The organism is Streptomyces sp. NPDC005775, assembly GCF_042871565.1.
In the GTDB taxonomy this organism is placed as follows: domain Bacteria; phylum Actinomycetota; class Actinomycetes; order Streptomycetales; family Streptomycetaceae; genus Streptomyces.
Genome location: NZ_JBIAIU010000011.1, coordinates 113,461 through 170,274, shown reverse-complemented (window position 1 = coordinate 170,274; position 56,814 = coordinate 113,461). Strand labels below are relative to the sequence as shown.

At 71.9% G+C, this 56,814-nt stretch carries 53 protein-coding genes and 1 pseudogene (2 of these 54 cut by a window edge); 13 read left to right on the top strand and 41 right to left on the bottom strand.

Going from position 1 to position 56,814, the window contains the following annotated elements; all coding sequences use genetic code 11:
- From ACFYPA_RS25120 to hisI, 10 genes and pseudogenes are all read right to left on the bottom strand, one after another.
- A protein-coding gene (locus ACFYPA_RS25120; protein WP_359314677.1) for a thioredoxin domain-containing protein crosses the window boundary here: on the bottom strand, positions 1-705 show its 5' portion. The gene continues 123 nt to the left of window position 1, outside the view; the window shows 705 of its 828 coding nt (coding positions 1-705); its start codon is at positions 703-705; its stop codon lies beyond the left edge, outside the window.
- Between the two features lie 76 nt (positions 706-781).
- On the bottom strand, positions 782-1,594 hold the full coding sequence (trpA, locus tag ACFYPA_RS25115; RefSeq protein ID WP_359083269.1) for a tryptophan synthase subunit alpha: 813 nt from the start codon (positions 1,592-1,594) through the stop codon (positions 782-784).
- Positions 1,591-2,877, bottom strand: a complete 1,287-nt coding sequence (gene trpB, locus ACFYPA_RS25110) for a tryptophan synthase subunit beta (RefSeq protein WP_359083446.1) — start codon at positions 2,875-2,877, stop codon at positions 1,591-1,593. Before trpB ends, trpA begins: the two co-directional genes overlap by 4 nt.
- A gap of 145 nt (positions 2,878-3,022) precedes the next feature.
- Complete coding sequence (gene trpM, locus ACFYPA_RS25105) at positions 3,023-3,208, bottom strand: tryptophan biosynthesis modulator TrpM (protein WP_359314952.1); 186 nt, start codon at positions 3,206-3,208, stop codon at positions 3,023-3,025.
- Positions 3,209-3,582: 374 nt separating this feature from the next.
- Positions 3,583-4,392: an indole-3-glycerol phosphate synthase TrpC gene (gene trpC, locus ACFYPA_RS25100; RefSeq protein WP_359083267.1), complete on the bottom strand. Its 810-nt coding sequence runs from the start codon at positions 4,390-4,392 to the stop codon at positions 3,583-3,585.
- Between the two features lie 139 nt (positions 4,393-4,531).
- The gene (locus ACFYPA_RS25095; protein ID WP_389134272.1) at positions 4,532-5,056 is read right to left on the bottom strand and encodes a DUF2752 domain-containing protein; all 525 of its coding nucleotides are present in this window, start codon (positions 5,054-5,056) and stop codon (positions 4,532-4,534) included.
- A gap of 80 nt (positions 5,057-5,136) precedes the next feature.
- On the bottom strand, positions 5,137-5,385 hold the full coding sequence (locus ACFYPA_RS25090) for an HGxxPAAW family protein (protein WP_359083265.1): 249 nt from the start codon (positions 5,383-5,385) through the stop codon (positions 5,137-5,139).
- Positions 5,386-5,515: 130 nt separating this feature from the next.
- Positions 5,516-6,175, bottom strand: coding sequence for a TIGR02234 family membrane protein (locus ACFYPA_RS25085; protein ID WP_359083263.1), 660 nt, complete (start codon positions 6,173-6,175; stop codon positions 5,516-5,518).
- 50 nt (positions 6,176-6,225) lie between these two features.
- Entirely contained in the window at positions 6,226-7,713 is a 1,488-nt protein-coding gene (locus ACFYPA_RS25080) for an anthranilate synthase component I (protein ID WP_359083262.1), read from the bottom strand.
- A 183-nt stretch (positions 7,714-7,896) separates the two neighbouring features.
- A pseudogene (hisI, locus tag ACFYPA_RS25075) lies at positions 7,897-8,274 on the bottom strand (phosphoribosyl-AMP cyclohydrolase); the annotation flags it as partial.
- 84 nt (positions 8,275-8,358) lie between these two features.
- Between hisI and ACFYPA_RS25070 the strand changes: the two are divergent.
- The gene (locus ACFYPA_RS25070; RefSeq protein ID WP_359083260.1) at positions 8,359-8,991 is read left to right on the top strand and encodes a TIGR03085 family metal-binding protein; all 633 of its coding nucleotides are present in this window, start codon (positions 8,359-8,361) and stop codon (positions 8,989-8,991) included.
- Positions 8,992-9,008: 17 nt separating this feature from the next.
- Here the strand turns inward: ACFYPA_RS25070 and ACFYPA_RS25065 are convergent, their stop codons facing one another.
- The 5 genes from ACFYPA_RS25065 to ACFYPA_RS25045 form a co-directional block, all read right to left on the bottom strand.
- Positions 9,009-10,253 (bottom strand): MFS transporter, encoded by a 1,245-nt coding sequence (locus tag ACFYPA_RS25065; RefSeq protein WP_359350268.1) that lies wholly within the window; start codon positions 10,251-10,253, stop codon positions 9,009-9,011.
- A gap of 26 nt (positions 10,254-10,279) precedes the next feature.
- Positions 10,280-10,867 (bottom strand): helix-turn-helix domain-containing protein, encoded by a 588-nt coding sequence (locus ACFYPA_RS25060; RefSeq protein WP_359083258.1) that lies wholly within the window; start codon positions 10,865-10,867, stop codon positions 10,280-10,282.
- Positions 10,868-10,906: 39 nt separating this feature from the next.
- A complete protein-coding gene (locus ACFYPA_RS25055) occupies positions 10,907-12,505 on the bottom strand; it encodes a cation acetate symporter (protein WP_359083257.1) in 1,599 nt (532 codons plus the stop codon).
- Positions 12,506-12,732: 227 nt separating this feature from the next.
- Positions 12,733-14,103, bottom strand: a complete 1,371-nt coding sequence (locus ACFYPA_RS25050) for a helix-turn-helix domain-containing protein (protein WP_359314668.1) — start codon at positions 14,101-14,103, stop codon at positions 12,733-12,735.
- Between the two features lie 256 nt (positions 14,104-14,359).
- Complete coding sequence (locus ACFYPA_RS25045) at positions 14,360-17,218, bottom strand: LuxR C-terminal-related transcriptional regulator (RefSeq protein WP_389134398.1); 2,859 nt, start codon at positions 17,216-17,218, stop codon at positions 14,360-14,362.
- 180 nt (positions 17,219-17,398) lie between these two features.
- Between ACFYPA_RS25045 and ACFYPA_RS25040 the strand changes: the two genes are divergently transcribed.
- Entirely contained in the window at positions 17,399-18,175 is a 777-nt protein-coding gene (locus tag ACFYPA_RS25040) for an alpha/beta fold hydrolase (RefSeq protein ID WP_389134266.1), read from the top strand.
- Positions 18,176-18,251: 76 nt separating this feature from the next.
- Here the strand turns inward: ACFYPA_RS25040 and ACFYPA_RS25035 are convergent, their stop codons facing one another.
- The 9 genes from ACFYPA_RS25035 to hisD all read right to left on the bottom strand — a co-directional run bounded on the left by ACFYPA_RS25035 (position 18,252) and on the right by hisD (position 25,129).
- Positions 18,252-19,136, bottom strand: a complete 885-nt coding sequence (locus ACFYPA_RS25035; protein WP_359083440.1) for an alpha/beta hydrolase — start codon at positions 19,134-19,136, stop codon at positions 18,252-18,254.
- A gap of 241 nt (positions 19,137-19,377) precedes the next feature.
- Complete coding sequence (gene hisF / locus ACFYPA_RS25030) at positions 19,378-20,133, bottom strand: imidazole glycerol phosphate synthase subunit HisF (protein WP_359083254.1); 756 nt, start codon at positions 20,131-20,133, stop codon at positions 19,378-19,380.
- On the bottom strand, positions 20,133-20,528 hold the full coding sequence (locus tag ACFYPA_RS25025) for a RidA family protein (RefSeq protein WP_359083253.1): 396 nt from the start codon (positions 20,526-20,528) through the stop codon (positions 20,133-20,135). Before ACFYPA_RS25025 ends, hisF begins: the two co-directional genes overlap by 1 nt.
- Positions 20,525-21,250 carry a bifunctional 1-(5-phosphoribosyl)-5-((5-phosphoribosylamino)methylideneamino)imidazole-4-carboxamide isomerase/phosphoribosylanthranilate isomerase PriA gene (gene priA / locus ACFYPA_RS25020; RefSeq protein WP_359083252.1) on the bottom strand — a complete coding sequence of 242 codons (726 nt, stop codon included), beginning with the start codon at positions 21,248-21,250 and terminating at the stop codon, positions 20,525-20,527. The genes ACFYPA_RS25025 and priA overlap by 4 nt, the downstream gene beginning before the upstream one ends.
- Positions 21,250-21,891: an imidazole glycerol phosphate synthase subunit HisH gene (gene hisH / locus ACFYPA_RS25015; RefSeq protein WP_359083251.1), complete on the bottom strand. Its 642-nt coding sequence runs from the start codon at positions 21,889-21,891 to the stop codon at positions 21,250-21,252. Before hisH ends, priA begins: the two co-directional genes overlap by 1 nt.
- Before the next feature lie 10 nt (positions 21,892-21,901).
- The gene (locus ACFYPA_RS25010) at positions 21,902-22,069 is read right to left on the bottom strand and encodes a hypothetical protein (RefSeq protein ID WP_359083250.1); all 168 of its coding nucleotides are present in this window, start codon (positions 22,067-22,069) and stop codon (positions 21,902-21,904) included.
- Entirely contained in the window at positions 22,066-22,668 is a 603-nt protein-coding gene (gene hisB / locus ACFYPA_RS25005; protein WP_359083248.1) for an imidazoleglycerol-phosphate dehydratase HisB, read from the bottom strand. Before hisB ends, ACFYPA_RS25010 begins: the two co-directional genes overlap by 4 nt.
- On the bottom strand, positions 22,665-23,810 hold the full coding sequence (locus tag ACFYPA_RS25000) for a histidinol-phosphate transaminase (RefSeq protein ID WP_389134261.1): 1,146 nt from the start codon (positions 23,808-23,810) through the stop codon (positions 22,665-22,667). The genes hisB and ACFYPA_RS25000 overlap by 4 nt, the downstream gene beginning before the upstream one ends.
- Positions 23,807-25,129: a histidinol dehydrogenase gene (gene hisD, locus ACFYPA_RS24995; protein ID WP_359083245.1), complete on the bottom strand. Its 1,323-nt coding sequence runs from the start codon at positions 25,127-25,129 to the stop codon at positions 23,807-23,809. Before hisD ends, ACFYPA_RS25000 begins: the two co-directional genes overlap by 4 nt.
- Before the next feature lie 154 nt (positions 25,130-25,283).
- Here hisD and ACFYPA_RS24990 point away from each other — a divergent pair, with 154 nt between their 5' ends.
- From ACFYPA_RS24990 to ybaK, 4 genes are all read left to right on the top strand, one after another.
- Positions 25,284-26,885 (top strand): oxidoreductase, encoded by a 1,602-nt coding sequence (locus ACFYPA_RS24990; RefSeq protein WP_359083244.1) that lies wholly within the window; start codon positions 25,284-25,286, stop codon positions 26,883-26,885.
- Between the two features lie 254 nt (positions 26,886-27,139).
- Positions 27,140-28,177 carry a hypothetical protein gene (locus ACFYPA_RS24985; RefSeq protein ID WP_389134257.1) on the top strand — a complete coding sequence of 346 codons (1,038 nt, stop codon included), beginning with the start codon at positions 27,140-27,142 and terminating at the stop codon, positions 28,175-28,177.
- Positions 28,178-28,182: 5 nt separating this feature from the next.
- Positions 28,183-28,926, top strand: coding sequence for an LON peptidase substrate-binding domain-containing protein (locus tag ACFYPA_RS24980; protein ID WP_359314653.1), 744 nt, complete (start codon positions 28,183-28,185; stop codon positions 28,924-28,926).
- Positions 28,927-28,948: 22 nt separating this feature from the next.
- Positions 28,949-29,452, top strand: a complete 504-nt coding sequence (gene ybaK, locus ACFYPA_RS24975; RefSeq protein ID WP_359083241.1) for a Cys-tRNA(Pro) deacylase — start codon at positions 28,949-28,951, stop codon at positions 29,450-29,452.
- Between the two features lie 155 nt (positions 29,453-29,607).
- On the opposite strand, the gene ACFYPA_RS24970 is transcribed toward ybaK, so the two are convergent.
- The 4 genes from ACFYPA_RS24970 to ACFYPA_RS24955 all read right to left on the bottom strand — a co-directional run bounded on the left by ACFYPA_RS24970 (position 29,608) and on the right by ACFYPA_RS24955 (position 33,828).
- Positions 29,608-30,363, bottom strand: coding sequence for an ABC transporter permease (locus ACFYPA_RS24970; RefSeq protein WP_359083438.1), 756 nt, complete (start codon positions 30,361-30,363; stop codon positions 29,608-29,610).
- A 46-nt stretch (positions 30,364-30,409) separates the two neighbouring features.
- Positions 30,410-31,261, bottom strand: coding sequence for an ABC transporter permease (locus ACFYPA_RS24965; RefSeq protein WP_389134254.1), 852 nt, complete (start codon positions 31,259-31,261; stop codon positions 30,410-30,412).
- Positions 31,262-31,352: 91 nt separating this feature from the next.
- Positions 31,353-32,327 (bottom strand): ABC transporter ATP-binding protein, encoded by a 975-nt coding sequence (locus ACFYPA_RS24960; RefSeq protein WP_359083434.1) that lies wholly within the window; start codon positions 32,325-32,327, stop codon positions 31,353-31,355.
- A gap of 154 nt (positions 32,328-32,481) precedes the next feature.
- Complete coding sequence (locus ACFYPA_RS24955; protein WP_389134252.1) at positions 32,482-33,828, bottom strand: NYN domain-containing protein; 1,347 nt, start codon at positions 33,826-33,828, stop codon at positions 32,482-32,484.
- A gap of 259 nt (positions 33,829-34,087) precedes the next feature.
- On the opposite strand from ACFYPA_RS24955, the gene ACFYPA_RS24950 reads away from it, so the two are divergent.
- Positions 34,088-34,267 (top strand): hypothetical protein, encoded by a 180-nt coding sequence (locus tag ACFYPA_RS24950; protein ID WP_359083239.1) that lies wholly within the window; start codon positions 34,088-34,090, stop codon positions 34,265-34,267.
- 92 nt (positions 34,268-34,359) lie between these two features.
- Here the strand turns inward: ACFYPA_RS24950 and dnaE are convergent, their stop codons facing one another.
- The gene (gene dnaE / locus ACFYPA_RS24945) at positions 34,360-37,896 is read right to left on the bottom strand and encodes a DNA polymerase III subunit alpha (protein ID WP_359083238.1); all 3,537 of its coding nucleotides are present in this window, start codon (positions 37,894-37,896) and stop codon (positions 34,360-34,362) included.
- Between the two features lie 192 nt (positions 37,897-38,088).
- Between dnaE and ACFYPA_RS24940 the strand changes: the two genes are divergently transcribed.
- The 4 genes from ACFYPA_RS24940 to ACFYPA_RS24925 all read left to right on the top strand — a co-directional run bounded on the left by ACFYPA_RS24940 (position 38,089) and on the right by ACFYPA_RS24925 (position 42,436).
- Positions 38,089-39,414, top strand: a complete 1,326-nt coding sequence (locus ACFYPA_RS24940; protein WP_359083237.1) for a DUF2252 domain-containing protein — start codon at positions 38,089-38,091, stop codon at positions 39,412-39,414.
- A 65-nt stretch (positions 39,415-39,479) separates the two neighbouring features.
- Positions 39,480-40,211 carry a hypothetical protein gene (locus tag ACFYPA_RS24935; protein ID WP_389134395.1) on the top strand — a complete coding sequence of 244 codons (732 nt, stop codon included), beginning with the start codon at positions 39,480-39,482 and terminating at the stop codon, positions 40,209-40,211.
- 57 nt (positions 40,212-40,268) lie between these two features.
- Positions 40,269-41,081, top strand: a complete 813-nt coding sequence (locus tag ACFYPA_RS24930; RefSeq protein WP_359083236.1) for a DsbA family protein — start codon at positions 40,269-40,271, stop codon at positions 41,079-41,081.
- 392 nt (positions 41,082-41,473) lie between these two features.
- Positions 41,474-42,436 carry a zinc metalloprotease gene (locus ACFYPA_RS24925; protein ID WP_389134248.1) on the top strand — a complete coding sequence of 321 codons (963 nt, stop codon included), beginning with the start codon at positions 41,474-41,476 and terminating at the stop codon, positions 42,434-42,436.
- Positions 42,437-42,500: 64 nt separating this feature from the next.
- Here ACFYPA_RS24925 and ACFYPA_RS24920 read toward each other — a convergent pair whose 3' ends face one another.
- Entirely contained in the window at positions 42,501-43,079 is a 579-nt protein-coding gene (locus ACFYPA_RS24920) for a dienelactone hydrolase family protein (protein ID WP_359083234.1), read from the bottom strand.
- A 37-nt stretch (positions 43,080-43,116) separates the two neighbouring features.
- Between ACFYPA_RS24920 and ACFYPA_RS24915 the strand changes: the two genes are divergently transcribed.
- The gene (locus tag ACFYPA_RS24915) at positions 43,117-44,256 is read left to right on the top strand and encodes a mechanosensitive ion channel domain-containing protein (RefSeq protein WP_359083430.1); all 1,140 of its coding nucleotides are present in this window, start codon (positions 43,117-43,119) and stop codon (positions 44,254-44,256) included.
- Between the two features lie 24 nt (positions 44,257-44,280).
- Here ACFYPA_RS24915 and ACFYPA_RS24910 read toward each other — a convergent pair whose 3' ends face one another.
- The 5 genes from ACFYPA_RS24910 to ACFYPA_RS24890 form a co-directional block, all read right to left on the bottom strand.
- Positions 44,281-45,867, bottom strand: a complete 1,587-nt coding sequence (locus ACFYPA_RS24910; protein ID WP_359083233.1) for a Na+/H+ antiporter — start codon at positions 45,865-45,867, stop codon at positions 44,281-44,283.
- Positions 45,868-45,990: 123 nt separating this feature from the next.
- Positions 45,991-46,464, bottom strand: a complete 474-nt coding sequence (locus tag ACFYPA_RS24905; RefSeq protein ID WP_389134245.1) for a GNAT family N-acetyltransferase — start codon at positions 46,462-46,464, stop codon at positions 45,991-45,993.
- Positions 46,461-47,402: an RluA family pseudouridine synthase gene (locus ACFYPA_RS24900; protein ID WP_359083231.1), complete on the bottom strand. Its 942-nt coding sequence runs from the start codon at positions 47,400-47,402 to the stop codon at positions 46,461-46,463. The genes ACFYPA_RS24905 and ACFYPA_RS24900 overlap by 4 nt, the downstream gene beginning before the upstream one ends.
- Positions 47,403-47,460: 58 nt before the next feature.
- Complete coding sequence (gene lspA / locus ACFYPA_RS24895) at positions 47,461-48,114, bottom strand: signal peptidase II (RefSeq protein WP_359083230.1); 654 nt, start codon at positions 48,112-48,114, stop codon at positions 47,461-47,463.
- 57 nt (positions 48,115-48,171) lie between these two features.
- Entirely contained in the window at positions 48,172-49,008 is an 837-nt protein-coding gene (locus tag ACFYPA_RS24890) for a TraR/DksA family transcriptional regulator (RefSeq protein WP_389134242.1), read from the bottom strand.
- A 575-nt stretch (positions 49,009-49,583) separates the two neighbouring features.
- Here ACFYPA_RS24890 and ileS point away from each other — a divergent pair.
- Positions 49,584-52,733 (top strand): isoleucine--tRNA ligase, encoded by a 3,150-nt coding sequence (gene ileS / locus ACFYPA_RS24885; RefSeq protein ID WP_359083228.1) that lies wholly within the window; start codon positions 49,584-49,586, stop codon positions 52,731-52,733.
- 225 nt (positions 52,734-52,958) lie between these two features.
- Here the strand turns inward: ileS and ACFYPA_RS24880 are convergent, their stop codons facing one another.
- From ACFYPA_RS24880 to ftsZ, 6 genes are all read right to left on the bottom strand, one after another.
- Entirely contained in the window at positions 52,959-54,104 is a 1,146-nt protein-coding gene (locus ACFYPA_RS24880; protein ID WP_389134239.1) for a DivIVA domain-containing protein, read from the bottom strand.
- Between the two features lie 49 nt (positions 54,105-54,153).
- Positions 54,154-54,435: a YggT family protein gene (locus tag ACFYPA_RS24875; protein WP_359085134.1), complete on the bottom strand. Its 282-nt coding sequence runs from the start codon at positions 54,433-54,435 to the stop codon at positions 54,154-54,156.
- Positions 54,436-54,506: 71 nt separating this feature from the next.
- The gene (locus tag ACFYPA_RS24870) at positions 54,507-55,118 is read right to left on the bottom strand and encodes a cell division protein SepF (RefSeq protein WP_136328319.1); all 612 of its coding nucleotides are present in this window, start codon (positions 55,116-55,118) and stop codon (positions 54,507-54,509) included.
- 125 nt (positions 55,119-55,243) lie between these two features.
- The gene (locus ACFYPA_RS24865; RefSeq protein WP_359314640.1) at positions 55,244-55,963 is read right to left on the bottom strand and encodes a YggS family pyridoxal phosphate-dependent enzyme; all 720 of its coding nucleotides are present in this window, start codon (positions 55,961-55,963) and stop codon (positions 55,244-55,246) included.
- Positions 55,964-55,966: 3 nt separating this feature from the next.
- On the bottom strand, positions 55,967-56,707 hold the full coding sequence (pgeF, locus tag ACFYPA_RS24860) for a peptidoglycan editing factor PgeF (protein ID WP_389134235.1): 741 nt from the start codon (positions 56,705-56,707) through the stop codon (positions 55,967-55,969).
- Positions 56,708-56,724: 17 nt separating this feature from the next.
- Positions 56,725-56,814: the 3' portion of a cell division protein FtsZ gene (gene ftsZ, locus ACFYPA_RS24855; RefSeq protein WP_359085131.1), read on the bottom strand. 1,125 nt of this gene lie beyond the right edge of the window; the window shows 90 of its 1,215 coding nt (coding positions 1,126-1,215); the start codon falls outside the window, past its right edge; it ends in the stop codon at positions 56,725-56,727.

Below are 56,814 nucleotides of genomic sequence, written 5' to 3'. Positions count from 1 at the left end.
GCCGTTGAGCAGCGCCGTGGGCGTGCCCTGGAAGCCGCCGTTCTGGAACGCGGTGTTGGACTTCTGCACCCAGGCGTCGTGCGCGCCGTCGTCCACACAGCCGCGGAAGGTGGGGGTGTCGAGCCCCTCGACCTTCTTGGACAGCTCGATCAGCTTGCCGTTGTCGCCGAAGGCGTCGTCCGCCTCCGAAGGCTGGTTGCTGTACAGGACGTCGTGGTACGCGGGGAACTTGCCGGCGTCCTGGGCGCAGGCCGCCGCGTTGGCCGCCTTGAGCGAGCCGCTGCCGCCCATGTTGCCGTCGATCAGGGTGGCGAAGTGGTAGTCGACCTTGAGCTGCCCGCTCTGCTCCATCTGGTGGATCGTGTCCCGGAAGGCGTTCTCGAACTGGGCGCAGACCGGGCAGCGGAAGTCCTCCCAGATCGTGAGCGTGGACGGGGCATCGTCCGCTCCCACCGGGATGGTGAGGCTGTCCTTGCCGGTGGCCCCGGACGGTGCGACGGCGGGGCCCGACGCCTTGTCCTTGTCGCCCTTGCCGCCGGTGCTCGCCGCGATCACGCCGACGACGGCGGCCAGCCCGAGGACTCCCACCACGGCTGCGGAGACGATCAGCGTGCGGCGGCGGCGCTCACTCGCCCTCGCCTGCTCACGCTGCTGGATCAGCCGGTCTCGCGCGGCCCTTTTTCCCTCTTGGTTCTTCTCGCTCACACCCGCAGCAACGAACCGGGGAGGCACTCGCGTGCCTCCCCGGTCCAAGGTCCACCCATTCGGGTGAGGAAGGGTGTCAGCGCTTTCGAACACCTTCGGCCAGGTCGGCGGCCAGTGAGCGGACGGCCGCGAGGCCTGCCGCCTCGTCCGGCGCGTCGAGCATGCGCTTGACGAAGGCGGAGCCGACGATGACGCCGTCGGCGAAGCCGGCGACCTCGGCCGCCTGGTCGGCGTTGGAGACGCCGAGGCCGACGCAGACCGGGATGCCGGTGGTGGCGCGGGTGCGCCGCACCAGGTCCTGGGCCTGTTCGCCGACCGAGACGCGGGTGCCGGTGACCCCCATCAGCGAGGCCGCGTAGACGAAGCCGGAGCCGGCCGCCGTGATGGTGGCGAGGCGCTCGTCCTTGCTGCTCGGCGCGACGACGAAGACGGTCGCCAGACCGTGCTTGTCGGCGTGCTCGCGCCACAGCGCGGACTCCTGGACCGGCAGGTCGGGCAGGATGCACCCGGCGCCGCCCGCTTCGGCGAGTTCGGCGGTGAAGCGCTCGACGCCGTACCGGTCGATCGGGTTCCAGTACGTCATGACGAGGATCGGGATGCCCGTCGCCTCGTGCGCCTCGCGGACCGTGCGCATCACGTCGGCGATCCGCACACCGCCGCGCAGCGCGATGTCGTCGGCCGTCTGGATGACGGGGCCGTCCAGCACCGGGTCGCTGTGGGGCAGCCCCACCTCGACGACGTCGGCCCCGCCCGCGGCCACGGCCTTGATCGCCTCGATGGCGCCGTCCACGGTCGGGAAGCCGGCGGGCAGGTACGCGATCAGCGCGGCCCGGTCCTCGGCGCGCGCGGCGGCGAGAGTGGTGTTCAGCAGCTCGATGTTGCCGCTCACTTGACGTCTCCCTCGATCTCGGCGCCGTCGCCGCCCGCGTCGGCCTCGACGGACGCGTCGGTGTCGTACAGCCCGAAGTAGCGCGCTGCCGTGTCCATGTCCTTGTCGCCGCGGCCGGACAGGTTGACCAGGATCAGGCCGTCCTTGCCGAGCTCCTTGCCGACCTCCAGGGCGCCGGCCAGCGCGTGCGCGCTCTCGATGGCCGGGATGATGCCCTCGGTGCGGGAGAGCAGGCGCAGCGCCTGCATGGCCGCGTCGTCGGTGATCGCGCGGTACTCGCCCCGGCCGATGTCCTTGAGGTAGGCGTGTTCCGGGCCGATGCCCGGGTAGTCCAGACCGGCCGAGATGGAGTACGGCTCGGTGATCTGGCCCTCGTCGTCCTGGAGGACGTAACTGCGCGAGCCGTGCAGGATGCCGGGCTCGCCCTCGGTCAGGGTCGCCGCGTGCTCGCCCGTCTCCACGCCGTGCCCGGCGGGCTCGCAGCCGATGAGGCGGACTCCGGCGTCCGGGATGAGGGCGTGGAAGAGCCCGATGGCGTTGGAGCCGCCGCCGACGCAGGCGACCGCGGCGTCGGGCAGCCGGCCGGCCCGTTCCAGGATCTGCCGCCTGGCCTCGACGCCGATCACGCGGTGGAAGTCGCGGACCATCGCGGGGAAGGGGTGCGGGCCCGCCACCGTACCGAAGAGGTAGTGGGTGCGGTCCACGTTGGCGACCCAGTCGCGGAACGCCTCGTTGATGGCGTCCTTGAGCGTGCGGGAGCCGGACTTCACGGCGATGACCTCGGCGCCGAGCATCCGCATGCGCGCGACGTTGAGCGCCTGCCGCTCGGTGTCGATCTCGCCCATGTAGATGGTGCATTCGAGGCCGAAGAGCGCGCAGGCGGTCGCGGTGGCGACGCCGTGCTGGCCGGCTCCGGTCTCCGCGATGACGCGGGTCTTGCCCATGCGCCGGGTGAGCAGTGCCTGGCCCAGCACGTTGTTGATCTTGTGCGAGCCGGTGTGGTTCAGGTCCTCGCGCTTGAGGAAGATCCGTGCGCCGCCCGCGTGCTCGGCGAAGCGCCCGACCTCGGTCAGGGCGCTGGGGCGGCCGGTGTAGTTCACCATGAGCTCGTTGAGCTCGGCGGCGAAGGCCGGGTCGGCCTTGGCCTTGTCGTACTCGACGGCGACCTCGTCCACGGCGGCGACGAGCGCCTCCGGGATGAACTTTCCGCCGTACGCACCGAAGTAGCCCTCGGCGCTGGGGATCAGACCCTCCGGGTCCGGAATGAAGAAGTCGGACGACATCTCGACGTGCTCCTCGGCATGGCAGTGGGTGGGTTTCACCGTAGGGCGCCATGAGCGAGCGGAACGCCGCCCTGGCCGTGGAGGGCCGGGCGGTGCGGTCGTGCGGATCCGCCGGATGGGGCGGGGGCTACGGCCGGGGCTCGCTCTACTGCGCGGGCCCCGTGCGCCATCGCATGCCGTTGACCTGGCCGGGCTCGTCGCCGATCACGTACCGCACCCGCCGCCCGTGCACGCGGCGGGCGGGGGCGCGGCAGCCGCGTGGGCGGCAGCCGCGTGCCAGCGGCGCGTGCGGGTCCCGCCCCTGCGGCTGCCGCGCCCCGGCGGGGCGCAGGCCCGGCCGGGGTCGGAGCGTGGAACGGTCGGCGGTCACGGGGTGGGGCCTTTCGCTTGGATCAGGCCGGATCAGGGAGCGGGGTCCGGTGCGTGCGGCTGCAGGGCGGAGGAGGGAGTCACTGCGGAGCAATGACGACTGACGACAACGCCGCAGGTGTGCGGGCCGGACCCCGCAAGCCCGGCATGATCCACACGAAAGGCCCTAGTGCCGCGTCAGCCAAGGTTTGCCCGGTAAGGAGCGGCGTCCGGTGCGTGCTCTCGGCGTGCCGGCCGGAAGTCCTCGTACTGGACGTACTCGGGCTTTCGGCCGGTGCGGCGAGAGTGCGTGCCGGGCGTCGCGACGGGGCGAACCTTGGCTGACGCGGCACTAGGTCAGCTCCGTCCGTGCCGGAGCGCCGGGTGGGCGCCGGCGGCGACCAGGTCGGCGACTGCGGCCCGCGGGTCGCGGCCGGTGACCAGGGATTCGCCGACCAGCACACCGTCCGCGCCGGCGTTGGCGTAGGCGATGAGGTCGTGCGGGCCGCGGACGCCGGACTCGGCGATCTTGACGATGTGGTCGGGGATCTCGGGTGCGACGCGCTCGAAGGTGGAGCGGTCGACCTTGAGGTCCCTCAGGTTGCGGGCGTTGACGCCGATGATCTTCGCACCGGCCTCCACCGCGCGCTCCGCCTCCTCCTCGTCGTGCGCCTCGACCAGCGGCGTCAGGCCGATGGACTCGGCGCGCTCGATCAGGGAGACGAGGGCCTCCTGGTCGAGGGCGGCGACGATCAGCAGGGCGAGGTCGGCGCCGTAGGCCCGTGCCTCCCACAGCTGGTACGAGGTGACGATGAAGTCCTTGCGCAGGATGGGGATGTCGACCTTGGCGCGAACGGCCTCCAGGTCGGCCAGCGATCCGCCGAAGCGGCGCTCCTCGGTGAGGACGGAGATGACGGACGCGCCGCCGGCCTCGTAGTCCGCGGCGAGCGCGGCCGGGTCGGCGATGGCGGCCAGGGCGCCCTTGGAGGGGCTGGAGCGCTTGACCTCGCAGATGACGGTCACGCCCTCGCCGCGCAGGGCGGCGACTCCGTCCTTGGCCTGGGGAGCGCGGGCCGCGCGTTCCTTGAGCTCGTCGAGGCTGACGCGCGCCTGCCGCTCCGCGAGGTCGGCGCGAACGCCGTCGATGATCTCGTCGAGCACACTCACGCGAGAGGCCCCCTTCCGGGACGTTGACAAAGGAACAGGACTGCCCCTGCCGATGGTATCCGCAGGAGGCCGGTGGGCCCGCATCCGGCCGGTGAATGTCCCACTACCTGGGCATCCGCGTCGGCCACCACCTGGGAATTCACGGCGCCAGGGCCGATCCGAACGGCAGGTTCCGGACGACCGTGAAGATCAGCAGGACGGCTCCGATCCCCCACCAGTGGACCGGCCTCGGTTCGATGCGCAGCGGCCTCCCGGTGGCCGCGCGGACCATCCACAGGGCCCACAGCACGACGAAGGCCGCGTAGCCGATGACCGCGAGGGCGTTGGAGCCGAGCGCCGCCACGAGGTCGCCGTGCGCGAAGGCGTGGGCGCTGCGCAGCCCGCCGCAGCCGGGGCAGTAGACGCCGGTGAACCGGAGCAGCGGGCAGACGGGGTAGTGCCCGGGTTCGTTGGGGTCGACGGTGCCGACGAAGGCGAACGCCCCGACGATGCCGGCCAGGACGGCGGCCGGGGTGGCGATCCGCCGGAGCCGCGTGACGGGAGTGCGGACCGGAGCGGGCGGGGGAACCGGCGGGGGCCCCTGGAAGCCGGGCACCGGGGGCGGCCCGGGCACCGGCTGGGGGCCGGTCGTCGGCGGAGCTGCGGGAGAGGGCGATGGGTCCACTCGGTGATTGTCCCCGCTGACGCGGAAAGGCGCAGCCCGGGCCGGGCTGCGCCTTTCGTGCGTGCGTCGCTCGGACGGGTTCAGGAGGTCTGCGCCTGCCCGGCGCGGGACCTGGCCGCCGCCTGCTCCGCCGACTCCTTCGGCATGCCGAGGCCGGCGGCCTTCATCGCGAGGCCCACGATCCCGCCGATGAGGACGACGGCGATCCCGGCCCAGAAGCCGAGCGGGTTGGCCGCCACCATGAAGACGCCCGCGATGCAGAAGCCGACGAAGGCGATGATGACACCGGTCCAGGCGGCCGGGGTGTGTCCGTGGCTGCTGCCCGCCATGAGTTGCTCCTCGTTGGTGTTGCGCTGTTGGTATCGCTCGGGGTCGCCGCGACCGTGCCGCTGTGGGTGCCGCTGTGCCGCGAGCTCAGGCCATTGTCCCGTACGCGCGGGTGCGACGTGAGCTGGGGGGTCATGCCTCGCGCGTCGGGTCCTCGCCGCGGTCCAGGGCCTTCCACAGGTCCTCGGGCCGGTCGGGGTCCGGTGCGGTGCGACGGACCTTGCGGGGGCGCGGGGTGCCGTCGCGCTCGTACCGTCCCGACATCGTGGGCCAGCGGCTGCCGTAGCGCAGGGCGAGGAGCCCGGCGATCAGGATCAGCAGTCCGCCGGCCGCGGTGACGTAGGGCCAGGCGGTGTGGGTCAGGGCCTCGATCGTGGCGGAGGTGTCGCCGGTGGAACGGGCGGCCTTCTCGTCGAGTGCGGCGCTGTCGGTGGCGCCGAGGTAGGCGCTCAGCGCGGCGCCGAGCCCGCTGAGGGCCAGCAGTCCGGCGACGGCGAGCCGGCCGGCGCCGCGGACGGCGAAGACGGCGACGAGGGCGGCCAGGCCGACTATGGCGAGGGCCGCGGGAAGGCCCGTGACGTCCTTTCCCTCGGCATTCAGTGCCAGGGTGCCACCACCGACCACGGCCTTGCCGCCGGCCCAGGTCTGCCCGGAGGCGAGCAGGACGACGGTGGCTCCGGCCGCCCCGAGGAGCAGGCCGGCCGCCAGGCTTCGGCGGCTTCCCGCGCTGTCGGGCGCGACGGCGGCTTCGGCACGGGGCTGGGGTACGGGGACGGCGCTCACGTACTCCACTATCCCTTACGTCCTCCGAGCCGCCGACCGCCCCCCTTGTGGGGCCTGTCTCAGCTGCCGCCGAGCCGGTTGGCGGTGTGAACGGCGCGCAGGACCGCCGCGGCCTTGTTGCGGCACTCGGTGTCCTCGGCGACGGGGTCGGAGTCGGCGACGACGCCCGCGCCGGCCTGGACGTACGCCGTGCCGTCCCGCAGCAGCGCGGTGCGGATCGCGATGGCGGTGTCGGAGTCCCCGGCGAAGTCGAGGTAGCCGACGCAGCCGCCGTACAGTCCGCGGCGGGTGGGTTCGAGCTCCTCGATGATCTGCATGGCGCGCGGTTTCGGGGCGCCGGAGAGGGTGCCGGCCGGGAAGCAGGCGGTGAGGACGTCGAAGGCGGTGCGGCCCTCGGCCACGCGGCCGGTGACGGTGGACACGATGTGCATCACGTGCGAGTAGCGCTCGATCGACATGAAGTCGACGACCTCGACGCTGCCGGGTTCGCAGACCCGTCCCAGGTCGTTGCGGCCGAGGTCGACGAGCATCAGGTGCTCGGCGCGTTCCTTCGGGTCGGCGAGGAGCTCGTCGGCGAGCGCCTGGTCCTCCTGCGGGGTGGCGCCCCGGTGCCGGGTGCCGGCGATCGGGTGGAGCATGGCGCGGCCGTCCTCGACCTTGACGAGGGCCTCGGGACTGGAGCCCGCGACGTCGAAGCCGTCGAAGCGGAAGAGGTACATGTACGGCGAGGGGTTGGTGGCGCGCAGTACCCGGTAGACGTCCAACGCGCTGGCCGTGCACGGGGTTTCGAAGCGCTGGGAGGGGACGACCTGGAAGGCCTCGCCGGCCCGGATGCGCTCCTTCACGTCCTCGACCGCGTCCTGGTACGCCGGGCCGCCCCACAGGGCGGTGTACGGCGGGAGTTCGGAGGGCGGGAGCGCGGCGGGGGCGTTCTCGACGGGGCGGCTCAGGTCCCGCTCCATGGCGTCGAGCCGGGCGACGGCGTCGGCGTACGCCTCGTCGACGCCGGTGGCCAGGTCGTTGTGGTTGATGGCATTGGCGATCAGCAGGACGCTGCCGTCCCAGTGGTCGAGGACGGCGAGGTCGGAGGTGAGCAGCATCGTCAGCTCGGGGAGCTTCAGGTCGTCACCGCCGCTCTCACCGATCTTCTCCAGCCGGCGCACGATGTCGTAGCCGAGGTAGCCGACCATGCCGCCGGTGAAGGGCGGCAGCCCGGATTCCTGGTCGTGCGGGGTGTGCAGGGTCTCGATGGTCGCGCGCAGCGCCTGGAGCGGGTCGCCCTCGACGGGGACGCCGACCGGCGGGGTGCCGAGCCAGTGGGCCCGGCCGTCCTTCGTGGTGAGCGTGGCGGCGCTGCGTACGCCGATGAAGGAGTACCGCGACCAGGTGCGGCCGTTCTCCGCGGATTCGAGGAGGAAGGTGCCGGTGCGCTCCCCCGCGAGCTTGCGGTAGAGACCGACCGGGGTGTCGCCGTCCGCGAGGAGCCGGCGGGTGACGGGGATGACGCGCCGGTCGACGGCCAGCTTGCGGAACGTGTCGAGGTCCATGGCGGCAGACCCTACTGTCCGAGGGGGTGTCTCGCTGACCAGGGTCGGATCGGGCCGCGGCGTCCGGTGCGGTACATCGCAAGGCGCCGGGGCGTCCTCATCGCGGAGCGATCAGGACGTTTCGGCAACGCCGCGAGGTGCCGTGCCAGGCGTCGCGGACCCGTCCCTGGCCGGCGAGACACCTCCTGTGGGGAGGACGTCGGCGTCGAAACAGGTGCGGTCGCCCGTGTGGCAGGCGGCGCCCGTCTGGTCGACCCGGACGAGGACGGTGTCGGCGTCGCAGTCCAGGGCGACGGACTTGACCTGCTGGGTGTGGCCGGAGGTGTCGCCCTTGACCCAGTACTCCTGGCGGCTGCGCGACCAGTAGGTGCAGCGTCCGGTGGTGAGGGTGCGGTGCAGCGCCTCGTCGTCCATCCAGCCGAGCATCAGCACCTCGCCGGTGTCGTACTGCTGGGCGATGGCCGGGACCAGTCCGTCGGCGCCGCGCTTGAGGCGGGCGGCGATGGCGGGGTCGAGGGCGCTGGCGGGCCGGGGGGTGCCGGGCGTGGGCGTGCTGGTCATGTGCCCATTGTGCCGTGGGTACGCGGGGCATTCGGGCGTGCGTCCACTGGGCGGACGGTGGACACCGGTCGTACGCTGGCGGGCATGTCGACCCATGCGAAGCGCGAACGACTTCTGCTTGCCGACCTGTTGGAGGCCGTGGGCCCGGAGGCCCCGACGCTCTGCCACGGCTGGACCGCCCGTGATCTCGCGGCCCATGTGGTGGTGCGGGAGCGCCGGCCGGACGCGGCCGCCGGGCTGGTCATCGGCCCCCTGAAGAACCGGCGCGAGCGGGTCATGGGCGAGTTCACCGAGAAGCCGTACGAGGAACTGATCCAGCTCATCCGTACGGGTCCGCCGCGCATGTCCCCGTTCGGGCTGAAGCAGTTGGACGAGGCGGCCAACACCGTGGAGTTCTACGTGCACACGGAGGACGTCCGCCGGGCGCAGCCGGACTGGTCGGCGCGGGAGCTGGACCCGGTGTTCGCCGATGTCCTGTGGTCGCGTACGGAGAAGGCGGCGCGGGTCCTGGGGCGCAAGGCGCCGGTGGGGCTGGTGCTGCGTCGCCCGGACGGGCAGACGGTGGTCGCGCACCGGGGTGCTCCGGTGGTGACGGTGACCGGCGAACCGGGCGAGCTGCTGCTGTTCGCGTTCGGGCGGCAGGACGCGGCGCGGGTGGAGCTGGAGGGCGAGAAGGAGGCGATCGGCCGGCTGACGACGGCGAAGCTCGGGATGTAGTCCGGCGTCGCGCCCGGTCAGCCGGGGAGCTCCGCGCGGCGCAGCGGCGCGAGGAGCAGGCCCGCCGCCGCCCCCGCCGCACACAGGCAGGCGCTGGCGACGAAGACCGGGCCGGTGCCCAGGAGCGCGACGGCGGCGCCGGTCACGGGGTAGCTGAGCGGCGCCAGGGCGTGGGTGAAGAGCGTCGAGACCGAGGTGACGCGGCCCAGGTAGGCGGGGTCGGCGGCCGTCTGCGTGAGGGCGCCGCACAGGGCGCCGCCGAGGCCGGCGAACAGGCCGATGACGAACGCGACCCCCGCGGCCAGCGGCACGGAGGGGGCGTACGCCAGGGCTCCGATGGCGACCGCGCCGACCAGCACGGTGAGGCACATGACGAGTCCGGCCCGGGGGACGCGTCCGCGGACGGTGAGCAGCAGGGCCGAGGCGCCCGCGCCGATGCCGAAGGCGGCGATGACCCAGCCCATGCCCGAGGCGCCCCAGCCGCGTTCCTCGCTGAGGAGGATCAGGCCGAGGTTGAGCGGGCCGACGAAGCCGAGTTCGCTGACGGCGACGACGAGCATCAGCGGCCCGAGCAGCGGGTGGCGGCGGATGTAGCCCAGTCCATCGGCCAGTTCGCGCCAGGCGGTGCCCGCGGGTTCCGCCGCGGCCGTGTCCCTCAGGGGGCTCACCCGTACGGCCAGGAGCAGCGGCAGCGAGACGGCGAAGAGCACGCCCGCGGCGGCGAAGGCGAGGACCGGGCCGCCGAGGGCGACCGCGACGCCGCCGAGCGGGGCGCCGACGACCGTGGCGGTACGGGTGGCGAGGCCGCGCATGCCCTGCACCCGGGCGAGCTGGGAGGCGGCCGTGATGCGCGGTGGCAGGGCGCCGACGGCGGGCAGGAAGAGTGCGTCGGCCGCGCCGAAGACGAGTGCGACGGCGATCAGCATCCACACCGTGGGCGAGGTGAGGAGCAGGGTGCCGGCCAGGCCCAGGATGACGAGGCAGCGGGCCGTGTCGCTCGCGACGACGACGCGGCGCGGGCCGAACCGGTCGGCGAGCACTCCCCCGCCGAGCAGGAGCACGGCCCGGGGTATGGAGCCCGCGGCGAGCACCAGACCGGTCTGCGAGGCGCTTCCGGTGCGGGCGGCGGCCCAGGCGAGGGCCATGTAGTAGACGCTGTCGCCGATCGTGGACGCCGTGTAGGCGCCGAGCCAGCGCAGGACGTTGCCGTCGCGGTGGGCCGGGCGTCCGGCGTCCTGGCCGACGGGGAGGGTGACGGTCACGGGGTCGCTCCTCTCGGGTCGGCGGATCAGGTCCGGAACGGGAAGCCGTACAGGTGCAGGGCGACGTTCTCGCGGTCCTCCGTGTCGCCGGCCTCGTCGCGGGCGCGGCCCTGCTCCTCGTACCGGCTGATGACCCCGTCCAGCTCGCGTTCGAGCGCGCCGAGCTCCGCGGGGGTCAGCCGGGCCAGGTACTCCGAGGTGAAGGACGCCTTGCGCCACGGGGGCGTCCAGCTGCGGTACGCGTCGAGGAAGCGGCGGTACAGCTCGATGTGCTGGTCGAACGAGAGGCGGCTGACGGCGGTGTGGGTGGCCGCCTTCTCGGGCGCGTCGCTGAAGTCCTCGTCATGGAAGCGCAGCCCCTTCGAGGCGGGCTGCCACCAGCGCTCGCGGCCGTCCTTGCCCTCCCGGTCGGCCTCCTCGATCAGGCCGTGGTCGGCGAGCTTGCGCAGGTGGTAGCTGACGAGCGAGACTTGCTCGTCGATCTGCTCGGCGAGCTGGGACGCGGTGGCCTGCCGGGTGATGTAGAGCGCCCGGTAGAGCTTCATCCGCAGGGGGTGCCCGAACGCCTTGAGCGTGCCGAGGTCGGACACCCGGCGTGATTCGTTGCTTGCCATGCCCTCCACGGTAGATAGGAAAGAAAACTTGCGCAATATCTATTGCGCAATAAACGTTGCACGATGCCTCGGCTCCCCCGCGCCCGGCCGCTTCCCGCGCCCGGCGCGGGAGCCGAGGTACCCCAGCAGGAATCCGGCCGGGATCGTGACCAGCCCCGGCGTCTGGAGCGGGAACCAGTGGAAGTCGCGGGAGGGGAAGAGCGCGATGTGGGTGCCGGAGAACGCGGGCGAGAACACCATCAGGACCGCGATGAGCGGCAGCGTGCCGTAGACCGTCCAGCGCACCCCTCGCGCGTCGAAGCCCGGCCGGAACAGCGCGTACAGCAGAACCGGCGGCAGCACGGAGGCAGCTGCGGCGAACGAGAGCGAGAGCAGCACCTGAGGGTTGCGGTCATGGGTGTACGTCGACACGTAGACGGACAGCGCGCCGGTCAGGACGACGGCCAGGCGGGCGCGGAGGATCTCCCGCCGGGCGGACCGGTCGGACCGGGTGGCCGTACGCGACCGGGCCTTCGCCGCGAAGTCGCGGGCGACGGACGAGGCGGCCGCCAGGGTGATGCCGGCCACCGCGGCCAGTGTGGTGGCGAACACCGCGCAGGCCACGAAGGCGAACAGCAGGGACTCGCGCGGCCCGTCGGCGCCCGGGTCGAGCGCGCCGGTCACCAGCAGCAGCGCGGTGCCGCCCGCGGGGTCGGCGGCCTGAATGATCTTGTGGCCGAGCAGGGCGGACGCGCCGAGACCGACCACGACGACACCGGCGCACAGGAAGGCGACCGGCGCCGCCGCCCAGACAGTGGCGCGGCGCACCGTCCAGCTGTCGCGCATGGGGTGCAGCCGCATCATGATGTGCGGCATGCAGGCGGCCCCGAGGACCAGGGTGAGCTGGAAGCCCAGGAGGTCCAGGGTTCCGGCGAGGGTGTGGCCGAACTGGAGTCCGGGGCGCGCGTAGGACCCGCCGGCGCCGCTGCCCTTCTGTGCGGCGTCGAAGAGCGCGAAGGGGTTCCAGCCGTAGCGGGCGAGCACCAGCCCGGCGAGGAGGGTCACCGCGGCCAGCACCACCGCGACCTTGACGATCTGGATGTAGCCGGTGCCGCGCATGCCGCCGACGGCGGAGTAGCAGATCATCAGGGCGCCGCTGGCGACGGTGCAGCTGGTGAGCGCGCCGTCGGGCAGGCCGAACACGGAGGCCATGACCCGGCCCGCCGTGGCGAGTTGCACCAGCAGCAGCGGGGCCAGGACGACCAGGGTCGTGATCCCGAGGGCCCGGCGTACGGTCGGGTCGCCGAGCCGGTCCGCAAGGAAGTCGCCAAGGGTGAACACGCCCTTGCGGCGCATCGGTTCGGCGAGGATCCGCATGACGAGGACCAGGGAGGCGACCGTGGCGACGGCGAAGAGGATGCCGTCGAAACCGGCGAGGGCGACGGAGCCGGTGGTGGAGAGCAGTGTGGCGGCCGAGATGTAGTCACCGGCGATGGCCAGCCCGCTCCCGGCCGGGCCGAGGGCGGAGCCGCCACCGGCGTAGAAGTGTTCCGGATCGTCCTGGTCCGCCGCGGCCAGCCCGCACAGCAGCAGCGAGACGGCGACGAATCCGAGGAAGACGACCACGGCCAGCGACCGGGCGTCGAAGCCGCCGCTCACCGGCGCGGTCCCGGGGCCGGGGCAGAGGTGACGGCGGCAGGGCGGGCGCTCACGGGGAGGCGACGCGTGCGGGGTGTCGGGGGCGCGGAAGACATGCCGGTCACGGCATCAGCTGCCACGGCCCGCGTACAGCGGCCGGGGCGGGGTCGCTGCGCGGGTACAGCCGGTACGCGCGAGGACTGTGCGTGAGCACAGCCTCCGCCGTCCGGCGGAGGCCGCGCTCCCCGTCAGCCCGCGAGCAGGCGCCGTGCCGTCAGGGCGAGGGAGACCTCGACCGCGTCGGACGGGCGGGTCAGACAGCGGCCCGTCAGCTGCTCGAAGCGGCGCAGCCGGTTCAGGACCGTGTTGCGGTGGCAGTACAGCCGGGCCCCCGCCCGTTGCGCGGAACCGTCCGAGTCGAGCCACGCCGTGAGCGTCTCGATGATCACGTCGCGGTCGGCCGCGTCCAGCCGGTCCAGCGGCCCCAGGACCCGCGCGGCCAGCGCCGAGCCGAGTCCCGGGGACGAGACGACCAGGGCGGCCGGCAGCTGCTCGTCGAGCAGGACGACCCCGCCTCCGGCCGGACAGGCCCGCAGGGCGGTCTCGGCGAGCCGGCGGGCGTCCCCGACGGCCGCCAGCCCGTCGACGACGGAGCTGATGCCGACCCGGGCACCCGGCGGTGCGGCCAGCCCGGCGGCCAGTGCGGCGAGTTCCGCGTCCCCGTCGACCGTGCCGGCAGGCGCGTCGTCCCCTCCCCCGGCGTGGGCTCCGGCCGGCGGCTCGGCGGGCAGCGCGGCGGGGTCCGCCGCCCCTTCGCTCCGGGCCAGCGGCAGGATCGCGAACTCCGCGTCCGGGCCCGGGTGCCAGAGCGCGTCCGTACCGGCGGGCAGCGTCATCGGCGCCTGTGCGGTGCCGTGCGGGGCGCGGCGGGCGGTGGAGACCGCGAGCACCGCGTACCTGCCGTGCTCGGGCAGCCCCAGCATCGCGGCGGCGTCGGGCAGTTCGGCGATCTGGGCGGTGCCGTCCAGCAACGCGGCCGTCATCAGGCGCTGGCGGTTCTCCCGCCGCCAGGCCAGCTTGCGCTCGGTCCGGCGGTAGGCGTCCGCGACGACACCGCAGTGCTCGTCCACGAAGTTCCAGACGTCCGCCGCGACATGCACCAGCAGCCGGATGTCCTCGGGGTGGCGGCGCGCGGTGTCGTCCACCAGATCCTGCCAGACCATCGCACCGCCCATCCGGAAGGCGTGCAGGACCGCGTCGAGCGGCAGGCCCTGCTCGGCCCGGGCCTCGCCGATGCGCATGGAGGTGCGGTGGGCGGCCTCCCGGAACTCCCGGGGCTGGATCAGTGATCCGACGTTGTGCCGCAGCGAGTGGTGCACCTCCTGCCAGATCTCGGCCGCGTCGGCCTCGATGGCCGAGCGGTATGCGGGCTCCTGCTCGCGCAGCGCCTCGACAAGCCGGTCCGTCAGCTCCGGCAGCCCTTCGATCAGCACCCGGGCGGCCCGGTGCAGTACGGCGACGGCCTCGCGATCGGCCAGCGAACGGAAGCGGCGCGGCATCGGCGCGACGGGGGGCGGCCCGTGCAACGCCCTGACCCGTGAACGTACGACCTGCGGCATGGCGGCCTCCACCGGGATTCGGCCGGCTCCGGAAAACGGCCGGCTCCGGTTCACCCAGCCCGGCGTTGGGCATGAGCACACCGAATCATCCTGACGCCCGCAGAATGGCATACCGCCCAGTCGGTACCTAGAGGTTTGCGGCGTACTTCTCATCACGGTCCTGCAACCTCCCGGCCTCGGAGCCGAAACCGGGGCGTCGCACCGGCCGAGGATTCCGCCCGTGTCCGCCCGGTTTCGCCCCTCCGCCGGCCGCGTGTCAGCGGTCCAGCAGCCTGGCCAGCTCGGTCCTGGACCGTACGCCGAGCGCGGCGAACACGTTGCGCAGATGGTGGTCGACGGTGCGGGTGCTCACCGAGAGCCGCAGGGCGACCTCACGATTGGTGGCCCCCTCGGCGACGCACCGGGCGATGCGCTGCTGCTGCGGCGTCAGCACGGTCAGCGGGCCCGTGCCCCCGATCGCGGCCGGGGCCTCCACGGCCTCGCCCGCTGCCCGCAGTTCACCGCTCGCCCTGTCGGTCCAGGCCCGCGCACCGCACCGCTCGAAGGCGACCAGCGCGTCCCGCAGCGGGCCCCTGGCCTCCCGGGTACGGCGGCGGCGGCGCAGCCACGCCCCGTACAGCAACTGGGTGCGGGCGCGTTCGAAGTCGCCGCCCGCGCGGTCGTGGTGGGTGAGCGCCTCCTCGTAGCGTCCGGCCACATCGGCCGGTGCCGCCAGCAGGGCGCGGCAGCGGGCCAGTTGGGCGGGGGCCTGGGGATCGGTGGTGCGCGTGACCCAGACGGCGAACTCGGCCACGGCGTCGGCGACCGGGTCCGCCCCCCTGCCCCGGTCCGCCCGCCCGGCCAGGACGGACGCCTCGACGTAACACGGCACGGCGAGCATCCGGGTGGCGAAGTGCCCGCGCCGGGGGCCCGGCCGGACGAGCGGGTCGAGCCGGGCCGCGGCCGCGCCGGAGCGCCCCGCCGCCAGGTCCGCACGGGCGAGCGCCCAGGTGGCGAGGGTCGCGGCCTGGGCGAGCCCGTGAGGTCCGGCCCCCGCGAGGGCCGCGTCGGCATGGGTGGCGCAGGCCTCGGTACCGGCCTCCACGGAGGCGGCGAGAGCCAGTACGGCATGCAGGTGGGAGGCGGTGTTGGGCTGTCCGGTGCGCCGGGCGGCGTGCAGGCCCTCCCGCGCGTGGGCGCGGGCGCGAGCATGACGGCCGGCCCGGAGCTCGGCGTACGCCAGCTGCTCCAGGGCTTGCGGCAGCAGGGCCTCCGGACCGGCCGACCGCACGGCGGCCAGCGCCCGGGTGCCGAGCCTGCAGGCGGCGTCGACGTCGCCCAGCACCAGGGCCGAGGCCCCGCCCCGCAGCAGCGGGGCCGGGTCGTGCGCCCGGCCGGCCGAGTCGAGGCAGCGCCGCAGCAGGGCCTGCCCTTCGGCGATCCGTCCGCACAGCACCGCGCTCAGGCCGTCGCAGTACTGGGCGAGGGCCGGATCGGACACGGCGACCGGGATACGGGTCATGGCGTCGAGGTACGCGAGCGCGTCCCCCATCGCCCAGGCGGCCTCGGCGGCACCGAGATGGGCGTCCAGTGCGCGGCGCGGGTCGTGCGGGGCGAGCAGCGCCGCGGCGGTGAGGAGGGCCTCGTGGGCGTCGGCGGCCGGTCCGTCGCGCAGGGCGAGCAGGCCGCGCACCAGATGCGCGCCGTCGTGCGCGGGGTGGGCGCCGGCCCGGGCCAGCAGCGCACGGGCCCGGCCGGGGTCGCCCGCGAGCCGGGTGTGCTCGGCGGCGGCGGCGAACCGGGCGGCCCGCGAGGCGCCGTCGGTGGAGAGCACCGCGGCACGGGTGAGCGCGGCCGCCCGCTCCGCATGCGGCCGCGGCGCCACGGCCGCCGCCTCCAGCGCGTCGGCCAGTGTCTCGTCGGGGCCCCCGGCGGCGCAGGCGCGCTGGACGAGCGCGGGCAGCAGGGACGGCCCGGCTGCCGGGTGCTCCGGCAGGGACCGGAACGGGGCAGCGGAGAGCGGCGACGCCGCCCCTGCCGCCGGCAGGGACCGGAACGGGCGCTGCGGAGGGGAAGGGGTCGGCGTCGTCGCCAGAAGCGTGGCGAGCAGTCCGTGCACCGCTCGGCGGTGCTGCGGAAAGGCACGGTGCAGGACTGCCCGGCGCAGCAACGGGTGGCTGAAGTGGAGCCGGTCACCCGCTCGTTGAAGTGCTCCGGCGGTCCCGGCCGGCGTGAGCAGGGCCTGGTCGAGCGCTGCGGGGCCGAGGCCGGCCGGGGCGGCCGCGCGGAGCAGGAGGGCCATGTCCGCGCCGGCGCCCTCCGGTTCGTGTTCCTGCGCGGCGGCGGCGAGCAGAAGCAGCGTGCGGGTGTCCTGGGGCAGCCCGTCGAGTCGGGCGGCGTGCGCCTCCAGGACCTCCTCGGCGCCGGGCAGCGGATAGGGGGGCGGGGTGCGGCCGGCCAGCTGGTCGGGGGTGAGGCGGGCGGCCAGACCGGCGAGCAGCCGGGGGTTTCCGGCCGCCTCCCGGAGGAGTTCGCCGCGGACCACCGGGTCGACCTGGTCAGCGGCGCCTGCCGCGTCGGTGATCCGGTCCAGGAGGGCCGCCGCCGCGTCGTCGTCGAGGGGGCCGAGCCTGAGCGCGGGCAGCCCCGCGAAGCTGGTCTCGTCACCGGCGCCGATCACCACCGCGACCCGGCTGCCCGCACCGAGCCGGCGGGCAGCGAAGACGAGGGCGGCGCGCGAATCGGGGTCCCAGGCGTGCGCGTCGTCCACACACACCAACAGCGGCCGTTCGGAGCCGAGATGCCGCAGCAGGGCGAGCAGCGCCGTGGGGGTGATGCCGTCGCGCAGCACCCGGTCCGGGGGCAGCGGAAGCGGGCCCGGCGCGGAACAGAGCAGGGCGTGCAGCCCGCTGTACGGCAGTCGCTGCTCGGCGGGGGTCGCGGTGGCGGTCAGGACGGGGCCGGTGCGCCGTTCGTGGTGCGCGGCGGCGGCCTTGTCCAGGAGTGCGGTGCGGCCGATGCCGGGCAGCGCGGTCAGCACCAGCGCGCTGCCGTCGCCGTTGCCCAGTCGCACCAACAGGGTGTCGAGGATGGCGAGTTCCCCGCTGCGGCCGTACAGCCGGAGCGGACTGTGCACGGTCGTCGATGGGGTCACAACCGGCACGTTACTTCCGCGTAAACAGTGTCGGAAGATGTGCGTCCGGCCCCGGCCCCCGCCCGGCTGGTTGCGGGGCACCCTCCCAAGGCGCGCGGGAGTTGGCTGTGCACCCGCACAGCGCACACCCGGTCCGGCACGCGCCGCCCGTAATGTCGGGCCATGACTGATGAATTCCGTACGGCCGACGGTCTGACGCTGCGCTGCTGGTCCTGGTCCCGCGGTTCGCGGGTCGGGCTGCCGCCGGTGCTCCTGCTGCACGGTTTCGCCGCCGACGCCCGGCTGAACTGGGAGGGCCCCGGCGTGGTCGAGGCCCTGGTGGCGCGGGGCCGTCACGTGCTCGCGCTCGACGCGCGGGGGCACGGCGCGTCGGACAAGCCGCACGACGAGGCCCTGTACGGCGAGTCGGTGATGGCCCGGGACGTGCGGCAGCTGATCGACCGCACCGGTGCCGGGGAAGTGCATGTGGCGGGCTACTCGATGGGCGCGGTGGTGGCGCTGCTCGCGGCCGCGGACGACGAGCGGATCACCCGGCTGGTGGTCGGCGGGATCGGCGCGGGAGCGGTGGAGGTCGGCGGGCTGGACACCCGGGCCATGCCGCCGGAGCTGGTGGCGGCCGCGTTGATGGCCGAGGACGCGGCCGACGCCCCCGAACGGACCCGGGGCTTCCGGATCCTGGCCGACACCACGGGGTCCGACCGGTCGGCCCTGGCCGCGCAACTCCGCTCGGTGCACCGGGGCGCGCTGCCGCTGGACCGGATCCGGATACCCACGCTGGTGCTCGCCGGGGCGGACGATCCCCTGGCCGTGCGGCCCGAGGTGCTGGCCGAGGCCCTCGCGGGGTCACGGCTGGAGGTGCTGCCCGGGGACCACCTCACCGTCGTCCGCGATCCGGGATTCGCCGCCTCCGTCGCCGGATTCCTCACGGAGGACGACTGACCGGCCCGATGGCGGGGCGTCGACGGCGAAGGGCCGGACCGCTGTCCGCGGTCCGGCCCTCACCGGGCGTCAGGAACTACGAGGAGTGGGGGCAGTTGCCCCGCGACTCGGCGATCGTGAGGCTCACCTGCGGGATCGGGCACAGGAACTGCTCGTAGCGGGAGTCATTGTCGATGAAGCGCTTCAGCCACGAGATGCTGTACTTCGCGATCGTGGTGTTGGAGGAGTTCGGGGTGAAGTGCGTGGCCCCGCGCAGCTCCACGTACGCCTTGTCCAGCGTGCTCGGCAGCGACTGGTAGAACGGCTCGGAGTGGGTGGCGACGGGGGCGATCGTGTCGCCGTCCGCACCGAAGATCAGGGTGGGCGTGCGGACTTCGGGCCAGGTGGTGTCGAGGTTCCAGCCGGTCAGCGGGATCGCCGCCTTCAGCGAGGTACGGCTCTTCGCGGCCTCCAGGGTGCCGCCGCCCCCCATGGAGTGGCCCATCACGCCGAGCCGGGAGGTGTCGATCCGGCTGCGCACCGAACTCGACTGCGTCAGGTAGTCCAGCGCTGCCAGGAGCTGACGGCCGCGGCTGTCCGGCTGGTCCACGGTGGTGTTGGTGTCGATGGTGAAGACGACGAAGCCCTGCGAGGCGAGCCGCGGTCCGAGCCAGGCGATGCTGGACTGGTAGGCGGTGAAGCCGGGCGAGATGGCGACCGCGCCGAAGGTGCCGTCCGCCGTGGACGTCGGGTAGTAGATCGTGCCGCCGCCGAAGCCGCTGACGCGCAGCGAGGAGACGCTGGTCTGCGAGACCGCGTACGAACCGCGGCTCGCCTCGATGCTCGAATTGCTGGGCGCCGGGCCGCGCTCGTAGGGGTTGTCGGCGGCCTGGGCGCCCGGCATCAGCGCGGTGCACAGACCCGCGGTGGCGACGGTGGCGGCCATCAGGCCCTTGACGAGGCGGGAACGGCTCTTGGACATCCGGTGGCGCGGGGAGATGTCGCCGGAGGGGAGGTGCTGCACGAGGGGGGCCTCTCGGTCGTGGCGGGAGCCACACCGGGCAGGGACCGAGACCCCCCTGTCGACTGTCACCGGGGGCCGTTCGGGGTGCACCGCGTGGAACCGCCGTTGTTCTCTGGCGGTCGCCACTCTCGCGGTGCACCCCGGTGGCACACATCGGCAAGTTCACCGGCCTTCACGGCCGGTCCCGGCCCGCGCACCCTCAGCGGACCGGGTGCCCGGCCTCCCGCAGCGCGCCCTTGACCTCGGAGATCCGCAGATCGCCGAAGTGGAAGACCGACGCGGCGAGGACCGCGTCGGCCCCGGCGTCGACGGCCGGTGCGAAGTCCGCGAGCCGGCCCGCACCGCCGGAGGCGATGACGGGGACGCTCACGTGCCGGCGCACGGCGGCGATCATCTCGGTGTCGTAGCCGTCCTTCGTGCCGTCGGCGTCCATCGAGTTGAGCAGGATCTCGCCCGCGCCGAGTTCGGCCGCCCGGTGGGCCCATTCGACGGCGTCGATGCCGGTGCCCTTGCGGCCGCCGTGCGTGGTGACCTCGAAGGTGCCCGTGGGGGTGCGCCGGGCGTCCACGGAGAGCACCAGGACCTGGCGGCCGAAGCGCTCGGCGATCTCCCGGATCAGCTCCGGCCGGGCGATGGCCGCGGTGTTGACGCCGACCTTGTCGGCGCCGGCCCGCAGGAGCTTGTCGACGTCGTCGGGGGCGCGGACGCCGCCGCCGACGGTGAGCGGGATGAAGACCTGCTCGGCGGTGCGGCGCACCACGTCGTACGTCGTCTCCCGGTCGCCGCTGGACGCGGTGATGTCGAGGAAGGTCAGCTCGTCGGCGCCCTCGGCGTCGTACAGCTTCGCCATCTCGACGGGGTCACCGGCGTCGCGCAGGTTCTGGAAGTTGACGCCCTTGACGACGCGGCCGTTGTCCACGTCGAGGCAGGGGATGACACGTACGGCGAGCGTCATCACGCACCTGCCCGGTAGGCCTCGACCTCGACCTCGACGACCAGGCTCGGGTCGACGAGACCGGACACGATGATCATGGTGGCGGCGGGGCGGACGTCGTCGAACAGCTCCTTGTGGGCGCGGCCGACCTCGTCCGTGTCCCGGGCGTGCGTGACGTACATCCGGGTGCGGACGACGTCCGCGCGTCCGAGGCCCACCTGCTTCAACGCCTCGAAGGCGACCTCGAAGGAGGCGACGGCCTGCTCGTAGGGGCTGCCCGCGGAGATCTGGCCGCCCACCACGGACGTGCAGCCGGCCACGAGCACCAGCCCGTTCGGGAGTTCCACCGCGCGGGAGTACCCGAACTTCTCCTCCCAGGGGGCGCCGGAGGAGACGCGCCTGACGGTGTCGCTCATGCGGCGACCGCCTTCAGGGCCTCTTCCAGCGTGAACGCCTTCGCGTACAGCGCCTTCCCGACGATCGCGCCCTCGACGCCTTCGGGGACGAGCAGGGAGATCGCCCGCAGGTCGTCGAGACTGGAGACGCCGCCGGAGGCGACGACGGGGCGGTCGGTGGCCGCGCAGACGTCCCGCAGCAGGCCCAGGTTGGGGCCCTGGAGCGTGCCGTCCTTGGCGATGTCGGTGACGACGTAGCGGGCGCAGCCCTCGGAGTCGAGGCGGGCGAGCGTCTCGTAGAGGTCGCCGCCATCGCGGGTCCAGCCGCGGCCGCGCAGCGTGGTGCCGCGGACGTCGAGGCCGACCGCGATCTTGTCGCCGTGCTCGGCGATGACCTTGGCGACCCACTCCGGGGTCTCCAGGGCGGCCGTGCCGAGGTTGACGCGACGACAGCCGGTGGCGAGGGCGGCGGCGAGCGTGGCGTCGTCGCGGATACCGCCGGAGAGCTCGACCTTGATGTCCATGGCGCCGGCCACCTCGGCGATGAGCGCCCGGTTGTCACCGGTGCCGAAGGCGGCGTCCAGGTCGACGAGGTGCAGCCATTCGGCGCCGGAGCGCTGCCAGGCGAGCGCGGCCTCCAGGGGCGAGCCGTAGGAGGTCTCGGAGCCGGACTCGCCGTGCACCAGGCGGACCGCCTGGCCGTCGCGGACATCGACGGCGGGGAGCAGTTCAAGCTTCGGCATTACAGCGTCTCGATCCAGTTGGTCAGCAGCTGGGCGCCGGCATCGCCGGACTTCTCGGGGTGGAACTGGGTGGCCCACAGCGCGCCGTTCTCCACGGCCGCCACGAACCGTTCACCGTGCGTGGCCCAGGTGACCTTGGGGGCACGGATCTTGGCGTTGGTGACTTCGAGGGACCAGTCGTGCGCCGCGTACGAGTGCACGAAGTAGTACCGGGCCTCGGCGTCGAGTCCGGCGAACAGCCGGGAGTCCTCGGGGGCCTCGACGGTGTTCCACCCCATGTGCGGGACGACGTCGGCCTGGAGCGGGCCGACGGTGCCGGGCCACTCGTCGAGGCCCTCGGTCTCCACGCCGTGCTCGATGCCGCGCTCGAAGAGGATCTGCATGCCGACGCAGATGCCCATGACGGGGCGTCCGCCGGAGAGCCTGCGTCCGATGATCCATTCACCGCGGGCCTTCTTCAGGCCCTCCATGCAGGCGGAGAACGCGCCGACGCCGGGCACGAGCAGCCCGTCGGCGTTCATCGCCGTGTCGAAGTCGCGGGTGATCTCGACGTCGGCGCCGACGTGGGCGAGGGCGCGCTCGGCGGACCGGACGTTACCGAAGCCGTAGTCGAAGACGACGACCTTCTTCTTCGTATCCACGTGTGACTCCTCAGTCCCAGAGGCCCTGGATCCGCATGACGCCCGCTACCAGGCACATCACGGAGGCGATCGAGAGCAGCACGATGATGCCCTTGGGCATGCCCTGCTTCGAGAAGGAGTAGACCCCGCCGGCCAGGAAGAGGCCGACCAGGATCAGGACGGTGTTGAGGCCGGTCACAGGGCGCCCTTCGTGGAGGGGAGGATGCCGGCCGCGCGGGTGTCGTGCTCGCTGGCGTAGCGCAGGGCCCGGGCGAGCGCCTTGAACTGGCACTCCACGATGTGGTGGGCGTTGCGCCCGTACGGGACGTGGACGTGCAGGGCGATCTGCGCCTGGGCGACGAAGGACTCCAGGATGTGCCGGGTCATCGTCGTGTCGTACTCACCGATCATCGGCGCCATGTTGTCGGGCTCGGTGTGCACGAGGTACGGGCGGCCGGAGAGGTCGACGGTGACCTGGGCGAGCGACTCGTCCAGCGGGACGGTGCAGTTGCCGAAGCGGTAGATGCCGACCTTGTCGCCGAGGGCCTGCTTGAACGCGGCACCGAGGGCGAGGGCGGTGTCCTCGATGGTGTGGTGCGAGTCGATGTGCAGGTCGCCGTCGGTCTTGACGGTGAGGTCGAACAGTCCGTGGCGGCCGAGCTGGTCGAGCATGTGGTCGTAGAAGCCGACCCCGGTCGCGACATCGACCTTGCCGCTGCCGTCGAGGTTGATCTCGACGAGCACGGAGGTTTCCTTGGTGGTCCGCTCCACTCTTCCTACGCGGGCCTCGCGAGTCATGCGTCGTGCTCCTTCTTCAGTTCGCGTACCGCATCGAGGAACGCGTCGTTCTCTGCCGGGGTCCCTGCGGAGACCCGCAGCCATCCCGGTACGCCGTTGTCCCGGACCAGGACACCCCGGTCGAGGATGTGCTGCCAGGCGGTGTGGCTGTCGGCGAAGCGGCCGAACTGGACGAAGTTGGCGTCCGAGTCGGTGACGGCGAAGCCGAGGGCGCGCAGCTCGGTGACGATCCGGTCGCGCTCGCCCTTGAGCTGCGCGACGTACCCGAGAAGCGTATCGGTGTGCTCCAGGGCGGCGAGCGCGGTGGCCTGGGTGACGGAGGACAGGTGGTACGGCAGCCGCACCAGCTGGACCGCGTCGACGACGGCCGGGTCCGCGGCGAGATAGCCGAGGCGCAGTCCGGCGGCGCCGAACGCCTTCGACATGGTGCGCGAGAGCACCAGGTGCCGGCGGCCCTCGATCAGCGGGAGCAGCGAGGCGTGGTGGCTGAACTCGCCGTACGCCTCGTCGACGACGACCATCGACGGCCCCGCGGCCTGTGCGGCGTCGTACAGCGCGAGGACGGTCTGCGCGTCGACGGCCGTGCCGGTGGGGTTGTTGGGCGAGGTGATGAAGACGACGTCGGGGCGCTCCCGCGCGATGACGGCGCGGGCCGCGTCGACGTCGATGGTGAAGTCCTCGTTGCGCGGTCCGGAGATCCAGCCGGTGCCGGTGCCGCGGGCGATGAGGGCGTGCATCGAGTACGAGGGCTCGAAGCCGATCGCCGTGCGGCCGGGGCCCCCGAAGGTCTGCAGCAGCTGCTGGAGCACCTCGTTGGAGCCGTTGGCCGCCCAGACGTGGGCGCGGGTGACGTCGAGCCCGGCGGTGCGGGAGAGGTAACGGGCCAGCTCGGTACGGAGCTCGACGGCGTCCCGGTCGGGGTAGCGGTTGAGGTCGCGGGCGGCCTCGCGGACCCGTTCGGCGATCCGGTCGACGAGGGCGTCGGGGAGCGGGTACGGGTTCTCGTTGGTGTTCAGCCGGACGGGCACGTCGAGCTGGGGCGCTCCGTACGGGGACTGGCCGCGCAGTTCGTCGCGGATCGGGAGGTCGTCCCAGGCGTGGCGCTCGGCGTCGTTACCGGGGGTGGTGCTGTCGTTCGTCACTGCTGCGGAACCTTCCACCCGAACCTGGCCTTGAGTGCTGCGCCGTGGGCGGGGAGGTCCTCCGCCTCGGCGAGGGTCACCACGTGGTGGGTGACCTCCGCGAGCGCGTCGCGCGTGTAGTCGACGATGTGGATGCCCCGCAGGAAGGACTGCACGGACAGGCCCGAGGAGTGACAGGCGCAGCCGCCGGTGGGCAGGACGTGGTTGGAGCCGGCGCAGTAGTCCCCGAGGGAGACGGGCGACCAGGGGCCGACGAAGATCGCGCCGGCGTTACGGACACGGGCGGCGACGGCCGCGGCGTCGGCGGTCTGGATCTCCAGGTGCTCGGCGGCGTACGCGTCGACGACCTTGAGGCCGTCCTCCAGGTCGTTGACCAGGACGATCGCGGACTGGCGGCCGGCCAGTGCGGGCTCGATCCGGTCGGTGACGTGCTTGGTCGCGGCGACCTGGGGCTTCAGCTCGGCCTCGGTGGCGGCGGCGAGCTCCTCGGAGTCGGTGACCAGGACGGCGGCCGCCATCGGGTCGTGCTCGGCCTGACTGATCAGGTCGGCGGCGACGTGGGCCGGATCGGCGGTGGCGTCGGCGAGGATCGCGATCTCGGTGGGGCCGGCCTCGGCGTCGATGCCGATGCGGCCCTTGAGGAGGCGTTTGGCGGCGGCGACGTAGATGTTGCCGGGGCCTGTGACGAGGTTCACGGGCAGGCAGTCCTCGGTGCCGTACGCGAACATCGCGACGGCCTGGGAGCCGCCGGCGGCGTACACCTCGTCGACGCCGAGCAGGGCGCACGCGGCCAGGATCGTGGGGTGCGGCAGGCCCCCGAAGGCCTTCTGGGGCGGGGAGGCGACGGCGACGCCCTCGACGCCCGCCTCCTGCGCGGGGACCACGTTCATCACGACGGAGGACGGGTAGACCGAACGCCCGCCCGGCACGTACAGCCCGACGCGCTCGACGGGCACCCACTTCTCGGTGACGGTGCCACCGGGCACGACCTGGGTGGTGACCGCGTGACGGCGCTGCTCGCGGTGGACGAGGCGGGCGCGGCGGATCGACTCCTCCAGGGCGGCGCGCACGGCGGGGTCGAGCTGCTCCAGCGCGTCCGTGATCGCGTCGGCCGGGACGCGGATCGAGCCGATCCGCACCCCGTCGAGCTTCTCCCCCCAGTCGATCACTGCCGCCGAGCCACGATGGCGTACGTCCTCGCAGATGGGCCGCACCGTCTCCAGGGCGGCTTCCACGTCGAACTCGGCACGGGGCAGCAGGTCGCGCAGGGCGCCGCCCTCGGGGAGGGCATTGCCGCGCAGATCGATTCGAGAGATCACACCGCAATTCTCGCAGACCGCCCGCGACGCCCGGACGCCCGTATCACTGGCTGATACATGTCCCCGCTGTCACGGCTGACTATTAGCGTTCACCTGGTCACTCAGAGGGAATAAGGGGATTACCGATTTACGGCTCCGAGCGGAGGGAGCGTCGGTGACCGAACCGCACGACGGGGAGATTCCGGACGGCCTCAGCGCCGCAGAGCTGGGCATGTGGCAGTCCTTCAGGACCGGGACCACCTACGACCTGCGTGCCCGTGACGGGGTGCGCGACGATCCCTTCGCCCTGCACGTCTGGGGCCCCGAACGAAGCGTGGCGGCCCGGGTCGTCGCCCGGCTGCTGCTGAGCGGTCCGGAGGCCCGGCCGGGCCGGGTGGCGGCGCTGAAGCTCCGGGGGCTGCTGATCACGGGCAAGCTCGACCTCGCGGGCGGGCGCGTCGATCCGTACGTGGAGATGACGGGCTGCCGCTTCGAGGAGGAGGTGGCGCTGCCCGAGTGCCACTTCACGACGCTGCGGCTGGTCGGGTGCGCCATCCCGCGGCTGGAGGCGGCCCGGCTGCGCACCGAGGGTGACCTGCACCTGCCGCGCTGCCGGGTGGAGCGCGGCATCCGGCTCACGGACGCCCAGATCGGTACGGATCTACTGATCAGTCAGATCGACATCGGCCCCGACCGGCAGGGGCGGGCCCTGATCGGTGACGGGCTCACGGTCGCCCAGGACCTGCAGGCCGAGATGATCGAGACGCTCGGTGAGCTGAGCCTGCGCGGGGCGAAGGTGGGCGGTTCGCTGAGTCTGCGCGGCAGCCGGCTCCGGGCGACGCAGGGGCGCCGCGCACTGAACGCGCCGCAGCTCAGCGTGGAGCGGACGCTGTACATGAGCGAGGCCTGGGTCAGCGTGGACACGGGCAACCAGGGCACCACTCCCCCGTACGGCATCGCCAACTCCCCCACACCGGCCCGCGGCACCCGTCCGCAGGTCTTCAAGTGCCGGGGCGGGGTGCGGCTGGACGACGGACGGTTCGGTGACGCGGTCGACCTGCACAAGGCCGTGTTCGTGCTGGCCGGGCACGAGGAGCTGTCCCTGCGCCGGACCGTCACTCCGGAGCTGCGGTTCAACCCGGAGCGCCCGGCGCACGGCCGGGTGGTCCTCAACGGGGCGAAGATCGTCACGCTGATCGACGTGTCGACCAGCTGGCCGGGGCCGGGCGGTCTGGCGATGGGCGGTTTCGTGTACGAGAACCTCGTCCCGTACGGGCACTTCCCGCTCTCCCGCCGCCTGGAGTGGGTGTCGGCCGCGACGCCGGAGTACGTGCCGGAGCCGTACGAGCGGCTGGCGGCCGTGCTCCGCAGCTGCGGGGAGGACGCGGACGCCCGCGAGGTGCTGCTCGCCAAGCAGCGGCGCCGCCGGGAGACACTGCCGCCCGCCGCGAAGCTCTGGGGCTTCGTACAGGACTGGACGGTCGCGTACGGCTACCGGCCGGGGCGGGCGGCGGTGTGGATGGCGGTGCTGTGGGCGGCGGGAACGGTGGCCTTCTCGCGGTACGAACCGGCTTCGATCAAGGGCAGCGAGCATCCCGAGTGGAATCCCGCGCTGTACGCGCTGGATCTGCTGGTGCCTGTGATCAACCTCGGCCAGGACGGTTACTGGCGGCTGGAGGGCGGCTGGCAGTGGATCGCGGCGGCCCTGGTCCTGCTGGGGTGGATACTGGCCACCACCGTCGCGGCCGGCGCCTCGCGGCTGCTGCGGCGCGGCTGACCGGGGGGTGCGGTCTGCCGGGGGTCCCCGGGCCGCGCCTCCTTGTGCCGCCGGGCCACCGCGGGGCCGCTGACGCCCGAACGCCTGCGCTCGGTCATCGAACGCATCGCCGATTCCTTTTCTCCGGAACGGCAGGAACAGGCCAGATTCCCCGGATTCCTTTACTCTTTCTTGGCCGCCACCAGGACAACCCATCCACTCGGCACCAAAGCTTCACAGCGCCCCTCTGGCGCCGTCCCGACCAGCGCTTTTCAATGGTCTGCACCATGCCTTTTCTCCGCGCCCTGCTCCGTACCGCGCGCGTGATCCGGCACATCCCGGAGCTGTCCGCCGGGTTGCCCGCCGACCATGCGGTGATGCTCGACGCCCCTGACGAGCGGCTCTCGCCCGCGCTGGTGGCGGCCGCCCTCGGGGAGTACGAGCCGGCGGCGAAGCTGCTGGCGACGACCAGGGACGGCGGCGACTGGGAGAGCCGGGACCGCTATCTGAACCGGCTCGTCGCCTTCGCCCGCAACCGGGACGGCTGGCTCCGCGACTGGCTGGCCGCCGCCCCGCGCGACCCCGACGCGCTCCTCGTCAAGGCCCAGCTCGCGGTCGAGCGGGCCTGGGAGTCACCGGTCCGCGCCGAGCAGCTGCGCGCGGCCGGTCCGATGATCACGGCGGCGGCGCAGAGCGATCCGCGCGACCCGGTGCCCTGGCGCCTGGCCCTGGACCACGCCCGCGGCACTCACGCCACGCACACCACGTTCGAGGCGCTGTGGGAACAGGCCCTACAGCGCTCCTCGCACCACTACGGCTGTCATGTGGCCGCCCTCCAGTACCTCTCCGCCGCCTGGTACGGCTCGCACCGCGAGTGCTTCGACTTCGCCGAGCGGGCCGCCGAGGACTCGGCCCCCAGCTCGCTGGTGCAGGCGCTGCCGCTGCGGGCCGCCTTCGCGGTGCTGACCGAGAGGCCGGGGGCCGGCTTCACGTCGGTGCAGGAGGAGCGCGTCGACGCCGCGGCGGATCTGGCGATCTCGCTGTCCGGCGCCTTCGCGCCGGGAGACCCGTGGCCGGCCGAGGTGCGCAATCTGCTCGCGTACGTGCTGGTGGTGCGGGAACGCTGGGACGAGGCGCTGGAACAGTTCCGACAGATCGGACCCCATGCGGCGTCTTTCCCGTGGGCCTCGGTGTCCGACGATCCGCTCGGCAGGTTCCTCGACGAACGGGACGGCGTACGGCTCCGAGTGGCCTCCGGGATGACGCTCAGCCACCGGGGCGACCGGGGACGGGCGCGCGGCCATTACGCTTGACCGTTGTGACCACCGCTCGCCTGCCTCTGTTCCCGCTGAACGCGGTGCTGTTCCCCGGCCTCGTGCTGCCGCTGAACGTCTTCGAGGAGCGTTATCGCGCCATGATGCGCGAGCTCCTGAAGACCGATGAGGACGAACCGCGCCGCTTCGCCGTGGTCGCCATCCGCGACGGCCGTGAGACCGCCCCGGTGGGCGCGGGCATGCCGGACGCGTTGACGACGCCCGTCGAGCGCGGGCCGGCGGAGGGCTTCGGCCCCGACCCGGTCCAGACGTTCCACCGGGTCGGCTGCATCGCCGACGCGGCCAAGATCCGGGAGCGGTCGGACGGCAGCTTCGAGGTCCTGGCGACCGGCACCAGCCGGGTGAGGCTCCTGTCCGTGGACGCGAGCGGCCCGTTCCTCACCGCCGAGCTCGAAGAACTCGACGAGGAGCCGGGCGAGGAGGCGGAGGCACTCACCGAGGGCGTCCTGAGGGCCTTCCGCAGCTACCAGAAGCGGCTGGCGGGGGCGAGCGAACGCTCCCTGACCACGGGCGCGGACCTGCCCCACGAGCCGTCGGTCGTCTCGTACCTGGTCGCCGCCGCGGCGATGCTCGACGTCCCGGCCAAGCAGCGGCTGCTCCAGGCCCCGGACACCGCGACGCGGCTCCGCGAGGAGCTGACGATCCTGCGCTCCGAGACCGCCGTCATCCGCCACCTCCCGTCGCTGCCCGCCGTGGAACTCACCCGCGCCCCGACCCACCCCAACTGAGCGACCGGAGGGCCGCGCCCCCGTGGCGAAGAAGTCGAAGAAGCAGTCCCAGTCCGGCGGCACGCCCGCGACGGTCGCGCTGACGGCGGCGGGCGTGGAGTTCACGGTGCACGCGTACGAGCACGACCCCGCGTCTGCCTCCTACGGCGAGGAGGCGGCCGAGGCCCTCGGGGTGTCGCCCGACCGGGTGTTCAAGACCCTGGTCGCCGACGTGGACGGCCGTCTGACGGTCGCGGTCGTCCCCGTGGCGGGCTCCCTCGACCTGAAGGCCCTGGCCTCGGCAACCGGCGGCAAGCGCGCCACCATGGCGGACCCGGCGGCGGCGGAGCGCACCACGGGCTACGTCCGCGGCGGTATCTCGCCCCTGGGCCAGCGCAAGCGGCTGCCCACGGTGCTGGACGCGTCGGCGCGGTCGCACGCGACCATCTGTGTCTCGGCGGGCCGCCGCGGCCTGGAGGTCGAACTGTCCCCCACGGACCTGGCCGCCCTGACGAACGCGGTATTCGCCCCGATCGGCCGGGGCTAGCAAAACCCCACCCCCAGCCCCTCCGGCGCTTGAGGAGCGGGGCCCGGGGCAAACCCCACCCCCAGCCCCTCCGGCGTTTGAGGAGCGGGGTCCGGGGCGGAGCCCCGGTTACGGGAAGGGGCGGGTAGGGGAAAGGCCCCGCGCAGCGGCCCCGCTCACGCCGACGGACCGGGCGACGGCGGCCCCGCCTCGGGCGAAGACGAGGACGACGGAGACGGCGAGGACGACGAAGGCGCGGCCCCGGCCCCCCCGGGCGCAGGCCCGGAAGGCACACCCCCCGAAGTCCCCCCGTGGTACACCCCCCACTCCGGCTCCGGATCCCGCGGCCCGAACATCGCCGTCAGCCCCAGATGCACGGCCATCGCCGCCAACGACCACGCCAGCAACGCCCCCTTCGCGTGCAGCTCCAGCGGGGCGTCGAAGATCACGCCCTTGCCGACCTCGCGCGCGTGGGCGACCACGTCGTCGGTCGGTCCCAGCCAGGTGCCGAGCTGCCACGCCACGACCGAGCCGAGTACGCCGCCCACCGCGAGCCCCGCCACGAGAGCGATCCCGCCCTTGCGGTGGAACCAGAAGACCAGCCCCGCGGACACCGCGCCGAAGGCGAGCGCGAGCAGCGCGAACGTACCGTCGGCGCCGATCGCCTCCTCGCCCTCGCTGTCGCTGAGGAAGACGGCCGTGTCGTCGGAGACCAGCGGAACCCGCGGCGACAGCCACAGCCAGAGCAGTCCGAGCGCGACCCCGGCGACCGTCACCGCGACGGCGACCAGCGCCGCCCGACGCAGTTCCGCGCGGAGTTCCCCCTCCTCCGGCGAATGCGGCAGAGTTCCGAGGTGGGAGCCGCCGGGGCCACCCCCTTGCGGCGGTTTCTGCCACGGGTCATGGGGCGAGGGCTGGTGCGGCGGCGTCATCGGAGCTGTCACCGTGCCATCGTGCCAGGCGTCCCTGTGGCGCGCCTCACCGGACCGCCGCCCTGCGGTACGCCCAGGTCGCCACGGCGAGCGAGAGGACGCCCACGACGGCGCAGACGGCGAGGTCGAGGGCGACGACGGCCCAGTCGGGGTGGGCGTCGAAGGACCGGGAGAGCGCCTCGACGCCGTACGTGGACGGCAGCAGGTCGCGTGCCCAGCCGATCGGCTCCGGCAGCCGGGCCGCCGGGAGCACGCCCAGCAGCAGCGCCGCTGACATGCCGAGCTGTCCCAGCAGGGTGGCGAGCTCCTGACGCGGCGCGAGCAGCCCGAGGGCGGCGCCCAGTCCGGAGAGCGCGGCCCCGGAGAGCGGGATGACGGCGACGAGCACCCACAGGTGGGTCACCGGCAGCCCGAACAGCACGCTGCCGGTCACGGCGGTCACGATCGTTCCGGGCACGGTGAAGGAGGCGTACGCCCCCGCCGCGCCGAGCACCACGGCGGCGGGCGGCACCGGCAGGGTCGCGTAGTGGTCGAGCCCCCCGCCGGCCCGCAGCTGCCCGAAGTACTGGGCGAGCAGGTTCAGCGCGACGAAGGCGACCACCAGGACGCTGGACCCGGCCACGACGGCGCGGGACTCGGCGCCCCCGTCCACGACTCCGCGCATCAGGATCATGATCCCGATGGACTGGAAGGTCGCCACGAAGAGCAGCGGGATGCGGGCGACCCTGGCCCGGGACAACTGGGCCCGGTAGACCGCCGCGAGCGAGGGGAGGAACCGAGCGCGCGGCGCCAGCGGCGCGGGCGGCACCGGCCCCTGCGTGCCGTCGTCGGCGCGCCCCGTCCGGCCCGGCTCTCCGGCCTGCCCGGTCACCGCTTCCGCAGGAACGATGCTCGTCACCTGGCGCTGCTCCTGTTCGGTCCCTGCCCGGCCGCACACCCGCACCGGTCCGTTTCGGCCGCTGCGGCCCCCGCACTGATCACGCGTCCCCTCATGACTTCACCAGCCCCTTGGCCGCGTCCCCGCCGAGCGCCAGGTAGACGTCCTCCAGGCTGGGCGTCGCCAGGGTGAAGTCGTCCAGCGCGGCGAACGCGGCGCCCCCGGTCACGGCGGCGACGGCCGCCCGCGCCTCGTCGGGGCCCAGACGCAGCACCCAGCGGCGCCCCGACTCCTGCGCGGACGCCCGCAGCGCGGCGACCTCGGGTACGTCCAGCGGCGCGCGCTCGCGCCACACCAGTTCCACCCGGACCTCGCCCGCGACCCGTTCCTTGAGCCCGGCCGGGGTGTCGCAGGCGATGACCTTGCCGCGTTCCATCACGGCGACCCGGTCGAGGACGGTCTCGGCCTCGATGACGTTGTGGGTGACCAGCAGCACCGTCGCCCCGCGCTCGGCCCGCCGCCGGTCGACGGCGGCCCAGACGGCGCGCCGGGCCACCGGGTCCATGCCGGTCGTCGGCTCGTCGAGGATGAGCACCGGCCGCTCCCCGACCAGCGCGGCCGCCACGCAGGCGAGCCGTCGCTGCCCGCCGGAGAGCTTCTTCAGGGGACGGCCTGCGATCTCGCCGAGGCCGAGTTCGTCGAGCACGGCGTCGCGTTCGGCCCGCGCCTCGCGCACCGGCAGACCGCGCAGCCGTCCGGTGGTCTCGGCGGCGAGCCCGACGGTCAGCTCGTCGAGCGCGGTCGACTCCTGCCCGAGGTAGCCGATCAGCCGTGAGGCCCGTTCCGGGTGGCGGACGAGGTCGTGGCCCAGCATGTCGACGCTGCCCGAGTCGGGGCGCATCAGTCCGGTGAGCTGTCGTACGAGGGTGGACTTGCCGGCGCCGTTGGGGCCGAGCAGTCCGAAGATCTCACCGCGCCGGATGTCCAGGCTGATGCCGTCGGTGGCGCGCACCTCGGGTGTCGCGGGCGTGCCGCGCCGCCCCCGGGCCGCGGGATAGGTCCTGACCAGATCACGCACCGCGCACACGGTGCCGTTCGCCGTCTGCGCCTGTGCTGTGCCCGTACTCACGAGGTACGAGGGTACGGGGTCCGGGGACCCGCATTACGCCCGGGGCCGTACCGATCGGACATCAACGCGGCAGACGCCGGCCGGGTTGAGCGCCTCGGGTTCCGATGCGAACTCAGTCCCCGGACGCCGCCGCGCTCGTGGGTTTCCCGGCGCCGGGCGTGTGCCGGTCGGCCGCCGGGGGGTGCTTCTCGCCCGCCGGGGCGTGTTCCGCCGCGGCGCGGACGTCGATCTCGCGCCAGAACCCGGCCCGGATCGCGTACCGGTCGTGCTCGTCGATCTGGTCGTCCTTGTGGGCGAGCAGTCCGAAGCGGGCGGCGTACCGCAGGAGTTCGCCGTCGATGCGGTGCGGGATGCGCGGGTACATGGTGGACAGCTTCTGCAGGTGGACGGTTTCCGGCAGGCGTTCCATCCAGCGCCGGGCGAAGACCTGCCCCACCTCGAAGGGGTCGCCGCCGACCGTGGTGATGTCCTCCTCCCGGTCCGCCCAGCGCTGCTCGGCGGTGGTGACCTGGGCGAGCGTCGGCAGGGACGCGGTCTCGGGAGGCTCTCCGAGGGGGCCACCGCGCTCGACCCATCCCCGGTCGGAGGACCAGCGCAGGGTCGCGTTGGCGGGCGGCGGGGCCGGGTGCTGCCGGTCCGCCTGGGCGCCGGGGCCGCGCAGGGTGCCCGCGAGGTCCTTCGGGGTGGGGACGCCCCGGCCGCCGTGGCCGTGCGCGCCGTGGCCGGTGTTCTCGTCGTTCTCGTCGGGCGGCGCGGACGTGCCGTTGCGGGCGGCTTCGGCCTGGGCCCGGGAGGCCCGCTCGGCGGAGGCCGCGAGTGCCGCCTCGGGCAGGGGCGCGGAGAGGATCGCGGCGATCTCGGGATTGCGCGGGGCGGGCGGCGGGGCGCACGGACCGCCGGTCTCCTTGGCCTGTACGGCCCGGGTGATCCAGGCACGGTCCAGCACGCGCCGCTCGTCGGCCTCCGCGACCAGGTCCTCCGACTGGTTGTAGTCGCCGTCCGCGGCCTGGACGGCCCAGAGGTGGACGGCGACGCCGTGTTCCTTGGCGGACATCAGACCGGGCAGCAGATCACCGTCGCCGGTCACCAGGACGACGTCCGAGCAGGCCCGGTTCCTGGCGAGCTCGGTGAGTTCGGCGTGCATCGCCGCGTCGACGCCCTTCTGTGCCCACCGCCCGTCACTGCGGGTGAGGGCCCCCAGCCGTACCGTCACCCGCGGCATGACGCGCAGCCTGCGGTGTTCGGGCTGCGGTACGCGGTCGGGGGCGCCGTCGAACCAGTAGATCCGCAGCAGCGGCTGCTGCGTGTCGGCCTCGGCCCGCTCCCGCAGCCCTTGGATCAGGGCCGCGTGGTCGACGGTGATGCGGGACCGGGCGGGCTCTCCGGCCAGCAGACTCGCGGCTGCACCCAGCAAGTAGCCGGCGTCCACCAGGACGACGCAACGGTCCACGCGTTCCACCCTCTTCCAGGAATTCGGGAACGGGTTCAGCGGGTCCGGTCTCGCAAAGGGAGCGGATCCGCTTACTCAGGGTTTCCTTCGAGTCTGCCCGACCACGCGAGGGTTAACGGCCGGAACTCGATCATCGGCGTGGCGGATCCGGAAAACGGCGCATCATACCCCCTTGCTACGCACGGTAATGATCCAACATGCGATGTTTATCCGATTATGTGAATCTGACAGCGGTCCTGGCCCCGAGAGTCCTTATAGGAGGAACACCATGGCCAAGAACAAGAACCGCAAGCAGGGCAGCCAGCAGGACCGCGCGTCCGATTCGGAGCGCGGTGCGCAGGAGGCACGGTCCACGGCTTTCGAGTCGCAGAACCAGCCCCAGGCTCAGTCCCAGGGCAGCCCTGCCGATGTTGCGCGTAAGCATCAGCGGCGCTTCGGCCACAACTGACCGGACTTCTCCGGTACGGCCACAGGCCGGTAGCCGGGAGGGGCGCACCCGCGTTCGCGGGGCGCCCCTCCCGTGCGTGTACGGACGGTGGCTCAGCCGGCCAGGCAGGACGGGCCGAGCAGCACCTTCAGGTCGCCGAAGAGCGCCGGGTCGGGCTTCACCCGGTGCCGGTCGAGGCGGAGCACCGTGGTCTTGCGGGGGCCCTGGAGCCTGATGCGCACCTCGGTGTCGCCGCGGTGACTGTTCAGCACCTCGCCGAGCCGGCTGACCATGGGCGGGGTGATCTTGACGGTGGGGATGGTCAGGATCACGGGGGCGTTGGTGCCCGCGTTCGAGATGTCCGGGACCTGCATCTCCATGGCGACCAGGCGGGGCACGTCCTCGCGCTTGTCGAGCCGGCCCTTGACGAAGACGACGGTGTCCTCGACGAGCTGGGTGGAGACCAGCTGGTAGGTGGCCGGGAAGAACATGCACTCGATGGAACCGGCCAGGTCCTCGACGGTGGCGATGGCCCAGGCGTTGCCCTGCTTGGTCATCTTGCGCTGGAGGCCGGAGATGATGCCGCCCACGGTGACGATCGCGCCGTCGCTGTGCTCGCCGCCCATGAGCTGCGAGATCGCGGCGTCGGCCTTGTCGCTCAGCACGTGCTCGATGCCGAAGAGCGGGTGGTCGGAGACGTACAGCCCGAGCATCTCGCGCTCCTGGGCCAGCAGGTAGGACTTCTCCCACTCGATGTCGGAGAACTCCACGTCGAGCCCGAAGCCGGGCTCGTCGCTGTCCTCCTCGCCGCCGCCGAAGAGGTCGAACTGCCCCTCGGCCTCCTTGCGCTTGACCTGCACCACGTTGTCGATCATGGGTTCGTGGTGGGCGACGAGCCCCTTGCGGGTGTGGCCCATCTCGTCGAACGCGCCGGCCTTGATGAGGGACTCCACGGTCCGCTTGTTGCAGACGACCGCCTCGACCTTGTCGAGGAAGTCGGGGAAGCTGCTGTACTTCCCCTTCGTCTTGCGGCACCGGATGATCGAGTCGACGACGTTCTGGCCGACGTTGCGGATGGCCGTCAGCCCGAACAGGATGACGTCGTCACCCTGGGCGGCGAAGTTCGACTCCGACTCGTTGACGTTCGGCGGGAGCACCTTGATGCCCATGCGGCGGCACTCGTTGAGGTAGACCGCCGACTTGTCCTTGTCGTCCTTGACCGAGGTCAGCAGCGCCGCCATGTACTCGGCCGGGTAGTTGGCCTTCAGGTAGCCGGTCCAGTAGGTGACCAGTCCGTACGCGGAGGAGTGCGCCTTGTTGAAGGCGTATCCGGCGAAGGGGACCAGCACGTCCCACAGGGCCTTGATCGCGGCGTCGGAGAAGCCGTTCTTCTTGGCGCCCGCCTCGAACAGGACGAAGTTCTTCGCCAGCTCGTCGGCCTTCTTCTTGCCCATCACGCGGCGCAGGATGTCTGCCTCGCCGAGCGAGTACCCGGCGACGATCTGGGCGGCCTTCTGGACCTGCTCCTGGTAGACGATCAGGCCGTAGGTGAGGCCGAGGACCTCCTTGAGCGGCTCCTCCAGCTCCGGGTGGATCGGAGTGATCTCCTGGCGGGCGTTCTTGCGCTCGGCGTAGTTCGTGTGCGAGTTCATGCCCATCGGGCCCGGCCGGTACAGGGCCGAGACGGCGGAGATGTCCTCGAAGTTGTCGGGCTGCATCTGGCGCAGCAGGGACCGCATGGGGCCGCCGTCGAACTGGAACACCCCGAGCGTGTCACCGCGGCAGAGCAGTTCGTAGGTCTTGGGGTCGTCCAGCGGCAGCGCCAGCATCTCCAGGTCGATGCCCTTGTTGGACTTCACCATCTTGATGGCGTCGTCCATGATCGTCAGGTTGCGCAGGCCCAGGAAGTCCATCTTCAGCAGGCCGAGCGACTCGCACTGCGGGTAGTCCCACTGCGTGATGGTGACGCCGTCGGTGTGCCGCACCCAGACCGGGGCGTGGTCGACGATCGGCTCGCTGGACATGATGACGCCCGCCGCGTGCACGCCCATCTGCCGGACCAGGCCCTCGACGCCCTTGGCGGTGTCGATGACCTTCCGGACGTCCGGCTCGTTCTCGTACATCCCCCGGATCTCGCCGGCCTCGCTGTAGCGCGGGTGCTTGGGGTCGGTGATGCCGTTGAGGTCGATGCCCTTGCCGAGGACGTCGGCGGGCATGGCCTTGGTGAGGCGGTCGCCCATCGCGTACGGGTAGCCGAGGACGCGGGCCGAGTCCTTGATCGCGTTCTTGGCCTTGATCTTGCCGTAGGTGCCGATCATGGCGACCTTGTCGGCGCCGTACTTCTCGGTGACGTACCGGATCACCTCGACGCGCCTGCGCTCGTCGAAGTCGATGTCGACGTCGGGCATGGAGACGCGCTCGGGGTTGAGGAAGCGTTCGAAGATCAGTCCGTGCTCGATCGGGTCGAGGTCGGTGATGCCCATCGCGTACGACACGATCGAACCGGCGGCGGAGCCTCGGCCGGGACCGACCGCGATGCCGTTGTTCTTGGCCCACATGATGAAGTCGGCGACGACCAGGAAGTACCCCGGGAACCCCATCTGGATGATGATGTCCATCTCGTACTCGACCTGCTTCTGCCGGTCCTCGGGGACCCCGCCCGGGAAGCGGCGGTCCATCCCGACGCGGACCTCCTCCTGGAACCAGGTGATCTCCGTGTAGCCGTCCGGGATGTCGAACTTCGGCATCAGGTCGCGCTTCTCGAACATCCCGGTGGTGTCGATCTGCTGCGCGACCAGCAGGGTGTTGGCGCAGCCCTCCTGCCAGGCGTCCGAGGAGTCGACGCCGTACATCTCGTCGGTCGTCTTGAGGTAGTAGCCGGTGCCGTCGAAGCGGAAGCGGTCCGGGTCGGAGAGGTTCTTGCCGGTCTGGATGCAGAGCAGCGCGTCGTGCGCGGTCGCCTCGCTGGCGTACGTGTAGTGCGAGTCGTTCGTCACGAGCGGCGGGATGTTCAGCTTCTTGCCGATTTCGAGGAGCCCGTCACGGACCCGTCGCTCGATCTCGATGCCGTGGTCCATCAGCTCCAGGAAGTACTTGCCCTCGCCGAAGATGTCCTTGTAGTCGGAGGCGGCCTGGACCGCCTCGTCGAACTGTCCGAGCCGCAGCCGGGTCTGCACCTCTCCCGACGGGCAGCCGGTGGACGCGATCAGGCCCTCGGACCACTGGGAGATGGTCTCCTTGTCCATGCGCGGCCACTTCTGCAGCCAGCCCTCGGCGTAGGCGTCCGAGGACAGCTTGAAGAGGTTGTGCAGCCCCTTGGCGTTCGACGCCCAGATCGTCTTGTGGGTGTAACCACCCGAACCGGAGACGTCGTCGCGCTTCTGGTGCGGCTGACCCCACTGGATCTTCCGCTTGTGCTTGCGCGACTCCGGAGCGACGTACGCCTCGATCCCGATGATCGGCGTCACATTGGCCTTCTGCGCCGAATGGAAGAAGTCGTACGCGCCGTGCAGGTTGCCGTGGTCCGTCATCGCGATATGGGACATGCCCATCTCGTTACAGGCCTCGAACATGTCCTTGAGCCGCGCGGCACCGTCCAGCAGCGAGTACTGGGTGTGGACGTGAAGGTGCGTGAAAGGCGGCTTGGTCACGGCGCTGTGCCTCCGGGGGAACTGGGGGTGACGTGGCTGGGGGTGTCTCGGGGGACAGCGTGGAAGTCTACGTCTCCGAGGTGACGGACGACGGGCACTCCGCGATACGGTCGCGCGTTGGAGGGGCGAGGACACCCGTCCCTTTTGTCATGCACGTCATCACGCAGGCCAGGTACCAGGAGGCACCCAGAGATGTCGGAAACGCAGACCGGCGCAGCGCAGCGCGGGGAGCAGATCCTGGAGGTCTTCGGCACCGCCTTCGGTGAGCTGCTGGCCGCCGATCCGGCTGCCTTCCGGGTGAAGTTCCGGAAGATGGCGGGCTCGGCCTTCGCCTTCTACCGGGGCACCGCGTGTCTCTTCTACAACGACCTGGAGCGGGAGCGGCACGGCGGGCCGTACCTGGACGAGCGCACCGGCCGGGTGTGGATCCACGGCGATCTGCACGCGGAGAACTTCGGCACGTACATGGACGCCAACGGGCGCCTGGTCTTCAACGTGAACGACTTCGACGAAGCGTACGTGGGCCCCTTCACCTGGGACCTCAAGCGCTTCGCCGCCTCCGTCGCCCTGGTCGGTTACGCCAAGGCGCTGGGCGACGACCAGATCACGGAGCTCGTCCGGATCTTCGCGGCGGCCTACCGGGAGCGGATCCACGCCCTGGCGACGGGTGCGAAGAACGACGAGGTGCCGCCGTTCACGCTGGACACCGCCGATGGCCCGCTCCTGGGCGCTCTGCGTGTCGCCCGCTCGCTGACCCGGTTCTCGCTGCTGGACTCGATGACCGAGATCCGTGACTTCGAGCGCCGGTTCGCGGAGGGCGGCGGCTCGATCGACCTGGACGCGGCGACGCGCTACAAGGTCCTCGCGGCGTTCGACGGCTATCTGGAGACGCTGCCGGACTCGAGCCTGACCCGGCCGGACTCCTACCGGGTCAAGGACGTCGTCGGCCGGCGCGGGATCGGTATCGGTTCGGCCGGGCTGCCCTCGTACAACATCCTCCTGGAGGGCAACAGCGACGCCCTGGAGAACGACGTCGTGATCTATCTCAAGCAGGCCCAGACCCCTGCCGTCTCCCGTCACATCACGGACGCGGCGGTGCGGAGCTACTTCCAGCACGAGGGGCACCGCACGGTGATCTCGCAGCGCGCCCTGCAGGCGCACGCCGACCCGTGGCTGGGCTGGACCGAGCTGGACGGTGCCGGGCAGCTGGTCGCCGAGGTGTCGCCGTACGCGGTCGATCTGGACTGGTCGGACATCGACGAGCCCGAGGAGATCGCGGCGGTCGTCGCCGATCTCGGCCGGGCGACGGCGACGATGCACTCCGCGGCGGACGACGAGAGCGGCCACTCCCTGGTGCCGTTCTCCACCGAGCGGGCGATCGACGCGGCGATCGCGGCGGACGAGGAGGGCTTCGGGGACCTGCTGGTCGACTTCGCCCACAGCTACGGGGCCCGGGCGCGCGCGGACCACCAGATCTTCGTGGACCTCTTCCGCAACGGCCGCATCCCGGGGCTGTAAGTCTTCCCACAGCGCCCGGGCCCCTCAGGGCCGGTTTACAGGTTCGCATGCGACACTCCCTGACGATGGACATCTCCGGGACGCAGCTCAGAGTCGTACGCGCGGCGCTTTTCACAGCGCTCGTCGTGACGCTCTCCGCCGCGTCCCATGTGCTGCTCTCCCGGGTTCCGCTGCCGCTGACCCTCGTCGCCGTGCTGGCGGGCGCCGTCTTCGCGATGGCGTACGCGCTGGCCGGGCGGGAGCGCGGCTTCGGGGCCATCGCGGGGCTGCTGGTGCCGCTGGAGCTGGCCGCGGACACCGTCTTCACCACCGGCCAGCACCTCTGTTACGGCGCGGCGGGCGGCCCGATCGCGGGGCCGCTGCGGTCGGTCGGCGTCGATGTGCTGTGCGGCGGCGGTGACGTCGGGGCGGGCGCGACGGGGCTCGCCGGCGTCGGCGACATGGGCACCCCGCTGGCCTCGGTCACCGCGGGCGGTCACGGGGCGGCAGCTCTGCTGGCCTCGCCCGGCCCGCTCGTGCCGTGGCTGCTGCTGGCCGCCCATGTGACGGTCGGGCTGCTCGCCGCCGCCTGGCTGCACCGCGGTGAACTGGCCCTCGCCGGGCTGCTGAGCGCCTTCGCCCTGCTGGCGTTCCGGCCGCTGCTGATCGCGGTGGCCGTGGCCGGGGCCGTCCGCCGCTCCGTACGTCTCAAGGTCCCCGCCGCCGGTCCGGGCCCGCATCTGCCGGCCCACGCCCGCCTCCTGGTGCACTCCGTGGGACGGAGGGGACCGCCGCGCTCGGCCTGCGCCACCGCCTGAGCACGCAAGTCCCCGACGTCGTACGCACACGAACACCCACCCCACGGAGAACCGATCATGAGCAAGCGCAACAGCCAGGCCAACAAGTCCGCCGCCCGCGAGCGGCTGCGCGCGGAGCGCGAGCGCCAGGCCAAGAAGGACAGGACCCGCCGGCAGGTCGTCGTCGGCGTCTCGGTCGTCGCCGCCCTCGCGATCATCGGGGGTGGCGCCTACGGCGTGATGCAGCTGAACAAGCCGGACCACTGGGACGCCGCGAAGGACGCGAAGAACGTCACCGCGCCGAAGAACACCTCGGGCAAGGACGGTACGACCGTCGTCGTCGGCAAGTCGACCGCCAAGAAGACCCTGGAGCTGTACGAGGACTCGCGCTGCCCGATCTGCGCCACGTTCGAGCAGACGGTCGGCGAGACGGTCCACAAGGACGTCGACGCGGGCAAGTACAAGGTCAAGTACGTCGGTGCCACGTTCCTCGACAGCAACGGCGGCGAGGGCTCGAAGAACGCGCTGAGCGCCCTGGGCGCCGCGCTGAACGTGAGCCCCGAGGCCTTCCTCGACTACAAGTACGCGCTCTACTCCGCGAAGTTCCACCCGGAGGAGACGGACGACAAGTTCAAGGACGACTCGTACCTGATCAAGGTGGCCGACACCGTGGACGCGCTGAAGGGCAACGACGCGTTCCAGAAGAACGTCAAGGACGGCACGTACGACGCCTGGGCGATGAAGATGTCCGCCACGTTCGACAAGAGCGGCGTCGAGGGCACTCCGACGCTGAAGATGGACGGCAAGACGCTGACCGGCTCGGACAACAAGAACGCCCCGATGACGGTGGCGGACTTCACCAAGGCGATCACCGCCGCGCTGAAGGGCTGATCCGCACGGACCCGGTCGAACGGGCGGGTGGACCCACCGGGTCCACCCGCCCGTTCGCGTCCGCGGCACGCCCGGACCGTCCGGATCCGGCCATCTCGCGCAGCGTTGCGGGCAGATGACGGCCCCGCGTCGGGCGGCGTTCCGCACGGATCCAATGGGGACACTCCGGCCACCGGAACGACCCGGTACATGACGTCCGTCTCTCAAACTCCGGAGCGGACAGAAGATTTTCTTCCCGTTGTGATGATTCGCACCAGGAATGATTGGGCCGGATCGATTCTCCCGCACACATGACATGCCCACGTAATCTCCCCGGCGGCGGGTGAGGAAATCCCTCCCCCACACATCCGCTAGGAGCCCCTGTGCGCACTCTTGCCCGTATATCCCCGCGTATGCGCCGCCGTGCGATCAACGCCGCCGTCCTGGCCGGAACCCTGGCCCTGGCCCCCCTCACCGTCTCCGCCGGCGCCACCGCCGCGTCCGGCACGGCAGCCGCGGCCACGTCGGCCGAGGCCTGCGCGGACGCCCCGGCCGCCGCCACCGCCCGCCAGTCCCGTCCCACGGGCCCGCAGCACGCCGCCGACCCCAACGAGCTCACCACCGCACAGGCCGCCGCCCTCGACAAGCAACTGAAGCGGAGAGTCGCCGAACGCCGGCTCACCGGCTCCACGCTCGCCGCGGGCGCCACGGTCCCGGTCTACTTCCACGTCATCCACTCCGGCAGCACGGGCAAGCTCACCTCGGGTGACATCAGCAGCCAGATGAGCGTGCTGAACGCGGCGTACAGCGGTCAGGGCACCGGCAACTCCCCCACCGGCTTCCAGTTCTCCCTGGCGGGCACCGACTACACGGACAACGCCTCCTGGTACAACCTCTCCTCGGGCTCCTCGGCCGAGAAGTCCATGAAGAAGGCCCTGCGCAAGGGCGGGAAGAACGCGCTCAACGTCTACACCGCCAACCTCGGCGGCGGGCTGCTCGGCTGGGCGACGTTCCCGAGCTCCTACACCTCCAGCCCGTCCATGGACGGCGTGGTGATCCTGGACGCCTCGCTGCCGGGCGGCTCCGCCACCAACTACGACAAGGGCGACACCGCGACGCACGAGGTCGGCCACTGGATGGGGCTCTACCACACGTTCCAGGGCGGCTGTAACGGAAACGGCGACTACGTCTCCGACACCCCCGCGGAGAAGAGCGCCGCGTTCGAGTGCCCGACCGGGCGCGACACCTGCACCAACAAGACGGGCGTCGACCCGATCCACAACTTCATGGACTACACGTACGACTCCTGCATGTACCAGTTCACCGCGGGCCAGGTGCAGCGGATGGGCGACAGCTGGACCGCGTACCGCGGCTGATCCCGCTCCGCAGCGCCCGAAGGGCCCCGCGCCGTTTTCTCCGCGCGCGGGGCCCTTCACGTACTCACAGGGTGGCGAGGAAGCCGATCGCGACCTTCCAGGCCAGCTCGGCCGACGCCTGGTCGAAGTCCGGCAGCTCCGCGTCGGTGAACAGGTGGCCCGCGCCGGGGTACCGGTAGACCTCGACGTCCGCGCCCGTCCGCTGCATCTGCAGGTACCAGGAGTTCAGCCAGTCGTGCGTCTCGAACGGGTCCGGGTCGGCGACGTGCAGCTGTACGGGCAACTCGTCCACCGAGGCGTTCTCGGCGATGTCCGAGGTGCCGTGGAACAGCAGCAGCCCGCGCGCCTTCGCGTCCCCGAGCGCCAGGGTCTGGGCGACGGACGCGCCCAGCGAGAAGCCCACGTAGACCAGCCCGCGGTCGGAGTAGGGCGCTGCCGCGAGCACGGCCCGCTTCAGCAGCTCCTCCTTGCCCGTCTCCTCCTTGAAGGCGAGCCCCTCCTCGACGGTGTCGAAGGTGTGTCCCCCGAAGAGATCGGGCACGTGCACCTCATGCCCGGCGGCGCGCAACCGGTCGGCCGCCGCGTGCACCGCGGGGCGCAACCCGTACGTCGAGTGGAAAAGCATGATGTTCATGAGGCCCATGGTGCCATTTACCGTCGAGAGGATGGAGAGCGACAGGATGGAGAACGTACTGCGCCCGCTGATCGTCCTCGGAAGTTCGGTCCTGATCACGCTGCTGGTCGGCTGGCTGGTCGACCTGCTGCTCAGGCGCGCCGACAGCCGCCACCACGAGACACCGTTGTGGGGCCTGCTACGGCGCTGCCGCGTCCCGTTCCAGCTGACGCTGGGCGCGGCGCTGCTGCGGGGCTCGTACACCCATACCGGGCTCCGGCTGGTCAGCGACCACGGGGCGGGCATCGGTCGGATGCTGACGCTGGTCCTGATCGGAGCGTCGGCCTGGCTGGTGGTCGGGGTCGCCGTGGCGGTGGTCGACTCGGTGTACGTCCGCTACGCGACGAACACCCGCGATCCCGCGCGAGTGCGCCGGGTACGGACGCAGGTGACGCTGATCCAGCGGGTGGTCATCGCGATCGTGGCGACCGTCGCCGTCGCCGCGATGCTCCTGACCTTCCCCGCCATGCAGACCGTCGGCACCTCGATGCTGGCCTCGGCCGGTGTCCTCGGCATCGTCGCGGGTGTCGCCGCCCAGTCCACGCTCGGCAATCTCTTCGCCGGGCTGCAGATCGCCTTCGGCGACATGGTGCGCATCGGCGACACGGTGGTGGTGGACGGCGAGTGGGGCACGATCGAGGAGATCACCCTGACCTTCCTCGCCGTCCGGACCTGGGACGAGCGGCGGATCACGATGCCGGTCTCCTACTTCACCAGCAAGCCCTTCGAGAACTGGTCGCGCGGCGGGATCCAGATGACCGGCTCGGTCTTCTTCCACCTCGACCACGCGGCGCCGGTCGCCGCGATGCGCGATCAGCTGCGGGACATCCTGGGCGAGTGCGCCGCGTGGGACGGGCGGGACTGGTCGCTGGCCGTCACCGACACCACGCCCTCCACGATCCAGGTGCGCGCGGTGGTCACGGCGAAGGACGCGGACGACATCTGGACGGTGCGCTGCGCGGTCCGTGAGCAGCTGATCGGCTGGCTGCGCGACCATCATCCGTACGCGCTGCCGAGGATCGCCACGGCCCCCGCGGTGCTGCCGCCCGGCGACGCGTGGCCGACCGTGAACGGTGCGAAGGGCGTGGGTGGCCCGGACGAGAAGCCGACGGGCTGGGCCAGGGCGCCGCGCACCGGGCGCGGCTGAGCTCCCCGGGCGGGAGCCCGGTCGTCAGCGCAGGCTGCGTACGTCCAGGTGCCGCAGCACCCGGTCGACCACCTCGGGGTCCGCGCCGGCCTCGCTGCGCGCGGAGAGCACCGCGTGGCGGGCGGCCGACATCATCTCGCGCTGGATGCGGCTGAACGCCTTGAACCGCTCGGCGCGCTGGGCGTAGGCCTCGCGCCGCTCGTCGTCGACCATGTCGGGGCTGATCCGCGCACCGACGTCGTAGGCCAGTCGCTGGAGGCGTTCGACGACGTCCTCGGGGAACTCCTCGACCTCCTGGATCTCCTTGAGCCGCTGCTTGGCGGCCCTGGCGGCGCGGATGGCGAGGTCCCGTTCCAGCGCGGCCTCGGCGTCCACGTCCGCGCGCACACCCAGCCTGCGCACCAGCCAGGGAAGGGTGAGGCCCTGGAAGACGAGGGTGACCATGATCACGGCGAAGGCGATGAAGACGATCTCGTCGCGACCGGGGAACGGCTTCCCGTCGTCCGTCTTCAGCGGGATGGCGAGCGCCAGGGCGACCGAGGCCACGCCGCGCATCCCGGCCCACCACATGATCACGGTCTCCCGCCAGCTGGTGGGGATCTCCTCGCTGACGTCGCGGCGGGTGTGCAGCCGTTTGGCCAGCCAGGTCGCGGGGAGCAGATAGAGCAGCCGTACGCCGACGACGACGGCGACGACCGCCAGGGCCCAGCCGGCCATCTTCAGTTCACGGCCGTCGGCGGTCCCGAAGACGTTGTGCAGTTCGAGGCCGATCAGCCCGAAGGCGACGCCGGTGACGAGGGTGTCGACGATCTCCCAGAAGGTGCGGCCGGTGAGCCGGCCCAGGACGTCGTCGGCGTCCGCGGTGTGTTCGGCGAGGAAGAGCGCGGTGGTCAGGACGGCGAGCACACCGGAGCCCATCAGCTCCTCGGCGAGCACGTAGCTGACGAACGGCACCAGCAGGGTCAGCCCGACCTGGAGGGTGGCGTCGCCGAGCAGCCCCATGAGTTTGATGGTGAGCCAGCCGAGCGCCGCGCCCACCGCCACGGCGACGACGGCGGACAGGACCAGCAGGCCGAACGCCTCGGGCAGCGAGAAGGAGCCGCTGACCGCCGCGGCGATCGCCACGTGGTAGAGCACGATCGCCGTCACGTCGTTGAACAGCCCCTCGCCCTCCAGGATGGAGATGAGCCTGCGGGGCAGTCCGACCGATCCGGCGACGGCGGTGGCCGCGACCGGGTCGGGCGGGGCCACGAGCGCACCGAGCGCGACGGCCGCGGCGATGGGCAGGCCGGGGATGACCGCGTTGGCCACCGCGGCGACGGCTGCCGTCGTGAGGAAGACCAGGGCCACGGCCAGCAGGAAGATCGGCCGTTTGTTGGCGGCGAACTGCCGCCAGGAGGTGCGCTGCACGGAGGCGTAGAGCAGTGGGGGCAGCAGCGCGGGAAGGATGATCTCGGGCGGGATGTCCACGTTCGGTACGAAGCTGAGGAAGGCCATCGCGACGCCCATGAGGGTCATCAGCACCGGCGCGGGAAGCCGGAGCCGGTCCCCCAGTGGCACCGTGACCACGGCTCCGAGCAACAGCAGGAGCAGCAGGGCCATTTGATCCACGAGGTGCCTTCCGGAGCGCGCCGGGCCGGCCTCGGTGACCGGCCGACCTCGGGCTCAAGCCTGCCATGCGGGCCCCGCAATCCGGACATGCCCCCTGATCCGGCCGGATCAGGGGATGAGGTCCTACGCGTCCACGGTGCGGCGCATCGCCCGGTGCGGGATACCGGCGTCCGGGAACTCGGGGCCGTAGGCCACGTATCCGAGGCGCTCGTAGAAGCCGAGGGCGTGCGTCTGGGCGTGCAGGTCGACGGCGGCGAGGCCGAGTCCGCGGGCGGCGTCCTCGATGGCCCGCACGAGCGCCGCGCCGACCCCGAGGCCGCGCGCCTCCTTGGTCACGGCGAGCCGGCCGAGCGAGCCGACGGTGGGATCGCCGCCGGTCTTCGCCGCAGCGGCCGGACCGCTCAGCAGCCGTCCGGTACCGAGCGCCGTGCCGTCCGCCGCGACGGCTATGACGTGCACCGCGTCCGCGTCGTAGGCGTCGTACTCGATCTCCTCGGGCACGTTCTGCTCGCCGACGAAGACGGTCTTGCGGACCTGGAAGCAGGCGGCACGGTCCTGCTCACCGGTGACCGTGCGGGTGGTGTAGGAGGAGATCATTCGCTCTCTGCCGCGATCCTGTCGAGGGCCTGCTGGAGGTCGTCCGGGTAGGTGCTGGCGAACTCCACCCAGCTGCCGTCCGAGGGGTGCTCGAAGCCGAGCCGGACCGCGTGCAGCCACTGCCGGGTCAGGCCGAGGCGCTTGGCCATGGTCGGGTCGGCGCCGTAGGTCAGGTCGCCGACGCAGGGGTGGCGGTGGGCGGACATGTGCACCCGGATCTGGTGGGTGCGGCCCGTCTCCAGCTTGATGTCCAGGAGGCTGGCGGCGCGGTACGCCTCGATGAGGTCGTAGTGCGTCACGGAGGGCTTGCCCTCGGCGACGACGGCCCACTTGTAGTCGTGGTTGGGGTGGCGTCCGATGGGGGCGTCGATGGTGCCGCTCATCGGGTCCGGGTGGCCCTGGACCAGTGCGTGGTACTTCTTGTCGACGACCCGGTCGCGGAACTGGGCCTTCAGCAGGGTATAGGCACGCTCGGACTTGGCGACGACCATCAGGCCGGACGTGCCGACGTCGAGCCGGTGCACGATGCCCTGGCGCTCGGCGGCGCCGGAGGTCGAGATCCGGTAGCCGGCCGCGGCGAGGCCGCCGATGACGGTGGTGCCGGTCCAGCCGGGGCTCGGGTGCGCGGCGACGCCGACCGGCTTCATGATCACGACGATGTCGTCGTCGTCGTGGACGATCTCCATGCCCTCGACGGGCTCGGCGACGATCTGGACCGGAGCGGGAGCCTGCGGCATTTCCACTTCGAGCCAGGCACCGCCGTGCACCCGTTCGGACTTCCCGACCACCGAACCGTCCACCTGCACCTTCCCGGCGGCGGCCAGCTCCGCGGCCTTGGTGCGGGAGAAGCCGAACATACGGGAGATGGCGGCGTCGACGCGCTCGCCCTCCAGGCCATCGGGGACGGGCAGGGTGCGGACCTCGGGTTGCGTACTCACCTGTCGAGTATGCCTTGCACGGCCCGGTGCCATCGACCGGCGACGACTGCCGCGGTCCCTAGTCCTTGTGCACGGTGCCGTCGGGGTCCAGGCCCTTGAAGGAGAGCAGCACGATCAGGATGCCTCCGCAGACGATCGCGGAGTCCGCCAGGTTGAAGACGGCGAAGTGCGCGGGGGCGATGAAGTCCACTACCGCGCCCTCGAAGACACCGGGCGCGCGGAAGACACGGTCGGTGAGGTTGCCGAGCGCACCGCCCAGCAGCAGGCCGAGCGCGATCGCCCACGGCAGGCTGTACAGCTTGCGCGCGAGCCGGGCGATCACCACGATGACGGTCGCCGCGATGATGGTGAAGATGATCGTGAAGGCCTCGCCGATGCCGAACGCGGCGCCCGCGTTGCGGATGGCGTCGAGCTTGAGCCAGTCGCCGAAGATCTCGATCGGCTCCTGGTGCTCCAGCTTCGCCACCACGAGCATCTTGCTGCCGAGGTCGAGCAGGTAGGCGAGGACGGCGACGCAGAAGAGCAGGATGATCCGGCGCCGGCGCGTGGCCGGCGACCGGTCGACGGCCGCTTCCCCGTCTCCCGCGCCCTGTCCGTCCGGTTCGGCGGCCTCCGGGGACACGCCCCCGTCCGCCTGCTCCGGCTCGGCTCCTTCGTGTCCCTCAGCCTCAGGGATGTCCGGCGTACCGATGATGCGCTCCGCCTCTGCCACGTGAGTCCCTCAACCTAGTTCCCGACTGAGGACGAGGGTACGACACACGGGTGGCGATCAGCCGCGTCGCTCCTGCTTCTGTTTGTCCTCGACGCAGAGGGTGGCCCGGGGGAACGCCTGCATGCGTGCCTTGCCGATCGCCTTGCCGCAGATCTCGCAGAGTCCGTACGTGCCCGCGTCGAGCCGGCCCAGTGCCCGTTCGGTCTGCTCCAGCATCTCCTGGGCGTTTGCGGCGAGCGACATCTCGTGTTCGCGGGTGATGTTCTTGGTGCCGGTGTCCGCCTCGTCGTCACCCGCCCCGTCGCCGGAGTCCCGCATCAGCCCGGCCAGCGCCAGGCCCGATGCCTCCAGTTCGTTGCGCAGCCGGGTGATCTCGCCGGTCAGCTCGGTGCGAGCGGCGGCGACCTCCTCCGGCGTCCAGGGGTCCTCTCCCGGCCGTACGGCCAGCTCGCCCGGGGCCGTCGCGGCGGCCCGTGCCGGGGGCACGGGTGCCGCGCTCCCGGCCGTACGGGTCCTGGCCGCGCTCTTCTTGGCTACCACCGTGTGGGCTCCCGTCTGCTCGGCGGCCTCGGCCGCCCCCGTGGCCGTCTCTGCGGCCTTCTTCGAAGCCTTCTCGGCCGTGGTCTTCCCGGCCGCGCTCTTCTTCGCCGCGGCCTTCTTGGCCGTGGCCTTCTTGGCCGTCGTCTTCTTGGCCGCCTTCCTGGCCGCCTGTTTCGTGGTCTTCTCCGTGGCTCCGGCGGTCGCGGTGGTCTTCGCGGCCGGGTGCTCCGGCCCGTTCCGCGCGTCCGCGCCCGGCCCGCCGTCCCGGCCGGTCTCTCCCGTCGTCTCCCCGGCTGCCGCGCCCGTGGATCTCGCTGTCGCCGTCTTCTCTGCGGCGGTCTTCTTCGCCACCATGGCCGCGGCCCCTTCACGCATTGTGATCTTGCACGCGAGTCGTGCTGGGACGATAAGTCGACCCCAGCCCCGCGGCAACGGGGCACGCCGCCGCATCGCTCCTCCCCGTGTCCGGATCACCGCACGCCTGAAACCGTTGTGCCCAGCTCCCCGCCCGGTAATCCGCCTTCCGGCCGCCCGCGGGGAGCGTCCCGGACCCGGTGCGCCCGTCTGGCCATTCGGGTCACGCCACAGGCCGCGGGAAATCGGGTCGGCCGCCGCCCCCCGGGCCCGTACACTGGCCTCAGCGAGAGGCACAGATGGGACGAGTAGCGTCGTACGCAGCCCAGAGCGACCCGGGGACGGTGGAAGCCCGGGGGCGAGCGCGCCGTGAAGATCACCCCGGAGCCGCCGGAAGAAAGCTTTGGACCGTGGGATCAGCCCACGGGCGCAAGGTCAGTAGAACCGGCATCGCACCCCAATGAGGGGGCCGCGGGCGGCACGCCCGGGGCCAAGGAGGGTGGTACCGCGGGATCCGGCAACGGTTCTCGTCCCTCCGACGGAAGTGGAAAACGTCCGCCGGAGGAAGCCCGCACATGACATCGCCGCAGTACCGCCAGGTACCCGCCCAGGTCGACCTGCCCGCGCTGGAGCACGCCGTGCTCGACTTCTGGCGCGAGAACAAGGTCTTCAGCCAGAGCCTCGAACAGTCCGAGGGCCGCCCCGAGTGGGTCTTCTACGAGGGCCCGCCGACCGCCAACGGCATGCCGGGCGCCCACCACATCGAGGCCCGCGTCTTCAAGGACGTCTTCCCGCGCTTCCGCACCATGCAGGGCTACCACGTGGGCCGGAAGGCCGGCTGGGACTGTCACGGCCTGCCGGTCGAGCTCGCCGTCGAGAAGGAACTGGGCTTCAACGGCAAGAAGGACATCGAGGCGTACGGCATCGCCGAGTTCAACGCCAAGTGCCGCGAGTCCGTCACCCGGCACACCGACGCCTTCACCGAGCTCACGACCCGGATGGGCTACTGGGTCGATCTCGACGACGCGTACCGCACGATGGACCCCGAGTACGTCGAGTCCGTCTGGTGGTCGCTGAAGGAGATCTTCAACAAGGGCCTGCTCACCCAGGACCACCGCGTCGCCCCCTGGTGCCCGCGCTGCGGCACCGGCCTCTCCGACCACGAGCTGGCGCAGGGCTACGAGACGGTCGTCGACCCCTCGGTCTTCGTGCGCTTCCCGCTGACCTCCGGCCCGCTGGCCGGCGACGCGGCCCTCCTGGTCTGGACGACGACCCCCTGGACCCTGGTCTCCAACACGGCCGTCGCCGCGCACCCGGAGGTCGAGTACGTCGTCGCGACCAACGGCGAGGAGAAGCTCGTCGTCGCCCGGCCGCTGGTCGAGAAGGCCCTGGGCGAGGGCTGGGAGCTCACCGGTCAGTCCTTCACGGGCCGCGAGATGGAGCGCTGGACCTACGAGCGCCCGTTCGCCCTGGTGGACTTCCCGGCGCCCGCCCACTACGTCGTCAACGCCGAGTACGTGACGACCGAGGACGGTACGGGTCTGGTCCACCAGTCCCCCGCCTTCGGCGCCGACGACCTCCTGGTCTGCAAGGCGTACGGCCTCCCGGTGGTCAACCCGGTCCGCCCCGACGGCACCTTCGAGGAAGACGTGCCGCTGGTCGGCGGCGTCTTCTTCAAGAAGGCCGACGAGGCGCTCACCGACGACCTGGCAGCGCGCGGCAAGCTCTTCCGCCACGTCCCGTACGAGCACAGCTACCCGCACTGCTGGCGCTGCCACACCGCGCTGCTCTACTACGCGCAGCCGTCCTGGTACATCCGCACGACGGCGGTCAAGGACCGGCTCCTCGAAGAGAACGAGAAGACCAACTGGTTCCCCGAGTCGGTCAAGAACGGCCGCTTCGGTGACTGGCTGAACAACAACGTCGACTGGGCGCTGTCCCGCAACCGCTACTGGGGCACCCCGCTGCCGATCTGGCGCTGCGAGGACGACCACCTCACCTGCGTCGGCTCCCGCGCCGAGCTGACCGAGCTCACCGGCACCGACCTGTCCGGCCTCGACCCGCACCGGCCGTTCATCGACGAGATCACGTTCACGTGCTCCCACGAGAGCTGCCAGCTGGAGGCCTACCGCGTCCCCGAGGTCATCGACGCCTGGTACGACTCGGGCTCGATGCCGTTCGCGCAGTGGGGCTACCCGCACAAGAACAAGGAGATCTTCGAGAGCCGCTACCCGGCGCAGTTCATCTCGGAGGCCATCGACCAGACGCGCGGGTGGTTCTACACGCTGATGGCGGTCGGCACCCTGGTCTTCGACAAGTCCTCCTACGAGAACGTGGTGTGCCTGGGCCACATCCTCGCCGAGGACGGCCGCAAGATGTCCAAGCACCTGGGCAACACCCTGGAGCCGGTCCCGCTGATGGATCAGCACGGCGCCGACGCGGTCCGCTGGTTCATGGCGGCCGGCGGCTCCCCTTGGGCGGCGCGCCGCGTCGGCCACGGCACGATCCAGGAGGTCGTCCGCAAGACGCTCCTCACGTACTGGAACACGGTCGCCTTCCAGGCCCTGTACGCCCGTACGTCGAACTGGGCGCCCTCGGCCGCCGACCCGGCACCGGCCGACCGCACGGTCCTGGACCGCTGGCTGCTGAGCGAGCTGAACGCCCTGGTCGACCAGGTCACCCAGGCGCTGGAGGGCTACGACACCCAGCGCGCCGGCAAGCTGCTGTCCGCGTTCGTCGACGACCTGTCCAACTGGTACGTACGCCGCTCCCGCCGCCGCTTCTGGCAGGGCGACAAGGCGGCGCTGCGCACCCTGCACGACGTGGTCGAGACGGTCACCCGGCTGATGGCCCCGCTGACCCCGTTCATCACCGAGCGGGTCTGGCAGGACCTGGTCGCGCCCGTCACCCCGGACGCCCCCGCCTCGGTCCACCTCTCCACCTGGCCGCAGGCGGACCTGTCGGCGATCGACCCGGATCTCTCCACGCAGATGGCGCTCGTCCGCCGCCTGGTCGAGCTGGGGCGCGCCACGCGTGCCGAGTCGGGGGTCAAGACCCGCCAGCCGCTCTCCCGCGCCCTGGTCGCCGTCTCGGGCTTCGACACCCTCTCCCCCGAGCTGCACGGCCAGATCACGGAGGAGCTGAACGTCTCCTCCCTGGCGTCCCTGTCCGAGGTGGGCGGCTCGCTGGTCGACACGACGGCGAAGGCGAACTTCCGGGCGCTGGGCAAGCGGTTCGGCAAGGGTGTGCAGGCCGTGGCGAAGGCCGTGGCGAACGCGGACGCGGCGGCGCTCTCGCTGGCCCTGCGCGAGGGCACGGCGTCGGTCGAGGTCGACGGGGAGCAGATCGCCCTGGCCCCCGACGAGGTCATCATCACGGAGACCCCGCGCGAGGGCTGGTCCGTCGCGTCCGACTCCGGCGCCACGGTCGCCCTGGACCTGGAGATCACCCCGGAACTGCGGCGCGCGGGCCTGGCCCGTGACGCGATCCGCCTGATCCAGGAGGCCCGCAAGAACAGCGGCCTGGACGTGGCGGACCGCATCGCCGTCCGCTGGACCTCCACGTCGCCCGCGACGGCCGAGGCCCTGACCGAGCACGCGTCCCTGATCGCCGACGAGGTCCTGGCCCTGGACTACGCGCAGGGCGAGGCGGACGGAGCGTACGGCGAGCCCTTCGAGGACGAGGGCCTGTCCCTGACCTTCCGCCTCCGCAAGACGGAGCGGTAGCCCGCAACACACAGTGAGGCCCGCCCGGACCGAAACGCTCCGGGCGGGCCTCACTCATATCCAGCCCCTCCGGCGATTGAGGAGCTAGCTCCGGGGCGGGGGCCCCGGATATGGAAAGGAGCGGGGACAGGCACCCGCCCACGACAAAAGGGCCGGGCCCCGGGGAATCCCCGGGGCCCGGCCCTCAGCCTGCCGACGGCTACGCGCTCAGCGAGCGCGAACCGCTCAGTTGTCGTCCTCGTCGATCAGGAACCCACGCATCGGCGAGGGCGCCTGCTGCATCGGCTGCGGCGCCTGCGGCCGCACCGGTGCCATCGGCTGGGTCATCGCCGGCGACATCTGCTGCTGGCCACCGTAGGACGGCCCACCGCCCATGGACGGGTTGCCGCCCATCTGCTGGTTGCCGTGACCGCCGTGGTTGCCGCCCATACCGTGACCCATCGCACCGGCACCGGCCGGAGCCAGCGAGGGCGACGGCGGCAGCGAAGCGGCAGCCGGCGTCCGCGGCGGAGCCAGCGAGTCGTCCGCCTGGGTCTCCAGCTGGCGCAGCTGGCTCTCCAGGTAGGACTTCAGACGGGTCCGGTACTCGCGCTCGAAGCCACGCAGGTCCTCGACCTTGCGCTCCAGCGTCGCGCGGGCCGACTCCAGCGAGCCCATCGCCACGCGGTGCTTCTCCTGCGCGTCCCGCTCAAGGGCGTCCGCCTTGGCGCGCGCGTCGCGCTCCAGGCCCTCGGCACGGCTGCGCGCCTCGCCGACGATCTTGTTGGCCTCGGAACGGGCCTCCGCGATCGCCTGGTCGGCGGTCTGCTGCGCCAGCGAGAGGACACGGGCGGCGCTGTCGCCGCCGGGGCCCTGCTGCTGCATCTGCGGCGGCTGCTGCTGCTGCATCTGCTGCATCTGCTGCTGCTGCGGGTTGTGACCGCCCATGGGGCCACCCATCGGTCCGCCCATGGGACCGCCCTGCATCGGGCCGGGGCCGTGCGGGCCCTGCGGACCGGGGCCGTGCGGACCCTGGGGTCCGTGACCGCTGGGACCGGCCGGCAGCTGAGGAGCTCCACCGGACAGCTGGGGGGGACCCATCTGCGGCGGCTGCTGCTGCTGGACCGGCGGACCAGATATGGCGGCGGGCACAGGCGCACCGGGACGGTCCTGCGGCTCCGGCTTGCGCATGCCCTGCTGCTGCTGGTTCTGCGCGGCGGCACGCGTGGCGGCGGCCAGCTTGGCGCGCAGGTCCTCGTTCTCACGGAGCAGGCGGGTCAGCTCGGACTCGACCTCGTCGAGGAAGGCATCGACCTCGTCCTCGTCATAGCCTTCTCGGAGGCGGACCGTCGTGAACTGCTTGTTCCGCACGTCCTCGGGGGTCAGCGGCATCTCTTCTTCACCTCTACGTAGTCGTCGGCAGTCGGCAGGACCGTATCGCTCACAGCCTGGCCACGCTGATCAGGATGGAAACGATGATCATCAGAACGAAGAAGGACAGGTCGAGTGCCACGCCCCCGAGACGCAGCGGCGGGATGAACCGCCGCAGGAGCTTCAGCGGTGGATCGGTGACCGTGTAAGTGGCCTCGAGAACGACCACCATCGGCTTGCCCGGCTGCCATGAACGTGCGAACTGGAAGACGTAGTCCATGACCAGCCGGAAGATCAGCACGATGAGGAAACACATCAACGCGATGTAGACAACACTTTGTGCGACGCCCATCCTCGCGCTTCCCTCTCCCCTGGCTCTCGTAGCTCCGGCCTCGCGGCCGGGTTGTTCCCGGTGTCGTGTTCTCAGCTCTGGTTGAAGAATCCGCCCTCTGCGATGCGGGCCTTGTCCTCCGCCGTGACATCGACGTTAGCAGGCGACAACAGGAACACCTTCTGCGTCACACGCTCAATGCTGCCATGGAGCCCGAAGACGAGGCCTGCGGCAAAGTCGACAAGTCGCTTCGCGTCCGTATCGTCCATCTCCGTGAGATTCATGATCACCGGAGTGCCCTCACGGAAGTGTTCCCCGATGGTACGGGCCTCGTTGTACGTCCTGGGGTGCAGCGTGGTGATGCGGTACGGCTCCCGCTCGGACACGACCTTGGGCATGATCACCGGTGCGTTCTTCTCCATGTTCGGGCGTTCAGGTGTGATGGATGCCACGGGGGCGATTCGGGCGGGTCGCTCCCGTTCGGCCGGAATCTGGACCGGCTCCCGCTGCGCGGGGGGCTGCACCACTCGTACCGGTTCGTCCCGTTCCCGCTCGACCTGATGCGCGGGCTGGTGCCGACGCCGGTCACGCTCGGGCTCCGGCTCGGGTTCGAATTCGTCGTCGGGGTCGAACCCCGGACCGTCGTACCCATCGTCCTCCACGAGGCCGAGGTAGACCGCCATCTTGCGCATCGCGCCGGCCATGCTCTGAGTCCTCCGCTCTGTGGTGGATCGGCATCTGTCACCAAGTGCCCGCGATCCACTGTGGCCTGCCCGCCAAAGGCGGTAATGACCATATTTTCTGCTGTGGTCCGACTTGCTTGGCGACGTTACCCGAGCCCGGGTCGGACTCCGAGTACCGCAGTACCGACGCGCACATGTGTCGCTCCCGCCGCAACCGCGTCCTCGAGGTCCGCACTCATCCCTGCAGAGACCATGTTCGCAGCCGGATGGTTCCCGCGCAGCCGGGATGAGAATTCCATCAGCCGGTCGAACGCCGCGCGTTGTCTTCCGGCGAACGGCCCGGCGAGCGGCGCGACGGTCATCAGACCGTCCAGCCTGAGCCCGGGCGCTGATGCGACCGCGTCGGCCAACTCCTCGATCCCGTCCGGAGCGACACCGCCCCGCTCCCCCCGCTCACCGCTCTCCGCGTCGAGCGCGACCTGGATGAGACACCCGAGTTCGCGCCCGTCACGGCCGGCCGCGGCGGAGAGAGCGGTCACCAGCTTCGTACGGTCCACCGACTGCACGACATCGGCATAACTCGCCACGGAACGGACCTTGTTCGTCTGCAATTGACCGACAAAGTGCCACGTGAGGGACAGATCCGCACATGCGGTGGCTTTGGGGGCCGCATCCTGGTCACGATTCTCCGCGACATGACGAACACCGAGTTCATGCACGATCCGCACATCGCTCGCGGGGTAGGTCTTGGTGACCACGATGAGGGTCACCTCCTCCCGCTTGCGGCCGGCGGCGGCACAGGCGGAAGCAATGCGTTCCTCCACCTGAGCCAGATTCGCGGCGAGTTGTTCCTTACGCTCCGTCATGCCCTATCCGTCCAGCCAGACATATCCGGCGAGCCGCCCGGTGGTGCGGTCGCGTCGGTACGAGAAGTGGTCGCCCGATTCGAGGGTGCAGAAGGGCGACATGTGCCGGTCGGTGATCCCGAGGTCCGCCAGTTGCGCGTGGACTCCGGCGGTGACGTCCACCGCCGGGGTGCCCCAGCTGGTCTCGGACCACGCGGCGGGGACTGCCGCCGCGACCTCGTCCCGCATTCCGGTCGGCACCTCGTAGCACCGGCCGCAGACGGCCGGCCCGGTGCGGGCGGTGATACGGGAGGGGTCCGCGCCGAGTTCGATCATGACCCCGACCGCGGCGGGCACGATTCCGGCGACGAGACCGGGACGGCCCGCGTGCGCCGCCGCGACGATTCCGGCGACCGGGTCGGCGAGCAGTACGGGGGTGCAGTCGGCGGTGAGGACGGCGAGCGGGAGTCCGCGCCGCGCGGTCACCACCGCGTCCACGGCGGGAATCTCGCGGGCCCCGCCCCAGGGGGCATCGACCACGGCGACATCCCGCCCGTGCACCTGGTTCATCCAGACGACCTGCGCCGGATCGAGCCCCCGGGCCCGGGCCGCCCGCTCCCGGTTGGCCAGGACGGCGGCCGGGTCGTCACCGACCGCGCCGCCGAGGTTGAGCTCCGCGAACGGAGCGGCGCTCACTCCGCCCCACCTGTCGGTGAAGGAGAAGTGAGCGCCGCCGTCCGAAGGAACAGAATCCCTGTGGCTCACTGAGTGGTGCGGACCTATCACTTCAAGAAGTCCGGAACGTCCAGCTCTTCGGCCTGGGAGTCCTGGTAGGGACGGGCCGGCGGGACGTGCGGCGGGGAGACCGGCGG

Bases quoted from the DNA above. Each gene is read 5' to 3' on its own strand.
- trpB (WP_359083446.1), bottom strand. From the start codon at position 2,877: ATGTCGTCCGACTTCTTCATTCCGGACCCGGAGGGTCTGATCCCCAGC.
- ACFYPA_RS25090 (WP_359083265.1), bottom strand. From the start codon at position 5,385: ATGGCGGGCAGCAGCCACGGACACACCCCGGCCGCCTGGACCGGTGTC.
- ACFYPA_RS25080 (WP_359083262.1), bottom strand. From the start codon at position 7,713: ATGGACCTCGACACGTTCCGCAAGCTGGCCGTCGACCGGCGCGTCATC.
- ACFYPA_RS25070 (WP_359083260.1), top strand. From the start codon at position 8,359: ATGTCGACCCATGCGAAGCGCGAACGACTTCTGCTTGCCGACCTGTTG.
- ACFYPA_RS25060 (WP_359083258.1), bottom strand. From the start codon at position 10,867: ATGGCAAGCAACGAATCACGCCGGGTGTCCGACCTCGGCACGCTCAAG.
- ACFYPA_RS25050 (WP_359314668.1), bottom strand. From the start codon at position 14,103: ATGCCGCAGGTCGTACGTTCACGGGTCAGGGCGTTGCACGGGCCGCCC.
- ACFYPA_RS25040 (WP_389134266.1), top strand. From the start codon at position 17,399: ATGACTGATGAATTCCGTACGGCCGACGGTCTGACGCTGCGCTGCTGG.
- ACFYPA_RS25035 (WP_359083440.1), bottom strand. From the start codon at position 19,136: ATGTCCAAGAGCCGTTCCCGCCTCGTCAAGGGCCTGATGGCCGCCACC.
- hisF (WP_359083254.1), bottom strand. From the start codon at position 20,133: ATGACGCTCGCCGTACGTGTCATCCCCTGCCTCGACGTGGACAACGGC.
- ACFYPA_RS25025 (WP_359083253.1), bottom strand. From the start codon at position 20,528: ATGAGCGACACCGTCAGGCGCGTCTCCTCCGGCGCCCCCTGGGAGGAG.
- priA (WP_359083252.1), bottom strand. From the start codon at position 21,250: ATGCCGAAGCTTGAACTGCTCCCCGCCGTCGATGTCCGCGACGGCCAG.
- hisB (WP_359083248.1), bottom strand. From the start codon at position 22,668: ATGACTCGCGAGGCCCGCGTAGGAAGAGTGGAGCGGACCACCAAGGAA.
- ACFYPA_RS24985 (WP_389134257.1), top strand. From the start codon at position 27,140: ATGGTCTGCACCATGCCTTTTCTCCGCGCCCTGCTCCGTACCGCGCGC.
- ACFYPA_RS24970 (WP_359083438.1), bottom strand. From the start codon at position 30,363: ATGACGCCGCCGCACCAGCCCTCGCCCCATGACCCGTGGCAGAAACCG.
- ACFYPA_RS24950 (WP_359083239.1), top strand. From the start codon at position 34,088: ATGGCCAAGAACAAGAACCGCAAGCAGGGCAGCCAGCAGGACCGCGCG.
- ACFYPA_RS24940 (WP_359083237.1), top strand. From the start codon at position 38,089: ATGTCGGAAACGCAGACCGGCGCAGCGCAGCGCGGGGAGCAGATCCTG.
- ACFYPA_RS24935 (WP_389134395.1), top strand. From the start codon at position 39,480: ATGGACATCTCCGGGACGCAGCTCAGAGTCGTACGCGCGGCGCTTTTC.
- ACFYPA_RS24930 (WP_359083236.1), top strand. From the start codon at position 40,269: ATGAGCAAGCGCAACAGCCAGGCCAACAAGTCCGCCGCCCGCGAGCGG.
- ACFYPA_RS24925 (WP_389134248.1), top strand. From the start codon at position 41,474: ATGCGCCGCCGTGCGATCAACGCCGCCGTCCTGGCCGGAACCCTGGCC.
- ACFYPA_RS24920 (WP_359083234.1), bottom strand. From the start codon at position 43,079: ATGGGCCTCATGAACATCATGCTTTTCCACTCGACGTACGGGTTGCGC.
- ACFYPA_RS24915 (WP_359083430.1), top strand. From the start codon at position 43,117: ATGGAGAACGTACTGCGCCCGCTGATCGTCCTCGGAAGTTCGGTCCTG.
- ACFYPA_RS24905 (WP_389134245.1), bottom strand. From the start codon at position 46,464: ATGATCTCCTCCTACACCACCCGCACGGTCACCGGTGAGCAGGACCGT.
- ACFYPA_RS24890 (WP_389134242.1), bottom strand. From the start codon at position 49,008: ATGGTGGCGAAGAAGACCGCCGCAGAGAAGACGGCGACAGCGAGATCC.
- ileS (WP_359083228.1), top strand. From the start codon at position 49,584: ATGACATCGCCGCAGTACCGCCAGGTACCCGCCCAGGTCGACCTGCCC.
- ACFYPA_RS24880 (WP_389134239.1), bottom strand. From the start codon at position 54,104: ATGCCGCTGACCCCCGAGGACGTGCGGAACAAGCAGTTCACGACGGTC.
- ACFYPA_RS24875 (WP_359085134.1), bottom strand. From the start codon at position 54,435: ATGGGCGTCGCACAAAGTGTTGTCTACATCGCGTTGATGTGTTTCCTC.
- ACFYPA_RS24870 (WP_136328319.1), bottom strand. From the start codon at position 55,118: ATGGCCGGCGCGATGCGCAAGATGGCGGTCTACCTCGGCCTCGTGGAG.
- ACFYPA_RS24865 (WP_359314640.1), bottom strand. From the start codon at position 55,963: ATGACGGAGCGTAAGGAACAACTCGCCGCGAATCTGGCTCAGGTGGAG.